The sequence below is a fragment of the Bacillus sp. SG20033 genome (genome assembly GCF_044570195.1).
Lineage (GTDB): Bacteria > Bacillota > Bacilli > Bacillales > Bacillaceae > Bacillus > Bacillus subtilis.
This window is the reverse complement of record NZ_CP172606.1, coordinates 1,168,969-1,224,618: the sequence shown is the minus strand read 5'-3', so window position 1 is coordinate 1,224,618 and position 55,650 is coordinate 1,168,969. Positions and strand designations below refer to the sequence as shown.

Annotated in this window: 63 protein-coding genes, 2 pseudogenes and 1 other annotated feature (2 of these 66 cut by a window edge); of the genes and pseudogenes, 17 read left to right on the top strand and 48 right to left on the bottom strand. The window is 43.7% G+C overall.

The genetic code is table 11. The annotated features are described in order from the left end of the window. The 3 genes in view from ACFVP7_RS06340 to ACFVP7_RS06330 are tightly spaced (at most 28 nt apart) and all read right to left on the bottom strand, a layout consistent with a single transcriptional unit that may run on beyond the window. Positions 1–143: the 5' end (the start) of an NAD kinase gene (locus tag ACFVP7_RS06340; RefSeq protein WP_003232918.1), read on the bottom strand. The gene continues 658 nt to the left of window position 1, outside the view; only the first 143 of its 801 coding nucleotides appear in the window; the start codon lies at positions 141–143; its stop codon lies off the left edge, out of view. Positions 144–161: 18 nt separating this feature from the next. Further along, entirely contained in the window at positions 162–797 is a 636-nt protein-coding gene (gene yjbM, locus ACFVP7_RS06335) for a GTP diphosphokinase (protein WP_003245294.1), read from the bottom strand. A gap of 28 nt (positions 798–825) precedes the next feature. Then, entirely contained in the window at positions 826–1,194 is a 369-nt protein-coding gene (locus ACFVP7_RS06330; protein ID WP_024573346.1) for a hypothetical protein, read from the bottom strand. 124 nt (positions 1,195–1,318) lie between these two features. On the opposite strand from ACFVP7_RS06330, the gene ACFVP7_RS06325 reads away from it, so the two are divergent. The 5 genes from ACFVP7_RS06325 (at position 1,319) to ACFVP7_RS06305 (ending at position 4,670) form a co-directional block, all read left to right on the top strand. After that, complete coding sequence (locus ACFVP7_RS06325) at positions 1,319–1,891, top strand: CYTH domain-containing protein (RefSeq protein WP_338733225.1); 573 nt, start codon at positions 1,319–1,321, stop codon at positions 1,889–1,891. 14 nt (positions 1,892–1,905) lie between these two features. Further along, complete coding sequence (gene cwlQ, locus ACFVP7_RS06320; RefSeq protein WP_338733223.1) at positions 1,906–2,640, top strand: bifunctional muramidase/murein lytic transglycosylase; 735 nt, start codon at positions 1,906–1,908, stop codon at positions 2,638–2,640. 254 nt (positions 2,641–2,894) lie between these two features. Then, on the top strand, positions 2,895–3,293 hold the full coding sequence (locus ACFVP7_RS06315; protein ID WP_003232928.1) for a group 2 truncated hemoglobin YjbI: 399 nt from the start codon (positions 2,895–2,897) through the stop codon (positions 3,291–3,293). Beyond that, on the top strand, positions 3,290–4,189 hold the full coding sequence (gene spxH, locus ACFVP7_RS06310; RefSeq protein ID WP_024573348.1) for a protease adaptor protein SpxH: 900 nt from the start codon (positions 3,290–3,292) through the stop codon (positions 4,187–4,189). Before ACFVP7_RS06315 ends, spxH begins: the two co-directional genes overlap by 4 nt. Positions 4,190–4,502: 313 nt before the next feature. Continuing rightward, positions 4,503–4,670, top strand: coding sequence for a hypothetical protein (locus tag ACFVP7_RS06305; RefSeq protein WP_003244944.1), 168 nt, complete (start codon positions 4,503–4,505; stop codon positions 4,668–4,670). A gap of 37 nt (positions 4,671–4,707) precedes the next feature. Here ACFVP7_RS06305 and pepF read toward each other — a convergent pair. Both pepF and coiA read right to left on the bottom strand, forming a co-directional pair. Further along, positions 4,708–6,535: pseudogene (gene pepF, locus ACFVP7_RS06300) on the bottom strand (oligoendopeptidase F). Between the two features lie 229 nt (positions 6,536–6,764). After that, positions 6,765–7,916 carry a competence protein CoiA gene (gene coiA / locus ACFVP7_RS06295; RefSeq protein ID WP_338733219.1) on the bottom strand — a complete coding sequence of 384 codons (1,152 nt, stop codon included), beginning with the start codon at positions 7,914–7,916 and terminating at the stop codon, positions 6,765–6,767. Between the two features lie 43 nt (positions 7,917–7,959). Here coiA and ACFVP7_RS06290 point away from each other — a divergent pair, with 43 nt between their 5' ends. Continuing rightward, positions 7,960–8,082, top strand: coding sequence for a hypothetical protein (locus ACFVP7_RS06290; protein ID WP_021479547.1), 123 nt, complete (start codon positions 7,960–7,962; stop codon positions 8,080–8,082). On the opposite strand, the gene mecA is transcribed toward ACFVP7_RS06290, so the two are convergent. Both mecA and ACFVP7_RS06280 read right to left on the bottom strand, forming a co-directional pair. Then, positions 8,077–8,733 (bottom strand): adaptor protein MecA, encoded by a 657-nt coding sequence (gene mecA / locus ACFVP7_RS06285; RefSeq protein WP_003239278.1) that lies wholly within the window; start codon positions 8,731–8,733, stop codon positions 8,077–8,079. The genes ACFVP7_RS06290 and mecA overlap by 6 nt on opposite strands. Beyond that, the gene (locus ACFVP7_RS06280; protein WP_119122854.1) at positions 8,700–8,840 is read right to left on the bottom strand and encodes a hypothetical protein; all 141 of its coding nucleotides are present in this window, start codon (positions 8,838–8,840) and stop codon (positions 8,700–8,702) included. The genes mecA and ACFVP7_RS06280 overlap by 34 nt, the downstream gene beginning before the upstream one ends. Positions 8,841–9,009: 169 nt before the next feature. Between ACFVP7_RS06280 and ACFVP7_RS06275 the strand changes: the two genes are divergently transcribed. Continuing rightward, on the top strand, positions 9,010–9,666 hold the full coding sequence (locus ACFVP7_RS06275; RefSeq protein ID WP_338733216.1) for a TerC family protein: 657 nt from the start codon (positions 9,010–9,012) through the stop codon (positions 9,664–9,666). 254 nt (positions 9,667–9,920) lie between these two features. On the opposite strand, the gene spx is transcribed toward ACFVP7_RS06275, so the two are convergent. The 8 genes and pseudogenes from spx to oppA all read right to left on the bottom strand — a co-directional run bounded on the left by spx (position 9,921) and on the right by oppA (position 18,164). After that, positions 9,921–10,316, bottom strand: a complete 396-nt coding sequence (gene spx, locus ACFVP7_RS06270; RefSeq protein WP_014476435.1) for a transcriptional regulator Spx — start codon at positions 10,314–10,316, stop codon at positions 9,921–9,923. A gap of 180 nt (positions 10,317–10,496) precedes the next feature. Then, the gene (locus tag ACFVP7_RS06265; protein WP_003224597.1) at positions 10,497–11,075 is read right to left on the bottom strand and encodes a GNAT family N-acetyltransferase; all 579 of its coding nucleotides are present in this window, start codon (positions 11,073–11,075) and stop codon (positions 10,497–10,499) included. Between the two features lie 162 nt (positions 11,076–11,237). Further along, positions 11,238–12,457 (bottom strand): annotated as a pseudogene (locus ACFVP7_RS06260) (MFS transporter). Between the two features lie 106 nt (positions 12,458–12,563). Next, the gene (oppF, locus tag ACFVP7_RS06255) at positions 12,564–13,481 is read right to left on the bottom strand and encodes an oligopeptide ABC transporter ATP-binding protein OppF (protein WP_003245567.1); all 918 of its coding nucleotides are present in this window, start codon (positions 13,479–13,481) and stop codon (positions 12,564–12,566) included. A gap of 1 nt (position 13,482) precedes the next feature. After that, a complete protein-coding gene (oppD, locus tag ACFVP7_RS06250; RefSeq protein ID WP_338733212.1) occupies positions 13,483–14,559 on the bottom strand; it encodes an oligopeptide ABC transporter ATP-binding protein OppD in 1,077 nt (358 codons plus the stop codon). Between the two features lie 4 nt (positions 14,560–14,563). Then, entirely contained in the window at positions 14,564–15,481 is a 918-nt protein-coding gene (oppC, locus tag ACFVP7_RS06245) for an oligopeptide ABC transporter permease OppC (RefSeq protein WP_003232954.1), read from the bottom strand. A gap of 3 nt (positions 15,482–15,484) precedes the next feature. Next, positions 15,485–16,420 carry an oligopeptide ABC transporter permease OppB gene (gene oppB, locus ACFVP7_RS06240; protein ID WP_014479444.1) on the bottom strand — a complete coding sequence of 312 codons (936 nt, stop codon included), beginning with the start codon at positions 16,418–16,420 and terminating at the stop codon, positions 15,485–15,487. Between the two features lie 106 nt (positions 16,421–16,526). Beyond that, complete coding sequence (gene oppA, locus ACFVP7_RS06235) at positions 16,527–18,164, bottom strand: oligopeptide ABC transporter substrate-binding protein OppA (RefSeq protein WP_021479550.1); 1,638 nt, start codon at positions 18,162–18,164, stop codon at positions 16,527–16,529. 470 nt (positions 18,165–18,634) lie between these two features. Further along, positions 18,635–18,849: a binding site (T-box leader), on the top strand. 58 nt (positions 18,850–18,907) lie between these two features. Here oppA and trpS point away from each other — a divergent pair. Next, on the top strand, positions 18,908–19,900 hold the full coding sequence (gene trpS, locus ACFVP7_RS06230) for a tryptophan--tRNA ligase (protein WP_015483084.1): 993 nt from the start codon (positions 18,908–18,910) through the stop codon (positions 19,898–19,900). A 34-nt stretch (positions 19,901–19,934) separates the two neighbouring features. Here the strand turns inward: trpS and ACFVP7_RS06225 are convergent, their stop codons facing one another. The 9 genes from ACFVP7_RS06225 to fabH all read right to left on the bottom strand — a co-directional run bounded on the left by ACFVP7_RS06225 (position 19,935) and on the right by fabH (position 29,762). Beyond that, entirely contained in the window at positions 19,935–20,687 is a 753-nt protein-coding gene (locus ACFVP7_RS06225) for a YjbA family protein (RefSeq protein ID WP_003239298.1), read from the bottom strand. Between the two features lie 205 nt (positions 20,688–20,892). Then, complete coding sequence (opp4C, locus tag ACFVP7_RS06220; RefSeq protein WP_015383348.1) at positions 20,893–21,807, bottom strand: oligopeptide ABC transporter permease; 915 nt, start codon at positions 21,805–21,807, stop codon at positions 20,893–20,895. 15 nt (positions 21,808–21,822) lie between these two features. Further along, positions 21,823–22,773 carry an ABC transporter permease gene (locus ACFVP7_RS06215; protein ID WP_015252362.1) on the bottom strand — a complete coding sequence of 317 codons (951 nt, stop codon included), beginning with the start codon at positions 22,771–22,773 and terminating at the stop codon, positions 21,823–21,825. Positions 22,774–22,851: 78 nt separating this feature from the next. Beyond that, complete coding sequence (locus ACFVP7_RS06210; protein ID WP_042977854.1) at positions 22,852–24,480, bottom strand: peptide-binding protein; 1,629 nt, start codon at positions 24,478–24,480, stop codon at positions 22,852–22,854. Positions 24,481–24,567: 87 nt separating this feature from the next. Further along, positions 24,568–25,557 (bottom strand): oligopeptide ABC transporter ATP-binding protein AppF, encoded by a 990-nt coding sequence (appF, locus tag ACFVP7_RS06205; RefSeq protein ID WP_014476428.1) that lies wholly within the window; start codon positions 25,555–25,557, stop codon positions 24,568–24,570. Further along, complete coding sequence (appD, locus tag ACFVP7_RS06200) at positions 25,554–26,540, bottom strand: oligopeptide ABC transporter ATP-binding protein AppD (protein ID WP_003232965.1); 987 nt, start codon at positions 26,538–26,540, stop codon at positions 25,554–25,556. The genes appF and appD overlap by 4 nt, the downstream gene beginning before the upstream one ends. A gap of 158 nt (positions 26,541–26,698) precedes the next feature. Then, positions 26,699–27,484: a DUF2268 domain-containing protein gene (locus tag ACFVP7_RS06195; RefSeq protein ID WP_212129612.1), complete on the bottom strand. Its 786-nt coding sequence runs from the start codon at positions 27,482–27,484 to the stop codon at positions 26,699–26,701. A gap of 75 nt (positions 27,485–27,559) precedes the next feature. Further along, complete coding sequence (fabF, locus tag ACFVP7_RS06190) at positions 27,560–28,801, bottom strand: beta-ketoacyl-ACP synthase II (protein WP_003244890.1); 1,242 nt, start codon at positions 28,799–28,801, stop codon at positions 27,560–27,562. Positions 28,802–28,823: 22 nt separating this feature from the next. Beyond that, on the bottom strand, positions 28,824–29,762 hold the full coding sequence (gene fabH, locus ACFVP7_RS06185; protein WP_003232971.1) for a beta-ketoacyl-ACP synthase III: 939 nt from the start codon (positions 29,760–29,762) through the stop codon (positions 28,824–28,826). Between the two features lie 164 nt (positions 29,763–29,926). Here fabH and yjzB point away from each other — a divergent pair, with 164 nt between their 5' ends. After that, positions 29,927–30,163 carry a spore coat protein YjzB gene (yjzB, locus tag ACFVP7_RS06180; RefSeq protein ID WP_015383342.1) on the top strand — a complete coding sequence of 79 codons (237 nt, stop codon included), beginning with the start codon at positions 29,927–29,929 and terminating at the stop codon, positions 30,161–30,163. Positions 30,164–30,192: 29 nt separating this feature from the next. On the opposite strand, the gene comZ is transcribed toward yjzB, so the two are convergent. The 4 genes from comZ to ACFVP7_RS06160 form a co-directional block, all read right to left on the bottom strand. Continuing rightward, positions 30,193–30,384, bottom strand: coding sequence for a ComG operon transcriptional repressor ComZ (gene comZ, locus ACFVP7_RS06175; protein WP_003224559.1), 192 nt, complete (start codon positions 30,382–30,384; stop codon positions 30,193–30,195). Between the two features lie 14 nt (positions 30,385–30,398). Continuing rightward, entirely contained in the window at positions 30,399–31,352 is a 954-nt protein-coding gene (gene med / locus ACFVP7_RS06170; protein WP_014476425.1) for a transcriptional regulator Med, read from the bottom strand. A 90-nt stretch (positions 31,353–31,442) separates the two neighbouring features. Next, positions 31,443–32,000: a hypothetical protein gene (locus ACFVP7_RS06165; protein WP_003232974.1), complete on the bottom strand. Its 558-nt coding sequence runs from the start codon at positions 31,998–32,000 to the stop codon at positions 31,443–31,445. An 80-nt stretch (positions 32,001–32,080) separates the two neighbouring features. Then, complete coding sequence (locus tag ACFVP7_RS06160; protein ID WP_032721340.1) at positions 32,081–32,815, bottom strand: hypothetical protein; 735 nt, start codon at positions 32,813–32,815, stop codon at positions 32,081–32,083. A gap of 250 nt (positions 32,816–33,065) precedes the next feature. Here ACFVP7_RS06160 and ACFVP7_RS06155 point away from each other — a divergent pair, with 250 nt between their 5' ends. Further along, positions 33,066–33,251 (top strand): YjzD family protein, encoded by a 186-nt coding sequence (locus tag ACFVP7_RS06155; protein ID WP_003245236.1) that lies wholly within the window; start codon positions 33,066–33,068, stop codon positions 33,249–33,251. A 46-nt stretch (positions 33,252–33,297) separates the two neighbouring features. On the opposite strand, the gene ACFVP7_RS06150 is transcribed toward ACFVP7_RS06155, so the two are convergent. The 13 genes from ACFVP7_RS06150 to ACFVP7_RS06090 all read right to left on the bottom strand — a co-directional run bounded on the left by ACFVP7_RS06150 (position 33,298) and on the right by ACFVP7_RS06090 (position 46,560). Beyond that, positions 33,298–33,477: a YjzC family protein gene (locus ACFVP7_RS06150; protein WP_003245356.1), complete on the bottom strand. Its 180-nt coding sequence runs from the start codon at positions 33,475–33,477 to the stop codon at positions 33,298–33,300. Positions 33,478–33,562: 85 nt separating this feature from the next. Then, on the bottom strand, positions 33,563–34,522 hold the full coding sequence (gene argF, locus ACFVP7_RS06145) for an ornithine carbamoyltransferase (protein WP_032721338.1): 960 nt from the start codon (positions 34,520–34,522) through the stop codon (positions 33,563–33,565). After that, positions 34,510–37,602, bottom strand: coding sequence for a carbamoyl phosphate synthase large subunit (locus ACFVP7_RS06140; protein WP_151870293.1), 3,093 nt, complete (start codon positions 37,600–37,602; stop codon positions 34,510–34,512). The genes argF and ACFVP7_RS06140 overlap by 13 nt, the downstream gene beginning before the upstream one ends. Continuing rightward, a complete protein-coding gene (locus tag ACFVP7_RS06135) occupies positions 37,595–38,656 on the bottom strand; it encodes a carbamoyl phosphate synthase small subunit (RefSeq protein ID WP_151870294.1) in 1,062 nt (353 codons plus the stop codon). The genes ACFVP7_RS06140 and ACFVP7_RS06135 overlap by 8 nt, the downstream gene beginning before the upstream one ends. A 70-nt stretch (positions 38,657–38,726) precedes the next feature. Beyond that, a complete protein-coding gene (locus tag ACFVP7_RS06130) occupies positions 38,727–39,884 on the bottom strand; it encodes an acetylornithine transaminase (protein WP_338733195.1) in 1,158 nt (385 codons plus the stop codon). Beyond that, the gene (gene argB / locus ACFVP7_RS06125) at positions 39,881–40,657 is read right to left on the bottom strand and encodes an acetylglutamate kinase (RefSeq protein ID WP_014476417.1); all 777 of its coding nucleotides are present in this window, start codon (positions 40,655–40,657) and stop codon (positions 39,881–39,883) included. The genes ACFVP7_RS06130 and argB overlap by 4 nt, the downstream gene beginning before the upstream one ends. A gap of 14 nt (positions 40,658–40,671) precedes the next feature. Next, positions 40,672–41,892 (bottom strand): bifunctional ornithine acetyltransferase/N-acetylglutamate synthase, encoded by a 1,221-nt coding sequence (gene argJ / locus ACFVP7_RS06120; RefSeq protein WP_024571947.1) that lies wholly within the window; start codon positions 41,890–41,892, stop codon positions 40,672–40,674. 19 nt (positions 41,893–41,911) lie between these two features. Next, entirely contained in the window at positions 41,912–42,949 is a 1,038-nt protein-coding gene (gene argC, locus ACFVP7_RS06115; RefSeq protein WP_185184217.1) for an N-acetyl-gamma-glutamyl-phosphate reductase, read from the bottom strand. Positions 42,950–43,154: 205 nt separating this feature from the next. Then, complete coding sequence (locus ACFVP7_RS06110) at positions 43,155–43,694, bottom strand: MFS transporter (RefSeq protein WP_214286525.1); 540 nt, start codon at positions 43,692–43,694, stop codon at positions 43,155–43,157. Continuing rightward, the gene (locus ACFVP7_RS06105) at positions 43,694–45,124 is read right to left on the bottom strand and encodes an FAD-binding oxidoreductase (protein WP_338733185.1); all 1,431 of its coding nucleotides are present in this window, start codon (positions 45,122–45,124) and stop codon (positions 43,694–43,696) included. Before ACFVP7_RS06105 ends, ACFVP7_RS06110 begins: the two co-directional genes overlap by 1 nt. Positions 45,125–45,185: 61 nt before the next feature. Beyond that, positions 45,186–45,356 (bottom strand): YqaE/Pmp3 family membrane protein, encoded by a 171-nt coding sequence (locus tag ACFVP7_RS06100; RefSeq protein ID WP_003232996.1) that lies wholly within the window; start codon positions 45,354–45,356, stop codon positions 45,186–45,188. A gap of 64 nt (positions 45,357–45,420) precedes the next feature. Next, the gene (locus ACFVP7_RS06095) at positions 45,421–45,729 is read right to left on the bottom strand and encodes a metal-sulfur cluster assembly factor (protein WP_014479422.1); all 309 of its coding nucleotides are present in this window, start codon (positions 45,727–45,729) and stop codon (positions 45,421–45,423) included. Between the two features lie 63 nt (positions 45,730–45,792). After that, on the bottom strand, positions 45,793–46,560 hold the full coding sequence (locus ACFVP7_RS06090) for a prolyl oligopeptidase family serine peptidase (protein WP_046380924.1): 768 nt from the start codon (positions 46,558–46,560) through the stop codon (positions 45,793–45,795). Between the two features lie 120 nt (positions 46,561–46,680). On the opposite strand from ACFVP7_RS06090, the gene yitU reads away from it, so the two are divergent. From yitU to ACFVP7_RS06075, 3 genes are all read left to right on the top strand, one after another. Next, positions 46,681–47,493, top strand: a complete 813-nt coding sequence (gene yitU, locus ACFVP7_RS06085; RefSeq protein WP_003233007.1) for a 5-amino-6-(5-phospho-D-ribitylamino)uracil phosphatase YitU — start codon at positions 46,681–46,683, stop codon at positions 47,491–47,493. A 103-nt stretch (positions 47,494–47,596) separates the two neighbouring features. Further along, positions 47,597–47,749, top strand: a complete 153-nt coding sequence (locus ACFVP7_RS06080) for a hypothetical protein (RefSeq protein WP_017695668.1) — start codon at positions 47,597–47,599, stop codon at positions 47,747–47,749. Further along, entirely contained in the window at positions 47,750–47,947 is a 198-nt protein-coding gene (locus ACFVP7_RS06075; RefSeq protein ID WP_003245613.1) for a DUF3813 domain-containing protein, read from the top strand. Between the two features lie 30 nt (positions 47,948–47,977). Here the strand turns inward: ACFVP7_RS06075 and ACFVP7_RS06070 are convergent, their stop codons facing one another. Together ACFVP7_RS06070 and ACFVP7_RS06065 are read right to left on the bottom strand one after the other, a co-directional pair. Beyond that, entirely contained in the window at positions 47,978–48,433 is a 456-nt protein-coding gene (locus ACFVP7_RS06070) for a BsuPI-related putative proteinase inhibitor (protein WP_014479419.1), read from the bottom strand. A gap of 18 nt (positions 48,434–48,451) precedes the next feature. Continuing rightward, the gene (locus ACFVP7_RS06065) at positions 48,452–49,294 is read right to left on the bottom strand and encodes a YitT family protein (RefSeq protein ID WP_003245017.1); all 843 of its coding nucleotides are present in this window, start codon (positions 49,292–49,294) and stop codon (positions 48,452–48,454) included. A gap of 137 nt (positions 49,295–49,431) precedes the next feature. Between ACFVP7_RS06065 and ACFVP7_RS06060 the strand changes: the two genes are divergently transcribed. After that, positions 49,432–50,283 carry a DegV family protein gene (locus ACFVP7_RS06060; RefSeq protein WP_003245785.1) on the top strand — a complete coding sequence of 284 codons (852 nt, stop codon included), beginning with the start codon at positions 49,432–49,434 and terminating at the stop codon, positions 50,281–50,283. Between the two features lie 46 nt (positions 50,284–50,329). Here ACFVP7_RS06060 and nprB read toward each other — a convergent pair whose 3' ends face one another. The 4 genes from nprB to ACFVP7_RS06040 form a co-directional block, all read right to left on the bottom strand. Then, positions 50,330–51,946, bottom strand: a complete 1,617-nt coding sequence (gene nprB / locus ACFVP7_RS06055) for a neutral protease NprB (protein ID WP_396583051.1) — start codon at positions 51,944–51,946, stop codon at positions 50,330–50,332. Positions 51,947–52,081: 135 nt separating this feature from the next. Beyond that, positions 52,082–52,375 carry a DUF3784 domain-containing protein gene (locus tag ACFVP7_RS06050; RefSeq protein ID WP_003233021.1) on the bottom strand — a complete coding sequence of 98 codons (294 nt, stop codon included), beginning with the start codon at positions 52,373–52,375 and terminating at the stop codon, positions 52,082–52,084. Positions 52,376–52,394: 19 nt separating this feature from the next. Next, positions 52,395–52,982, bottom strand: coding sequence for an HAAS signaling domain-containing protein (locus ACFVP7_RS06045; protein WP_169037415.1), 588 nt, complete (start codon positions 52,980–52,982; stop codon positions 52,395–52,397). Then, entirely contained in the window at positions 52,979–53,326 is a 348-nt protein-coding gene (locus ACFVP7_RS06040) for a PadR family transcriptional regulator (protein WP_003245674.1), read from the bottom strand. The genes ACFVP7_RS06045 and ACFVP7_RS06040 overlap by 4 nt, the downstream gene beginning before the upstream one ends. Before the next feature lie 177 nt (positions 53,327–53,503). Between ACFVP7_RS06040 and ACFVP7_RS06035 the strand changes: the two genes are divergently transcribed. The 3 genes from ACFVP7_RS06035 to ACFVP7_RS06025 are packed head-to-tail and all read left to right on the top strand — an operon-like array spanning position 53,504 to position 55,535. Further along, positions 53,504–54,040, top strand: a complete 537-nt coding sequence (locus ACFVP7_RS06035; protein ID WP_326144918.1) for an SdpA family antimicrobial peptide system protein — start codon at positions 53,504–53,506, stop codon at positions 54,038–54,040. Continuing rightward, on the top strand, positions 54,025–54,954 hold the full coding sequence (locus ACFVP7_RS06030; RefSeq protein ID WP_003233028.1) for a sporulation-delaying protein SdpB family protein: 930 nt from the start codon (positions 54,025–54,027) through the stop codon (positions 54,952–54,954). The genes ACFVP7_RS06035 and ACFVP7_RS06030 overlap by 16 nt, the downstream gene beginning before the upstream one ends. Next, positions 54,951–55,535 (top strand): sporulation delaying protein family toxin, encoded by a 585-nt coding sequence (locus tag ACFVP7_RS06025; protein ID WP_003244950.1) that lies wholly within the window; start codon positions 54,951–54,953, stop codon positions 55,533–55,535. Before ACFVP7_RS06030 ends, ACFVP7_RS06025 begins: the two co-directional genes overlap by 4 nt. Positions 55,536–55,587: 52 nt before the next feature. Here the strand turns inward: ACFVP7_RS06025 and ACFVP7_RS06020 are convergent, their stop codons facing one another. Continuing rightward, on the bottom strand, positions 55,588–55,650 hold the 3' portion of the coding sequence (locus ACFVP7_RS06020; protein ID WP_015252384.1) for a S1 RNA-binding domain-containing protein. 834 nt of this gene lie beyond the right edge of the window; 63 of the gene's 897 nt are visible here — the last part of the coding sequence; the start codon falls outside the window, past its right edge — the gene reads right to left on this strand; the stop codon is at positions 55,588–55,590.

Sequence of the window (55,650 nt, the reverse complement as noted above, 5' to 3'; positions counted from 1 at the left end):
AGCGTTCCGTCGCCTCCGACTGAAATAACGATTTCCGGTTCATTTTCATCCAGTTCCATATCAAAATCCAATAAATACGCCTGTATTTTGCTTTTCAGCGTATCAGAAACTTGATCTCCTTTTGATGATACGGCAAATTTCATGCTCTTCTTCCCCTTTACCTATTGTTGCTCGCTTCCTTTTTTCTTTCTTGAAAAGGCAGCTTGAGCTTCCTGTACTTCACCCCTGATCTCCGACATCTCTTCATCAAGCCGGGAAGCCGCTTCAGAAGCGCGCTGAAGCCTTAGTTTTACTTTTTCAGGAATGTTTCCGCTGTATTTATAATTCAATGAATGCTCAATGGTCGCCCAAAAATTCATCGCCAGTGTACGGATCTGTATTTCCACGAGAACATGCTTTTCTCCGGATACCGTCTGCAAAGGGTACAGCACAACAAGATGATATGACCGGTATCCGCTCTCTTTATGTTCCGCAATATAATCCCTCTGATCCACAACGGTGAAATCTTTTCTGGCAAAAAGCATCTCTTTTACGATTTGGATGTCATCGACAAATTGGCACATGATTCTAAGGCCAGCGATATCCTGCATGGTTTCAATTTCATGCAGCGGTATGCTTTTCCGTCTCGCTTTTTCAAGTATGCTCGCCACAGGCTTGACGCGTCCGGTCACAAATTCGATCGGTGAATGGTCGTCCTCGTATTCATATAGTGTGCGGATCCCCTTGAGCTTCACTTTCAACTCTTCGACAGCCTGGCGGTACGGCACTAAAAAACGCTCCCATTGTTTGTCATCCATCATACATCCCCCAATTCCGAACCAGTTTCTATAAAAACACGCGTTTCACTTTTTCTTCCATTTCTTCTCCATAGTTTGCATTATCCTTTATATTTTCTAAAAGATATTCCAGCTCCTCATGCAGGCCTGCCAGTTCAATTGTTTGGTTTCCTGCCTCTAAAACAACCGGTATTTTTTGTGCATGGGCCTGCTTCAGTTCCGGCCATACATGTTCCTTTATAATGACATATTCAAAAGAATCAGCTAATTCAAGTATGTATACAAAAGCAAAGTGGTCAGAATCAACAAGCATTTGACCTGACGGCTTGCGTTCCGCTTCGTTTCCTTCTGTCTGACAGGCAAGGCGAAGCTGATCATCCGATAATGTTGCATTCAAAATTTCGATTCTGTTTTGCATAATGCTCTCCTTTTTTAAACAAAGTACAGATTCATTTTATCATATCGAGCTCGATATTGATAAACCTAACATCTAAAGAGATAATAGTAAAAATAAGATTTACAGGGCGGAAAGGAAGAGCATCATGAGCCAAGAAATTGAAATCGAATTTAAAAACATGCTGACCAAACAAGAATTCAAAAACATAGCAGCGGCACTCCAGCTGACAGAAAAAGATTTTACAGATCAAAAGAATCATTATTTTGATACAGACAGCTTCGCGCTGAAACAAAAACATGCTGCGCTTCGTATCCGCAGAAAAAACGGAAAGTATGTCCTTACATTAAAGGAGCCAGCTGATGTGGGGCTTCTGGAAACGCACCAGCAGCTTTCAGAGGTATCAGATCTCGCTGGATTTTCAGTTCCCGAGGGCCCTGTGAAGGACCAGCTGCACAAGCTTCAGATCGATACGGATGCCATTCAATACTTTGGATCTTTAGTAACAAACCGTGCGGAAAAAGAAACAGAAAAAGGCTTAATAGTTTTAGACTACAGCCGATATTTAAATAAAGAGGACTATGAAATTGAATTTGAGGCGGCGGATTGGCATGAGGGCAGACAAGCCTTCGAACAGCTGCTTCAGCAATTCAGCATTCCTCAGCGCGAAACCAAAAATAAAATTCTGCGTTTTTATGAAGAAAAACGAAAGTCTATATAAGGTGGAATGACATCGTGAATGTAACGAATTGGGCAGCATTACTTCAGCTTCAGGCATTACAGTCCATATCTAATGTACGCAGCAGCACGGACACTCAGAATACGGAAAGCCCGCTTTCAAGTTTCAGTTCTTTGCTCAGCCAATATACAAACGGTCTGACATCTCAGCAATCAGCACCTTCTTCATCGCCAAGCCCGCTCAGCATGCTGAACAGCGCGAATACAACAGCGCCGTCACTGCTTTCAGCGTATGGGCTTAACTCATATACGAGCAGCAATTCAGGTTCAATCACAAAAGCGGCAGAAAGCACTAAAACAGCTGCTGCAGATTCAGCTTCAAACAAACACGAAGCAAATCAGATTAGTTCGGGAGACTTTTCTATTGACAGTGCGATTAAAAAAGCCGCTGATAAATATGGCGTTGATGAAAAACTGATCCGTGCCGTCATCAAACAGGAATCAGGCTTTAATGCAAAAGCGGTCAGCGGAGCAGGTGCGATGGGCCTCATGCAGCTGATGCCGTCAACAGCAAGCTCACTTGGCGTTTCCAATCCGCTTGATCCACAACAAAATGTGGAAGGCGGAACGAAATATTTAAAACAAATGCTGGATAAATACGACGGCAATGTGTCTATGACCTTAGCGGCTTACAACGCCGGACCGGGGAATGTTGACCGGTACGGAGGCATTCCTCCTTTCCAAGAAACGCAAAACTATGTAAAAAAAATAACTTCAGCTTATTACGCGTAACCAGAGGTGCTCTTTCCCTCTGGTTTTTTTGCGGAGTGAAATCTTACGCATTCCTGATTTTTATGTGATATGATATGAAATACAAACCCCGGCTGTCAGCCGAAATGAGTCATCAAACGCATAAAAGGCAGTTTGTTTGTAGAAATGATGCCTTGTTGCTAAAATAAATCTAGATGAAACAATGAAATACAGAAAATTACTTTTTGCAATAGGATTTATGATTCCTATTAGCCATATTTAAAGGAGTAGTCAACATGGGACAATCGTTTAACGCACCTTATGAAGCGATTGGAGAGGAACTTCTATCGCAACTTGTTGATACTTTTTATGAGCGTGTCGCGTCTCATCCTTTGCTGAAGCCGATTTTTCCAAGCGATTTGACAGAAACCGCCAGGAAACAGAAGCAATTCTTAACTCAGTATTTAGGCGGGCCTCCGCTTTATACTGAGGAGCACGGCCATCCTATGCTCAGAGCAAGGCATCTTCCCTTTCCAATTACAAACGAGAGAGCTGATGCGTGGCTCAGCTGTATGAAGGACGCAATGGACCATGTAGGGCTGGAGGGCGAAATTCGTGAGTTTTTGTTTGGCCGGCTGGAGTTGACAGCAAGGCATATGGTGAATCAAACGGAAGCGGAGGATCGATCATCTTGACAAACTATCAGCATGAGCTATACTTCGCCCATTGCCACGGTCATCCAAAAAAACCGCTTGAAATTTATATGTTTGTAGACCCTTTATGTCCTGAATGCTGGTCCTTAGAGCCCGTCATCAAAAAGCTGAAAATCAGATACGGACGTTTTTTCACCTTACGCATTATCGCTTCCGCAAGCCTTACCGCTTTAAATAAAAAGCGAAAAAAGCATCTTCTCGCAGAAGCATGGGAAAAGATCGCGAGCCGCTCTGGCATGTCATGTGACGGCAATGTCTGGTTCGAACAGGAACAGCCGCTTTCATCGCCTTATATGGCTGCTCTCGCTTTTAAAGCAGCCGAATTGCAAGGACGAAAAGCCGGAATGCAATTTCTCAGAAATATGCAGGAGAGCCTATTTGTTTCAAAGAAAAATATTACGGATGAAAACGTGCTTTTGGAGATTGCTGAAAATACAAGTCTCGATCTTGAAGAATTCAAAAAAGATCTGCATTCTCAAAGCGCGGTCAAGGCGCTTCAATGTGACATGAAAATTGCTGCTGAGATGGATGTTTCTGTTAATCCGACACTGACGTTTTTTAATACGCAGCATGAGGATGAAGGGCTTAAAGTTCCTGGCAGCTACTCATATGATGTATATGAAGAAATTTTATTTGAGATGCTTGGCGACGAGCCGAAGCCGTCGGAAACACCGCCTTTAGAATGTTTTATTGAATATTTCCGCTTCGTTGCCTCGAAGGAAATTGCTCTTGTATATGACCTGAGCTTGGAAGAGGTAGAAAAAGAAATGAAAAAACTGGCGTTTGCTAAAAAGGTTGCTAAAGTGGAAGCCAAACACGGAATGTTTTGGAAGTCTCTCAGCACTTATTCTGATGAATATCAATCATGTGAAAAATAGCCGCAGGCGTGCATATGCTTGAGGCTGTTTTTTTACGCCATAACCAAACTTACGTTCTGTTTTTAGCACTAAAGAAACCGCGCCGGGATAAGCGCGGTTTCATATGTCTTAACGACAACAAAGGGGATGGGAGAAATTTTTCACGGTCAAACAAAGGGGTAATGTTTGTTTGTGATCAATTTCACATCCTTATGATAACAAAAGATGTCGACTTTTGACAACCTCTATGCTTAATGTTCATATTTTTGTCACAAAACATAACGAAGTGCATTCACTCATATCCTTATAAGGAAAAAGGACGAGGAGGACCGCCATGATGTCTACTTTGATCTCAATTGTGTGCATTGCCGTTTTTTTCTGTCTGAATATCTTAGGCATGATGCATATGCTGCCGCTTTATATTACCTCTCCTCTGCTGTTTCTGTCTATTTTGTTTACCCTCTACCGCTTGAATCACCGGAAAACCTTTAAAGGGTTTTAAAAAAGCCTGTGCGTCATTTCCGCACAGGCTTACTTTTTTAAGACTGCTTGACTTTCATCAGCAGCTCTTCCATTTCATCAAGTTTTTCTTCAAACATTTTGCACGCGGCTTCGATTGGCTCTGGAGACGTCATATCAACACCCGCTTTTTTCAGGACATCAATCGGGTATTGTGAGCTTCCCGCTTTCAGGAAGTCAATATAACGGTCAACCGCCGGCTTTCCTTCCTTCAAAATCTGGCTGCTTAATGCTTGGGCAGCGCTGTACCCTGTCGCATACTGATACACATAGTAATTGTAATAGAAGTGCGGAATTCGCGACCATTCAAGGCCGATTTCCTTATCAATCACCATGCCGTCTCCAAAATACTTTTTATTCAGGTCGTAATAGACATTTGTCAGAAGCTCAGGTGTAAGCGGCTCGCCTTCTTGCGCCTTTGTATGGATCAGATGTTCAAATTCAGCGAACATCGTTTGTCTGAAAACCGTTCCCCTGAAGCCCTCAAGCATATGGTTGAGAATATATAAGCGCTGTTTTTCATCCTCTAAATTGTTCAGCAAATATTCGCCAAGGAGCGCTTCATTTGTCGTAGAGGCAACTTCCGCGACAAAGATGCTGTAATTGCCGTATGGATAAGGCTGGTGCTTTCTCGTATAGTAGCTGTGTACGGAATGTCCAAACTCGTGCACGAGCGTAAAGAGATTATTGACGTTATTATGCCAGTTCATCAAAATATACGGATTCGTGCCGTAAGCTCCTGATGAATAAGCCCCATTGCGTTTGCCTTTATTTTCGTAAACGTCCACCCAGCGGTTTTCCAGGCCTTCTTTTAGGATAGAGGCATATTCTTCCCCTAAAGGCGCGAGGCCTTTCAGCATGTAATCTTTGGCTTCCTCGTATGTCACCTTCATCCCCGCATCTTTCACAAGCGGTGTATACAGGTCATAGATATGCACTTCATCAAGCTCAAGCACTTTCTTTCTCAGTGCAATATAGCGGTGCAGGAGCGGCAAATGCTTATTAATCGTCTTCACGAGGTTATCGTATACTTCCTCAGGAATACTGTTGTTAGAAAGTGCAGCCTCACGCGCGGACTTGTACTTTTTCACTCTCGCGTAGAAGTTGTCCTTTTTCACAGTGCCGCTTAGCGTTGTGGCCATTGTGTTTTTATATTGTCCGTACGTTTTATACACTGCGTCAAACGCATTTTTGCGGACTTCACGGTTTTCACTTTCCAAGAAATTAATAAAGTTGCCGTGAGTGATCTGTTTCTCATTCCCATCTCGTCTTTAATGACGGAAACGTAATATCTGCGTTATTTAACACGCTGAATGTATTTGAAGATGACCCCAGTACCTCGGAAGCTTCAGCAAGCAGCGCCTCTTCCTTCTCGCTCAGCACATGCGGACGTTCCTTTGTAATCTCCTCAATCGCATGAGAGTACAGCTTCAATTCTTCTTTTTCAAGAATGAACTGCTGCAGTTTGTCTTCTTCTATGGATAAAATCTCCGGAACCAAATAAGCTGTCGCGCTTGCGGCCTGTGTATACAGGTTTCCCGCCTTGTCATTCAGCCCCTGATAAAAGGAGTTCCCAGTATCCTGGTCAGAGCGCATATGCGCATATGTGTACAGCCTACCCAGCCGCTCCATCACTTTATCTTGATACGTAAGAGCCTCGTATAAATGATCAGCTGAATCTGCCAGCTTTCCTTTATACTTAGATAAATTCGGAATTAATTCTTTTACAGCTTGAAATTCTTTATTCCAGGCCTCATCACTAGGAAAAATATCCTCAAGTCTCCATGTGTCCTCTGCCTTTACCTCACTTCTGTCAGGCAGTTGGTTTGCTTTTTTTTCCTCAGCCATGGTGATCCCCCTCGTCTTCTTTGATTCAAGCCAATTGAAAAAACAGCTGTTTCTCAATAAACTTGTGTTGTGAATATCTTCCGGTTTTTCACTGCCTTTTGTCAAATCATATGCAGTAATGAAAAGAACGAATGCCAAAAAAGCAGTAAAAACACGAAAAACCTTTCCTTTTGTGCCTTTCACAGCCTGCCCACCACCTTTGTCTTAGGGTGAGCCAAATAAGACAAACTCATTCTATAAAACAGCTGCGGTCTCTTTCTATGAGATCCTGCATGGAGTGTATGCCGCCTGCAGGCTGATTCAGCACATATACTTCTTTCTGAGTCTCCCTTAAAAATCCCTTCTTGCACAAAAAATCAATATACTGTTTAACCGCTTCTGAAAGACACTCTTCGCTGCATTCAAACCTGAGTGCAATGTTCTTATTATGAATGTGCAGTTTGCACTGCTGCAAAACGGCTGAAAAACGAATTGGCGCACGTTTACCTCCAAGATCCGTTATAAACAAATAAAGAAACCCCTGCCACACAAAAACCGGACTCTTAAAAACTGCCCCTTTTCTAACAGGAACAAACACTTCAGTCGGCAGAAAAGAAAAAGGCGTCTGCCGTTTCTCATAAAACAGCAGCCTAAGGCGATTTGTTTCCTTTGAGTTAAACCGATGGGGTTTATGGCGAAAACGGTGAATCGCTTTCGTCCAGCCTGAATATTGAATTGAGGGTTTCGGTTCAGTGAAAAAAAGATCGCCTGCACCTGCCCGATGGATAGGGATCGTTTGGACTGAGGAATAAGAATGGTTTGTGTAGAATGGAATGATGTGGCTGAGCCGGAGAAAAGAACGCCTTTCAGGACAATAACATATCAGTTCTCTGTATGGACTTGCATTGATAAACTGCCAATGAAAAGCTGAAAGCTGATAAAAGGACGAAGCAGTCCGTTTTAAGCGGCTGTATCCCATAATCCACTGCGGGATGATTCCTTCTTGTTTGAAGCCCTCTGTCCGCTTTTGAAAGACATCTGGAGCGATAGTGGCGCATTGATATTCAACAGCAAGCATATGCTCCTTGATTCTTGCCATGACGTCCGGTCTTTGGTTGATTGTCCTTATATACGGCTCCAATATTGGTGAAGCCCGTTGTGTTTTCAGCCATACATACAACTGTCTTTTTCCTTCTAAGTGGTAGGCGCTTTCCGGTTCGATGTCTATGGAGCAGGACTTGTTCTGTTTATGGGCAAAATGCGGCGCTTTTTGAAGTCCGAGCTTCACAGCTAGCTCTCCCCCGCATACCGGACAGAAGAACCGTCTCCGCTTTAAGTTCTGGTTTTGCTGAGCGCCTAGAAGGTGAAACATTTGGCCGTCTTCAGTCACAGCACTAAACAATTGTCATCTCTCCTTTCCAGATGAAGTATACTTTCTGGAAAAGATAATCAACTCCTGTTCGCTGTATTTTCCGCTTGTCTATATGTTTTTGATTTTTCACATCTCTAAAATGGCATTTTCGTGCATAAAAAAAACCGATTTCCGGAAGGAAATCGGTTTGCTATGATGCAAAGTGTTTTTTTATCGTTTCTAGAGCATGCTCTGAAATAATCAGCTTGCCGTACTCTTCAAGACGGTGTATGCTGATTGAGGATTCATTTGCGTACTCCAGCAGGATGCTTAGCTGATTTTCAACCTCTTCATCAGTCATATTGCAAAAATCTACATATAAATAATATCGGTTCTCAAACGAATATAAAGTCGTTTTGCTTCCGTTAACGTTCAATTTAGATAGAGAAATAACATCCTCAAAATCGCCAAATCGCAAGACAAATTGAAGCTTTTGCTCCTTCTCTTCCTGATTGACGGCTTGCTCTTCTTTCTGGAAATCATCCAGCAAGGCGTCAAGATCCTCAGATGCTGGTTCTTGCTTTTTATCCTCAGGAATCGGCAGTTCGAGCTTTTGTCCGTCTTTGGAAAGCTGGGCTTTTGTGACGATGATTTCTAATCCTTTATCCAGTGCCTGAACTTGAATCCAAAGTGGGCCTTCCACAGCGAATTCCTCTTCTTCATGAACTTCATCCATGACTTCCCAGAAAAGTTCTTCACTGCGCTCACGGTTATACCAAATTTCTTCTCTGTCAAAACCGCGATCTTCAATATCTCCGTAAGACATATAAAATTTTACTGTATGCTCGTTAATTCTTTCAATTTCCATTTGCCAACCTTCCCTTCTATATAAGATGTTGAAGGGACATCTAAGCTCCCGATTAATTGTACTTTACTACACTTTACCCATTCCGTCCACATCTTAACCTTAACCAAGGCCAGTGTGAATTCCTTTGTATTTCTATTTTATGATAAAACAGTCACAAAAGAAATAAAAATGCACCTTTGCCTAAAAAACGGCAGTTCAGGCGGCTGATATCATAAAATACGACCTGTCTCATATAGTAGTAGTACAAGCGAAGGACTGAAAGCGAGGTGCCGCTTCATGGAGCATGACTATCTGATTTCTCTGCTTGTCATTGTTGGGATTGACCTGATCCTCGGCGGAGATAACGCGGTTGTTATTGCCATGGCCAGCAGACATTTGCCGGACAAGCAAAGACAGCAAGCCATTATTCTCGGAACATTTATTGCCGTTGCCATGAGAATCGGATTAACAAGTGCAGCAGTATATCTTTTGAACATTCCGTTCTTGCAGTGCGCTGGAGGAATTTTCCTGCTGTATTTAGGATATCAGCTGCTGATTGAAAAAAAAGACACGAAGCACATTAAAAGCAGCACCTCCCTGTGGAGAGCGATACGAACGATTGTGCTTGCAGATCTCTTTATGTCGCTGGACAACGTCATCGCAGTTGCGGGAGCATCACACGGTGAGTTTTCTCTCGTTGTTATAGGTTTGTGTGTATCGGTTCCGGTTATTGTTTGGGGCAGCAAACTCATCCATATTGCACTAGAGAAAATACCGCTTCTGATTTACGCGGGAAGCGGGCTGCTTGCTTATACTGGCGGAGAAATGATTGTCAGAGACAAAAAGCTGTATCTTTTTATGGCGCAGCACGGCACAGTTGAAACGCTCCTCCCCATTTTGACGGTTGCGTTTGTCATCCTTGCGAGCATTTATTACCAGCAGGTTGAAAAATAAAAGAAGGCTGATCACTCAGCCTTCTTTCAGCGTGTCGACAAACCTTTGCATTCGTTGTCAGACCTGCGCGTCGGTGCTCACGAATAAACATATTCGTTGTGCTCCAATGCTCGGCCTTCCTAGACTTCAAAGGTATTCAATCACGCTGAACTGAAAAGGTAACAAAATCCTAAAACAAAAAACCGTTTTAGGATTTTGTCAACTATCTAAAAAAGAAGGCTGATGACTCAGCCTTCTTTTGATGATACGATCTATTAGTTTGCCAAACGCTGTGCTTCTCTTAATTGGAAAGAGCGAACTTTTCTTGGCAGGAAACGTCTGATTTCGTCTTCGTTATATCCGACCTGCAAACGTTTTTCGTCAATGATGATCGGACGGCGAAGCAACCCTGGATGCTCGTTGATCAAGCGGTACAAATCTTGCAGCGGCATAGATTCAACGTTCACATTCAGTTTTTGGAATACTTTTGAACGGGTTGAGATGATTTCATCTGTTCCATCCTCAGTCATTCGAAGAATTTGTTTTATTTCATCAATTGATAAAGGTTCAGAGAAAATGTTTCTTTCTACAAATGGAATATCGTGCTCCTCGAGCCACGCTCTCGCCTTTCTGCATGAAGTACAGCTTGGTGATGTGTATAGTGTAACCATTCATCTTCACTCCTCTAATTAGTAGGATGAACATCTATTTTATTCTTAAATTGAAATTACTCTAAAAAAGGAATCTTTACAGGTATTATACTATAAAAAAGTAAGTGTGAACAGTATCCTAAGAAAAAAATGTGTCAATCCAGCAAATTTTTAATGTTCATGATATGTTCTAATTCTCAATTAGCTTAACTGATCGAAAATATTTTTTTGTTTTTCTTCATCAATGAGTTTCAGGACTTCATCCGTTTTTTCGTACGATTCCCCGTACCATTTCTCGTCTTTATAAGTATGAATGTTTTCATATGTTTGTTTCATGGCTTCAAGAATTTCTTCTTCTGATTCTGTTTTTGGTGACCAGTACAGAATCTCCATCTTGTTTACTTCATTCGTAGCCAATGACCGGCGCCGGTACCCAATTGACTGAGCATGCTTGAAATGCTCTCTTTGATAAAACCTCAGGCGTTTTTCTGTATCAGTATCATCTTCATCCACAGGTTCCACCTCGAGCAATATGGGCTTATTTTTCTTTTTCAGCTTCGCGATCAATTTGCCGCCAAGCCCCTGCCCTCTTGCATCCTTAGACACATACAGATAATCAACGAAGATAAAAGAATCGAATTCCGCAAACATTAAAATATGATGTTTGCCTTCATCTTTATGATAAATATCGCTTCGCTCTTTCAGAAGAGCTTCCATATGCGCTTTTGATTTCATTTCTTCAATTGGAAAGTACTCGCTAAGCTTTTCATACCAGTTCATTGATTTGCTCCTTATGAGTTCGTTGTCTTCATACTTTTAGATATACCCCATTTCTTCTTGTTTAAACAGCCTTACATCTATAAAGACGTGCGAACTTCCGCCATGGTTTCATTTTTTTTCAGCAAAACGGAGCCAGCTGCTCCGTTCATTTTGAAGTGTATCTCATTGAACTCGGTTTTCCCGCCTGTAATAAACCAGGCGAGGCTGCGCCAGTGCAATCAGAAATGTCATGATATATAATGCAGCAGCCGCGATAAAAGCTATTTTCACACCAGCAGCATCAGCCACTAGCCCCATAATGGAGTAGGTGACGCCTGACCAAGGAGTCAAAATCGCATTTTTTGCAGCCATGATTCCGATTCGTTTCTGCTCGGGAATAACCTCCTGCAGCATGGTTTCCTGGCAAATATCACGCACCTGATAAAAAGGCCCCATTGCAGCACAAGCCAGAGCGCATAAAAATGGGACTGGAGAAAATGAAAACAAAAGGGTCAGCGCCGACATTACAAGCGAGCTGAACATAATGGCATAGCCCATATTCCGCTCAAAAAAAGAAGAAAAACGAATGGCAATCACACTACCGACAATTGCGCCTATAAAATAGGAAGCGTTAAACATCCCCCACCACACCTCTGTTTCATGCAAAACAGCCGCAGTAAATGCGAGGAGAATAGCAGATGACCATACAGAACCCGCCAAAGCTTCTATCATGTCCATTACAGTAATGTCTCTTACAATAGGGATGATCATTAAATCCTTCCATATACACTTCTGGCAGATGCTGTTTCAGCAGTTCCTACAGCCTCTTCTTCATTTACATGCAACACACTGATGGAAGCTCCCGATAGAACAAACAGGCAAATGGCAGCGCCGACAACGAGTTCAAAAGGGACGGCGTACGTCAGAAGGCCTCCAAGGCCCCAGCCTGCTGTTAAGAACAATTGATTCGAGAGGGAGATCACACCATTCGCTTTTACATATTGCTTCTTTGGAACAATAATCGGCAGCAGCGCAAATCTTGCCGGCTGAAAAAAAGCGCCCGCGAAGGAAAAACAAAACACAAACAGCAGCGTAATCCAAAAGAATGCCTGTCCGTGATGAGTGACGCTGTATGCCATCAGGATTGTAAAGACCGCTCTCAGCAGATTCGCTCCCGCAAGCACCTTTTTACAACCGAGAATGCGAAGCACCGGAGAGACGCAAAAGCTTGCTGCTATACTCGCAAGCGACATGAACGATAAAATAAGGCCCCCCAAAAAAACGGAGTCAGTCATTTGATAGACCCGGACCATTAAAACGATTGTGACGAGGACTCCTGCTAAGGATTGAAAAGATTGAGACAGCAATAGCGCAAAAACATTTTTGTTATGCAGAAATTGAATCGTATTTCGCCTCCGCTTTTTCCTCTAATTGTAAATGTTATCATTCTCACTTTCTATGAGGACGCAAAAAAACCCTTCAAGAGAAATCTCTTGAAGGATTGATGAATCATGAAAAAGCTTTAAATTCGGCTTCCGTGCACATCACAAAATGTCCCGGTTTGACTTCACGGAATTCCATCGTTTCCCCATCCTTTAATTGATGGACAGACGGATCATATTTCTGGCGAACGCGATTTCTCTCATAGTCCGGATCAGGAAGCGGAATTGCAGAAAGCAATGATTTTGTATATGGGTGAAGCGGATTCTCATAAAGCTCATCTGCCGGCGCAAGCTCAACCAGTTTCCCGAAATACATGACGCCAATGCGGTCACTGATGTATTTGACCATCGATAAATCGTGGGCAATAAACAGGTATGTGAGCCCTTTTTCTTTTTGCAGTTCTTTCATTAAATTCACGACCTGCGCTTGAATGGATACATCCAAAGCGGAAATCGGCTCATCCGCGATAATGAATTCCGGATCAACAGCAAGAGCTCTGGCAATCCCGATTCTTTGGCGCTGGCCGCCGGAAAATTCATGCGGATAGCGGTTCGCGTGTTCCTTGTTCAATCCCACTGTTTCCAATAGTTCATGAACTCGCTGCATCCGCTCTTTTTTCGTTTTCGCCAGCTTATGAATATCAAGGCCTTCAGCAATAATATCAGCAACTGTCATTCTCGGATTCAGGGATGCATATGGGTCTTGGAAAATCATCTGCATTTTGCGGTTGAATTCCAGCAGCTTTTTCCGCGATTTTCTCCCGTGCACATTTTCACCGTTAAACAGCACCTCACCATCGGTTGCTTCGTACAGCCGGATAATGCTTCGGCCTGTTGTCGATTTACCGCAGCCAGATTCACCAACCAGCCCTAATGTTTCACCTTTATAGATATCAAATGATAAATCATCTACAGCCTTAACGGTTCCTCTCGGCGTGACAAAGTGCTGTTTTAAATGTTTGATTTCTAATAGTTTTTCAGTCAATTTATTCACCTTCTCTCACTAAGACAGGTTTTTCATACGTATTTGCCAGTTTACGCATTTTCACTTTTACCGCTTCAGGCGGCTCTACCTTTGGCGCGTCAGGATGAAGCAGCCACGATTTGACATAATGAGTATCGGATACCTTAAACATTGGCGGCTCCTGTTCAAAATCGATTTTCATCGCGTAAGAGCTCCGCAGGGCAAAAGCATCTCCTTTTGGCGGGTTTGTCAAATCAGGCGGCGTGCCCGGAATGGCAGTCAGCTCTTCCTCTCCTGAACTTTCCAGTGTCGGCATGGATGCAAGAAGCCCCCAAGTGTACGGATGTCTCGGATCGTAGAAGATTTCGTCTACCGTACCGGTTTCTACAATCTGTCCCGCGTACATGACAGCGACCCGGTCAGCAACGTTAGCCACAACACCAAGATCGTGTGTGATAAAGATGATGGACGTGTCAATTTTCTTTTGCAAATCCTTCATTAATTCCAAAATTTGCGCTTGAATCGTTACATCAAGAGCAGTTGTCGGCTCATCGGCGATCAGAAGCTTCGGATTCGCTGCAAGCGCCATGGCAATGACAACCCGCTGCCTCATCCCGCCTGAAAATTCGTGCGGAAATTGATTCACCCGCTTTTCCGGCATTGGGATACCGACTAATTCCAGCAGTTCAACCGCGCGTTTTTTAGCCGCTTCCTTCGAGATCTTTTCGTGTTTAAAAAGCACTTCCGTAATTTGTTTACCGACCTTCATCGTTGGATTTAAGGAGGTCATCGGATCCTGAAATATCATGCCGATCTCTTTTCCTCGGACATTTTGCATTTCTTTTTCGGACAGCGGCACCAGATCCTTCCCTTCAAACAGGATTTCACCGCGTTTAAAATAACCCGGAGGCATTGGAATCAGCTTCATGATTGCCTGAGAGGTTACACTTTTTCCGGAACCTGATTCTCCAACAATGGCCAGCGTCTCTCCTTTATCCAGATGGAAATTCACTCCGCGGATCGCTTGGACCTCTCCGCCATATGTTTTAAATGAAATTGCTAAATCTTTTACTTCTAATAGGCGTGTCACCCGTATCACTCCCTTATTTACGTAACTTAGGATCCAATGCATCTCTTAATCCGTCGCCGACAACGTTAAAGCCAAACATTGTAATGCAGATAAATCCGGCAGGGAAGAATAAACGCCACGGATAATAGGTCAATGCAGGCAATCCGTCAGAAGCCATCGTTCCCCAGCTTGCCAGCGGAGCCGGAACACCGAGTCCCAAATAGCTTAAAAAGGCTTCTGTGAAAATCGCAGTAGGAACTGTCAATGTCATCGTGACCAAAATGGAACCCATTGCGTTTGGCACGATATGTTTAAACAGCAGACGGGATGTTTTTGCACCCAGTGTCTGTGAAGCAAGCACATACTCTTGATTCTTCAGCTGCAGCACTTGTCCGCGCACGATTCTGGCCATGTTAATCCAGCCCGTAATCGTCATGGCAATAATAATCGTAAATAGCCCTTTCGGAAGAACAACCATCAGTAAGATAACCATTAATAATGAAGGAACTGCCCAAAGGATGTCAGCGATGCGCATCATGATTTCATCTGTTCTTCCTCCGCGGAAGCCTGAAATGCTCCCCCAAATGACGCCGATCAGCAAATCGAGAACAGCGGCTGCGACACCGATAAAGATTGAGATTCGCGCTCCTACCCATGTACGGACGAAAATGTCCCGTCCAAGATCATCTGTGCCGAACCAGTGATCTTTTGAAGGGGGCTTATCCGCATTTAAAAGATTAGTAGTTGAATAATCATACCTTGAGAACATCGGCGCAAAAATTGCCATAAGGATAATGAGCACGATAATGATAAGCCCGACCATTGCAAGCTTATTGCTGCGGAAGCGAAGCATCGCATCTTTCCAGAGGGAAAGGCTCTTTTTACTTATTTTTTCTGCATCGCCGGCATTCGCTGCGGCTGGTTCAAACATGTTTTTCGGAATGTTCTGCATGGCCTAGGCTCCTTTCTTTGCTTTGGAAAGCTTGATTCTTGGATCAATAATGCCGTAAAGCACGTCTACGATTAATACACACAATAGCAGGATGACACTGAAGAACACCGTTACACCCATAATGACTGTATAATCACGGTTTGTAATACTGTTTACGAAGTGTGAACCAAGCCCCGGGATCCCAAAAATGGTTTCAATAATGAAGCTCCCCGTTAAGACCTGTGCGGCCATCGGGCCCATGTATGTAACAACCGGCAAAAGCGCGTTTCGAATGGCGTGCCGCACAGTAACTGCTGGACGAGACAGCCCTTTCGCTTTCGCAGTGCGGATATAATCACTGTTTAACACTTCGATCATGCTTGAACGGGAAAGTCTGGCAATGAACGCCATCGGCATGGAAGCAAGTGCGATTGAAGGCAAAAAGGTGTATGCCCAGGACTCCCACCCCGCGACCGGAAACAGCCCAAGCTTCATGGAGAACACATATTGCAGAACAGCCGCCATGATAAAGCTTGGAACTGAAATACCAAATATCGTTAAAATCGCGACGGTATAATCCTGCCACTTATTATGGTAAAGAGCTGCAATGACTCCAAACAATACACCTAACGCTAAAGCGAGGAGAATAGCTTCTGCTCCAAGAGTGAATGAAACGGGGAAACCTGAATTGATCAGGTCGTTAACACTCTGACCTTTATATTTAAATGATGGTCCGAAATCCCACATTGCAACTGATTTCAAATAACTGACGTATTGTACAAACAGCGGCTTGTCCAAGCCATAGTGCGTATTTAAGTTTGCTTCAATTTCAGGCGGAAGCTTTTTCTCACCTGAAAATGGCCCGCCCGGTGCTGCTTGCATTAAGAAGAATGTCACAGTTACAATCACAAATAGTGTGATAATCATATAGACTAAGCGTCTTCCGATATATTTTAGCAAGGGGGAACACCTCCATGGTTTCTACTTTTTTATATTCTTCAGTAAGAAAGGTATATGGGAAATAGGTCCCCATATACCTTGAGGTTATTGTTTTCACAAATAAGACTTATTGAAAGTACGCGTTTCTGAAGTAAATTTCTCCAGTTCCAGTAATAATAGTTCCTTTCAGATTTTCGTCTTGTACCCAAGGAATCGTATAAAAATAAATTGGAGCTACCGGCATTTCATCAATGAAAATACCTTCCGCTTTTTTCAGCAGCTCTGCACGTTTGTTTTGATCTGTTTCAGTTTGTGACTGATTCAGCAATTTTTTGAATTCTGGGTTTTCCCAGCCTGTATCGTTATTTCCTCCGTCTTTGTCACGGAACAATTCTAGGAAGTTTATAGGATCGTTAAAGTCCCCAAGCCAGCCCATACGGCCGATTTGATAATCTTGGCTGTGGAGCTTATCAATATAGACATTCCATTCTGAGTTATCAAGCTCAACATCAACGCCTAAATTTTTCTTCCACATTTCTTGTACAGCTTGAGCGATTTTCGCATGTGCATCATCAGTGTTATAAGACAATTTGATTTTCGGAAGGTCAGAAGCCTTGCTTAATCCCATTTCTTTTAGGCCTTTTTCAAGGTATTCTTTTGCCGTTTTGACATCGTTGTCTTTGTAGTAGCCTTCTTTGTTATCCTCAAATCCCTTCATTGTCGGCGGCACCGCAGCCATAGCCGGGATTTGTTCACCTTGCGTAATGTTTTTAACAATCGATTGACGGTCAATCGCATAAGATAATGCTTTACGGATATTGACGTTGTCTAACGGCTTAGCCTCAGTGTTGAATTTGTACCAATACACACCTGCCATCGGCTCAACATGTAAAGAACCGTCTTTTTTCAAGGAAGGGAGAGATTCTGTCGGAAGCTGCCCGAGCGGCAAACCGGCCCAATCAAGTTCGCCAGCTTGGAATTTTTTCAGTTCCGTATTGTTATTGTTGATCATAACCATATCAATTTTCTTCAGTTTGACTTTGTCTTTATCCCAATACTGATCATTTTTTTCGAGAGTAATAGAACCGCTGTGTTTCCATGCTGTCATTTTGAACGGCCCGTTTGATACATAATCATCCCCGGCATTTGTATTCCACTTTTTATTTTTCTCTGCAATTTTCTTGTTGATCGGCATATACGTATAGAACGCAGTTAATTCAGTGAAATATGGAGTCGGGTTATTTAATTCAACCTTCAGCGTTTTGTCATTCACAGCTTTTACTGCCACATCGTCTAGGCTGCCTTTTCCGGTATTCGCCGCTTCAGCACCTTTTATGTAGTAGAGCTGGTAAGCGTATTGTGATTCATTATTAGGGTCAAGCGCCCATTTCCAAGCATATTCAAAATCTTGTGCTGTTACAGGGTCACCATTAGACCATTTCACACCATCACGAATGGTAAATGTATATGTCTTTCCGTCCTTGCTCGTTTCAATTTTAGAAGCCATGCCTTCTTCAGGCTCACCATCTGCATTGATACGTGTCAATCCTTCAAAAGTCTGACGGATGACACCGCCTGATACTGAATCATTTGCCAATCCCGGATGTAAGGAGAACGGCTCAGTTTTAATATTAATGTTAAGTGTCGTCTTTCCTTTACTGTCCTTTTTCCCTTCACCGTTTGATCCGCTGCCGCCAAAGCCGCACGCGCTCAGCACGAGAGTGAAAATGAGCATCAACGTGACAATCGACCAACGTTTTTTCATATTCGCAAACCCCCTAATAATAATTTTCAGCTCCTTACGGCTAAATCCTCAGAAATATCAGACAAATGAACCTGAGTTTCCACAACTTTTATTCTGTTCCGTCTTTTCTGATTATTTTTGTAAAAAAGCTGTAACAATAGAGTGAACAAGTTCATTATAATGAAACAAATAATTTATTGCAATATTATTTTATCAATTTAAAATATTTAAACTTCGTTAGTTTTTCTTCCATGAACATAATATCCTTCTACCATTTAAAGCATAAATTGATTAAAAACTTTTTCATGTGTTTTCTGCCCATATTGCTTTTTACATATAATATCTGCCTGTTTTTACGCTGATAGCAGTTATCATTTAAGGATTTTACAGCACTCGTGTTATTTATATTATTACAATTTTACTGGAAAAAAGAATGTTTTTTCATGATGACAATTGGTTATAATTGATTTATAATGAAGCAATCAAAAGAAAAGCTTGCTATGAAAAAGAGTAGTACACATTTCACCTGTTTGAAGAGAGTCTGCGGTGCTGGGAGCAGATAACGGGCAATGTGGAATGGACTTTGGAGCAGCTGACCGAACTGGAAAAAAGTAGGCTCAGCCGGAGCAGTCTCCGTTACAAACGTCAGAGTGATTCCATTTTAATGGAATAATCAGGGTGGTACCACGGTTCATTCGTCCCTTTTTTACAGGGGATGAATGAGCCTTTTTTATTATGTTTTAAGAAATGAGGTTGATGTTTTCATGAAACAAACGATTTTTTCAGGCATTCAGCCAAGCGGCTCAGTGACGCTCGGCAACTATATCGGTGCAATGAAGCAGTTTGTCGAACTGCAGCATGATTATAACAGCTATTTTTGCATCGTCGATCAGCATGCGATAACCGTTCCTCAAGACCGGCTTGAGCTTAGAAAGAATATCCGCAATCTCGCGGCGCTTTACTTAGCTGTCGGACTTGATCCAGAAAAAGCAACATTGTTTATTCAGTCAGAGGTCCCCGCGCATGCGCAGGCCGGATGGATGATGCAGTGTGTCGCATATATCGGCGAGCTTGAGCGGATGACTCAATTTAAGGACAAATCCAAAGGCAATGAAGCTGTCGTCTCCGGCCTGTTAACATATCCGCCGCTGATGGCCGCTGATATTCTGCTGTACGGAACGGATCTTGTACCTGTCGGCGAGGATCAAAAGCAGCACCTTGAACTGACGCGGAATCTTGCAGAACGCTTCAACAAAAAATACAACGACATCTTTACGATTCCGGAAGTGAAAATTCCAAAAGTCGGTGCACGCATCATGTCTCTGAATGATCCGCTGAAGAAAATGAGCAAATCTGATCCAAATCAGAAAGCTTATATTACCCTGCTAGATGAACCCAAGCTTCTTGAAAAGAAAATCAAAAGCGCTGTGACAGATTCTGAAGGCATTGTGAAATTTGACAAGGAAAACAAACCTGGCGTTTCTAACCTTCTTACAATTTATTCAATCCTCGGCAATACGACAATTGAAGAGCTTGAAGCAAAGTACGAAGGAAAAGGCTACGGCGAGTTTAAAGGTGATTTGGCAGAAGTCGTGGTGAACGCATTAAAACCGATCCAGGACCGCTATTATGAGCTGATAGAATCTGAAGAATTAGACCGGATTCTTGATGAAGGCGCGGAACGGGCGAACCGGACAGCAAACAAAATGCTGAAAAAAATGGAGAATGCCATGGGTCTTGGAAGAAAAAGACGCTGATCAAAAAACCGCTCTTTGCAAAGAGCGGTTTTTTTCAGTTTACCTTTGATTCGTTTTCCATTTCCCATAGCTTTTCGAAAAAAGGCTGTCCTTTTATTAGGTTTTCGCAAAAAGCTAGGTGCTTGTCCGACCAGCCTTCAATTGTTTCGTTATACAGCATGTCCCAAATCTCTTCAAAGCTCATCCTTTTGATTTGTTCATACATATGCGGATTCCACTCTGTGTACCAGTAGCCGATTTCCGCCCGGTTTTTCAGCCCTTTCAATTGGTCAAGCGCCATAAACATCAGCTGCTTGATTTGCCGTTCTTTTCTTGTCAGTCCTCTGACATGTTCTGGTGCTAATGATAAGATGTGATATTCCTTGGAGGATTCCAGCTTCTTTGGCTCAAATTCATATGTTTCAGGCTCTACATCTTTTACCATTTCATAAACGAGCTGCTCTTGTCTTGGGATCAGACGGCTTTTTCTGACAGGGATCGTGTAGCCGATCGTGTCGACAGCCAAAATGCCGATTCCGTCTGTTACGACAAAACAATACTCAAGCTTTGTCCGCTCATGATTTTTCCGAATGTACGATTTCTGATGTACGTCTTCAAGCAAACCTTTCGGAAGCTCTGACAAATCGTTTTCTATGTAATGAAACAGTACCGACGGCACCCTTAGCAGCGGCACCTGATCCAAAAGCTCAACCGTATCTTCCTTGCGCCATTCGTGAAAGTGGCATACATTGTAGCCATTTTCTTCCCCTTCAAACCAATTGACCCACACATCATGAAGAAATAACATCTCTAACCCCTCACTTTTATAAAAACTGTTGTCCACAGTATAGGCAAGGGACAGAGAAATTATTCCAAAGAGATTGAGGAAATCTGGAATCACTGGGTTTATGTAAGAATCACAAAAAGCAGATCTCTTTGTATATTTTCTGACAAAAGGAGACCTGCTTTTTTTCTGATTTGGTGATATTTTATCACAGATATTATATTCATTTTTATTTAATATTTTTCGGGTCAAGCGCATCCCGCAGGCCATCACCGACAAAGTTGAAGCATAAAACGGTCATTAAAATAAATAGCCCGGGAAATAACGGGTACCACCATGCTTGAATCATTAATGTAAAGTTTTGAGCATCCTGAAGCATGTTTCCCCAGCTAGCGATTGGCGGCTGGATACCGAAACCCAAATAGCTTAGCGTTGATTCAGCTAGAATGACACTCCCTACTTTTAGAGTAGCGGAGACAATAATTGGTCCAATACAATTCGGTAATATATGCGAAAAAATAATTTTGTGATTTTTTGTGCCTATTGTTTTAGCAGCCAATACAAATTCCCTTGACCTTAGAGATAAAAACTCACCTCTGACTAGTCTCGCTGTTGTAGTCCAACCCGTCAAAGAAAAAATCAAAATTAACTTATCCATTCCGGGTTGAAAAATTGTAACCAAGGTAATAAGCAGAAAAATATCAGGAATAGATAAGACTACGTCGACAGCCCTCATTAATACAGCGTCTACTATTCCTTTAAAGTACCCTGCTACAGCTCCAACAACCGTACCTATAGTAATCGCACCAATTACTGAAGCAAAACCGACTAATAAAGACACACGAGCTCCATATAACACCCTTGTAAATATATCTCGCCCAAACTTATCCGTTCCCATTAGATTTTTAGGGCTTGGCGGCTTCAGTTTGTTTAAAAGTGATTGACTCTCAGGTGAGTAAGGCGCAATAAAAGGGGCAAAGACTGCCATTAAAATAATAACTGTTAATATGATACCCCCAACAACAGCAAGCTTATTTTTGAAAAATTTCTCAAAAAAGATCCTAGTCATTGTTTCTGGTTTTTTTCTAATATTTTCTTTTAGCTTTACCTCATTAGAGGGAGCCGCAGTGTTTGGATGTGCCATATGTGTCTCCCCCTTTTAATATTCAATTCTCGGATCAACTAATGCATACAAAATATCTGCAATCAAGTTCCCCAGTACAACCAAAACAGCAGAAATTACAGTCATGGCCATAATAACCGGATAATCTCGAGAGAATGCCGAATCAATAAATAACTTCCCTAATCCCGGCCAAGTAAAAATCTGTTCAACTACTACAGCACCGCCAATAAATGAAGGGATCATCAATCCGAAAATTGTAATAACAGGCAGAAGGCCATTTCTCAATCCATGTTTGAAAATAACTTTATTTTCCTTAAAACCTTTTGCACGAGCTGTTCTAATATAATCCTGTTTTAATACATCGAGCATACTAGATCGAGTATAACGAGTAATACCTGCCATATCCGCAGTTGCTAAAACAAATGCAGGCAAAATTAAATGATGGAGCCTGTCAAAAATGTTAAAGTCAGCGTTTAAAGTGCCGACACCTCCCGTAGGAAACCAGCCGAGATTTACGGAAAGAACCATTATAAGAATTAATCCGAACCAGAAATTTGGTATTGCCAGCCCTAAAAATGACGTGACAGTTATACCATAGTCAAGCTTAGAATAAGGGCGTTTTGCAGAAAGAACACCGAAAGGAATTGAAATCAGAAGAGCAACAAGAGTTGAAAAAACCATAAGCACCAGAGTATTCGGTAAACGTGAAAGGATTAGATCGGAAACTGGTGTCCCCTTTTTTACAATAGATGTCCCAAAGTCGCCTTGGAGCATATTTCCTAGCCATTTTAAGTATTGAACAGGTTCTGGATCATTGAGCCCGTACTTTTCAATAAATTTCGCTCTGTCAGCTTGGCTGATTGTCGGATCCATCATAAGTGACATCGGATCACCTGGCGCCGCTTTCATTATCGCAAATGATAAAATTGTAATGCCCAAAAGAATTGGCAGAGACATTAATGTTCGACGAACAATATATGTAACCATATTCTTGTCCCCTTTTCTAAAATAGGATAAAGAGGAAAGGATGCTTGCTTGATCCTCCCCTCTCTAGGGATTTAATTATTATTGTTCAAGCCACCATTTTTCAATATGATATAAGTCATTTTTCGGATGGAATACATATCCATTCATGTTTGTCGGGATTGCCCTATGATAATTGTAATAAAACAGGAATGAATAAGGCTGATCCTCAGCAATCAATTTATAGATTTCTTCATATTTTTTCTGATATTCTTCTCTGTTTGTAATTGACTTTGCCTCAACCAAAAGTTTATCAACCTCAGGGTTTTTGTACCAAATATTGTTCAATCCATTTTTAGACTGACTTGAATGGAAGATCGTGTATTGGTCAGGGAACGTAGCTAGACTCCATCCGAGCAACAATGCATCATAATCCCAATTTGGTGGATTTGTCTGTTCGATTAGAGCACTAAATTCCACAATTTGCGGTTTTGCTTCAATTCCTACTTCTTTAAGTTGCTGCTGAACAACAACTGCTAAATCCTCCCGAATCTTATTACCCTGGTTAGTTTTAATGGTAAATGAGAATTTTTTTCCGTCCTTATCAAGGTAACCGTCTCCATCTGTATCTTTCCATCCTGCTTCTCCCAAGAGCTTTTTAGCTTTTTTAGGATTGTAATCAAATGTAGGTACATCACCTTTTGGATAGTTCCAAGAAAGCGGACTTTCAGGAACGTTTGCAACTTTACCATCACCATTTAACACCTGATCTACCATTGCTTTTCGATCAAGCGCATACGTAAGAGCTTGGCGGACTTTTTTGTCTTTAAATAATTCGTTTTTTTCATTCCATCCAATATAGCTGTAGTTCAAACCAAGATCTGATTTAACTTGAACATTATCAAATGTTTTAACTGTCTCAATGTCTGTGCCCGGTACAACAAAGAAGTCAATATCCCCAGCTTTTAACTGAGCAACAGCGGCATTAGAATCAGGAATCGTCTTAACTGTCACTGTATCTAAATATGGTCTTCCGCCATAATAGTCATCATTTGCTTCAAGTTTTACATAATCGCCCTTCTTCCATTCAACAAACTTGAATGGACCCGAACCAATTGGATTCTTCCTGTTAAATTCATTTTCGCCTAAATCTGCAACTGGCACTTTCCCTAAAATGTGTTTAGGCAGAATACCGTAACTGCCTAAAACAACATTGTAAAAATACGCATCCTTTTTCTTTAATTTAAATTCAATTTCATAATCACCTTTTTTTGTAACAGATTTTAGTGATTCAAAACCAGAACCGCGTTCACCATTATAGTCCTTGTTTAAAGGGATGCTATAAGTGAAAACAACGTCATCGGCTGTAAGTTCTTTTCCATCATGGAATTTTACACCTTTTCTAATTTTGACATCATAAGTCAGGCCATCTTTGGATTCCGTTACTTTCTCAGCTAAAGCAGGTTTCACATTTAGTTTTTCATCCGTTTCTAATAATGTACTATAGATCATCCCTTCAATATCTGAACTGGAAACGTCTGTAGAATAGAGTGGATTAAACAACGTTGGCTCCCCAGTAGAACCAACAACCAAATCCCCGCCTTGCTGCGGTTTGCCTGCTGATTTTTTCTCGCTGCTGTTGCTCGATTTTGATCCCGAGCAGGCTGATAAAAAGATGGCCAGAACCATCAATACACTTAGCATCATCAGTGCGGTTTTCCGTCTTTTCATTAGATATTCCCCCTCTTGAAATGTTCGTTCTTCTCAGCTGTTGTTTATGTAGTGTGCATACCCCCTCTCAAAGCTGTGCGGGCAACATTAGCTATAAAGGTGACAAGCCACAAAGTGGCTGGGAGCAGCTTCTTTAAATTCTGGTATTTGTTCCTTGCATATCGGTTTTGCAACAGGACATCTTGTGTGGAATACGCAGCCTTTTGGCGGGTTGGCCGGACTAGGCAGTTCTCCCTTCAGGACAATGCGTTCACGTTTGACAGATCCTCTTTTTCTTGTAACCGGAACGGAGGATAAAAGCGCTTGGGTATATGGGTGAAGCGGGTTGTCATAAAGCTCATGCTTGCCGGTCAGCTCCATCATTTTGCCAAGATACATTACTCCGACTCTGTCGCTGATATGGCGGACGACACTCAGATCATGAGAGATAAATAGATACGTAAGATTAAATTCTTCCTGTAATTCCTCCATCAAGTTAATCACTTGGGCCTGAATGGATACATCAAGTGCGGAAACCGGCTCATCTGCAATGATCAGCTCTGGATTCAAAGTGAGTGCTCTGGCAATGCCGATCCGCTGACGCTGGCCGCCGGAAAACTCATGGGGATAACGACTGGCAAACGACGGGTGAAGCCCTACTCTTGCAAGCAGCTCTTCAACTTTTTCGTTTCGTTCACGCATGGTATACATGTTGTGCGTATTAAACGGCTCCTTTATGATGGAACGCAGGGTCTTTCTCGGGTTTAACGAAGCAAATGGATCTTGGAAAACCATTTGAATATTTTTGCGGACACTCTTCCGCAGCTTCTCCTCTGACAGATTGGAAATATCCTGCCCTTTAAAAAGAATTTGGCCCTCTGTCGGTTTGTACAGTCTGATCATCGTTCTGCCGGCAGTCGATTTTCCGCAGCCCGACTCTCCAACGATTCCGAGTGTTTCTCCTTTTTTTAACGAAAATGAAACACCATCCACCGCTTTGACATCACCGACTTTTCTTTGAAAAAGGCCTGAGCGGATCGGAAAGTATTTTTTTACGTCACGAAGCTCTAAGATTGTTTCTTGATTAGCTGCTGTCATGATTGTTCGGCACCCTCTTCCTCATATAAAAAGCATCTCACCGTTCTTCCGCTTTTGTGTGTCAAAAGCGAAGGCTGATTTGTCCAGCACTTATCCATAGCTTTCGGGCACCTTGGGGCAAAACGGCACCCCGGCGGCAGATTATCCGGTGTAGGCACACTGCCTTTAATCGCATTTAATTTATCAATCTCTCCATCTATAACAGGAATTGACGTAAGCAGGCCTTCTGTATACGGATGAAGCGGTTCTAAAAATAAGTCATCAACGGTAGCGTTTTCTACGACTTGTCCGCAGTACATGACAATTACTCTATCGGCAGCTTCAGACACGACACCTAAGTCGTGTGTGATGAGAAGAATCGATGTATTGAACTTCTGACAGAGATCTTTCATGAGTTCCAGCACCTGGGCTTGTATTGTCACATCCAGCGCTGTCGTTGGTTCATCGGCAATGAGCAGTTTAGGATTACAGCTCAGTGCGATGGCAATCATCACCCTCTGTCTCATACCGCCGGACAGCCGATGCGGGTACTCCTTCATAATTTGCTCCGCCCGGGAGAAACCGACCATCTGCAAGAGTTCAACAGCTCGTTGACGGGCTTCTTTTTTCTTCATGTTTTTATGGTAAATCAGCACTTCGGTAATTTGTTCTCCGATTGTTAACACCGGATTAAGGGAGGTCATTGGTTCCTGAAAGATCATGGATACTTCGTTACCGCGGATTTTGCAATAATCGTTTTCAGTGAATGAGGTGAGGTCTTTGTCTTCGAGTTTAATAGAGCCGTCCATGATTTTTCCGCCAGAGCTTTGGACGAGGCCCATAATTGATAAAGAAGTAATGCTTTTTCCGGAGCCCGATTCACCTACAAGCGCGACGGTTTCGCCTTTGCTGATGTGAAAATCGACTCCGTCAACCGCAGGGATCGGCTCCTTTTTCCTGAAAAAATAAGTCTTTAAATTATTTACTTCTAAAAGTGTGCTCATGCTAGCTCCCCTTTCCCCCCTCTTTTATTCAGAAATAATAAATAATATTGAATTATCTAAAAATTTTATAGTTGTATATTATTACAATCATTTTGCAAAATCAAGAATTTTTTAGGATAAATGTAATATTATTAATGAAATTCCATTATTTTATCCTTTTAAAGCATTGCATCCAAAAAGGTTTCAGCAGGAATGGACAGCCCGTCTGCGGCGCTTGCCTTGCTGACGGTTAAATATTTTTTTACAATATTGAATCCAACTGCGTATCCAAGCATTTTTGGCTGATATCCTTTGCCGAATAACAGCTGGGGAAATAATCGATTATCCCGTTTGATATTCCGATGGGGCGCAATCTTTTTTTCATATAAAGCCTGAAGCTGCTCCGGTGTATACCAAGTCGTCCACTCAGCCGTTTGACTTCGGCCGAACCTCTCATAAACAGCATATTCCGCCAGCCCTTCCATGATGATTGTATCAAGTAATGTGACATCCTTTTCCTCTTTTGTCAGATGACCTAACCGGCAAACGTGATGATACTCATGCGTCATAAGGGCAGATACCGACCCAAAATCTAAATCTGACGAAAGAAAAAGGAACATTTTGTCTTGAAAGGCGAGTCCTGATTTTGATCCGAATTCTAAACGGATTCTCCTGTTTCGTTCATCAACCGGCAGCGTGACAATTGGTACATCAGGACCTTGCCATTTGTTTTTGAGGTACTGTTCTTCCTTTTGGATATGTCCGTAAAAACCTTTTTCCTTCAGCTTGGAAACAGTCTGAATACCCTCTTTTATGTTTTTAAACATCCCATGATGCTGAAGGTGTCCCAGAATGCCTTTCCAGTTCTTTTTCTCCGCACCTGAAAAAAGCGGGATAATGTAATGCGCCAAATCATCTATTGAATCAGCCTTCCTGAGCCAGCTATATGTTTGTTCTACACTCATGTGATCGCCTCCTCTTTTAATCCTATGCACACAAAAAAAACCGGCTACCCTTTAAGGGCAGCCGGTTTGGCTTGATTATGATTGATATTTCTTAAAGATTAATGTTGCGTTGTGTCCGCCGAATCCTAATGAGTTGCTGAGAACATAATTAAGTTCCTGTCTGCGGGCTTCATCAGGCACATAATCCAAATCGCATTCTTCGTCAGGCGTTTGAATATTGATTGTCGGCGGAATCACGCCTTCTTTAATGGCCAGGATAGAGAAAATGGCTTCAATACCGCCGGCTGCTCCTAAGAGGTGGCCTGTCATCGATTTTGTAGAGCTTACCGCAAGTTTATGCGCATGCTCGCCAAAAACGGTCTTAATCGCCATTGTTTCGTATTTGTCGTTGTAATATGTGCTTGTCCCGTGAGCATTGATGTAATCAATTTCTTCAGGTGCAATGCCTGCATCTTTAATGGCTTCTTGCATCGCTCTCGCTCCGCCTTCACCGTCTTGGGCCGGCGCTGTGATATGATAAGCGTCTCCGGTTGAACCGTAGCCGACAATTTCTCCGTAAATTTTAGCGCCGCGGGCCAGGGCATGTTCAAGTTCTTCAAGAACGATAATCCCTGCACCTTCCCCCATGACAAAGCCATCACGGTTTTTATCGAACGGGCGGCTCGCTGTTTTCGGATCTGGATTAGTAGACAGCGCTTTGTTGGCACTAAAGCCGGCGAATGACATTCTTGTCAGCGGCGCTTCTGTTCCGCCTGTGACCATCACGTCTGCATCACCGCGCTGAATAACCTTAAACGCGTCACCGATGGAGTTCGTTCCTGTAGCACATGCTGTAACCGTACAAGAGTTCACCCCTTTTGCTCCTAATGCAATAGAAATCTGGCCTGTCGCCATGTCAGGAATCATCATTGGCACGAAAAACGGGCTTACCCGTCTTGGGCCTTTTGTTAAGAAGATTTCAAATTGAGACTCTAGTGTTTCAAGTCCTCCGATACCGGAGCCTACCCAAACACCGACTCTCGGTGCGATCTCATCGGTAATGTTAAGATCTGCGTCTTCAACCGCCATTTTCGCAGCCACAACCGCATATTGTGTAAAGCGGTCCATTTTTCTGGCTTCTTTTTTATCCATATAATCTTCAACATTAAAATCTTTTAATTCAGCGGCAACTTTTGCCGGATATTCTTCAGCGTCAACACGAGTGATCGGACCGATTCCGGACACACCGTTGATTGCGTTATTCCAACTTGTATCGACGTCGTTGCCAAGTGGAGATAATGCTCCAAGTCCTGTAACAACTACTCTTTTTTTAGTCATCTTGTGTGCACCTCACCTTTTTTTATCGGCCCCAGCGGATTGCAATGGCGCCCCATGTTAGTCCTCCGCCGAACCCTACCATAACGACCACATCGCCGTCTTTGATTTTACCGGCTTCCAATTCTTCTACAAGAGAGATCGGAATTGATGCGGCAGAAGTATTTCCATATTTATGAACAGTTTTAGACATCTTTTCGACAGGAAGCTCTAAACGCTCGCGAGCAGCTTCCATGATACGGATGTTCGCCTGATGCGGAATCAAAAAGTCGACATCCTCTTTTGAAAGTCCGGCTTTTTCAATGACATTTACGCATGATTCTCCCATTTGACGGACTGCAAATTTGAAAACTTCTCGTCCATTCATGATTGTATGTCGTTTTTCATTCAGATACAAGTGCTGACCGCCTGTGCCGTCGGCTCCTAGTTCAAATGAAAGGATTCCTCTGTCATCACTGACTGGCCCGACTACCGCAGCGCCTGCTCCGTCTCCAAACAGAACGGCTGTATTGCGGTCTTCCCAATCGGTAATGCTTGAGAGCTTCTCTACACCGACAACTAGAACATGCTTGTAGGTTCCGGATTCAATAAATTGTTTACCGGTTACAACCCCGTACATGAAGCCCGCACAAGCCGCGCTGATATCCATAGCACACGCTTTCTTCGCGCCGAGCTGTTCTTGAATCATACAAGAGACCGTAGGAAATGACTGATCAGGTGTAACAGTTGCAACCAAGATCATATCCAGATCCTCAGCAGCCACTTCAGCTTGTTCCAGCGCATTTTTCGCTGCTGCAACAGCCATATGTGATGAAAACACATCATCTGCTGCGATTCTTCTTTCTTCTATTCCTGTTCTTGTACGAATCCACTCGTCAGAAGTTTCAACCATTTTTTCAAGATCATGATTTGTTAAAACCTTCTCAGGAATGTAACGTCCAACACCAAGTATTCCAGCTTTCATAAGGGAAGACTCCTTTATATCTTAAATTTAGAAGATCAATCAGGTTGTGATCAATTATTAGTATCAGGTACTAATTCTATCCTATTTTTTTTCACATGGCAATATATTCGTCTAAACTATCAGTTCATCTTACTCATAGAGTATGGTATATGGAAAGGAGGCGTATGCAGTTGGATGTGTTTTCAAGAATGATGTTCGGCGATGCAGCAAAACCAACAGAAGAGAAGGAGGAACAGCAAGAGGAGGTTTCTCAGGTTTCTCAGACAAACGACGAAGAGACGATTAATTACATGCATATTATGGACCAAATCGGTTCAATTATGAACTCTCTTGATCAAATCAAGCCCGCTTTAAAGGAGCTTGCGCCCATGCTCTCCGCTATTAAAAAGAAAATCATGTGAAAAGCCACTTTCAAAAAAGTGGCTTCTTCTTATTCTGTTTCAGATTTAGCGTCAGACTTGCCAAGCTCATAAGCTTCCGCCATTACCGTTGTAAATAGATTCATAAACGGCTGGATGGCCTCCATTGAGAGCTCAATGCCTGATTTCTCAAGCTGTTCTTTCGCTTCAGGGAGATATTTCATGGCAATTTGCAAGAATTCAAGTGATTTTTCGTGCTGCATGTGACGTCACTCCATTATTCGTTTTTTGGCAGCTCGCCTGTTTTGTTGTATGTTTTGATCAGCTTGGCGATTCTTTGCTGAAAGTCTTTGTCGACGAGCGGGCTGAATGTTCCCATCTCAACGACTCCCGTATTCAGGTCGTAGTAATGATCGCCGCCCTCAAGGGTGCCTTTATTAAATTGTTCAGCAATGATTTCATAGGCCTTGTCCACATTTTGCACCGTGCTGGTTAATACGGTATTCTCGCCCAGATCCGATTGATCTGTGACGTAGCCAATGGCATAAAGACCGTCTTTTTTGATTTGCTGAATAACAGGAACATTATACCCGTCTCCGGCGGGATACACAACATCCGCGCCTTCGTTCTTCATTTTCTGATAAAGCTTTACTGCTGTTGTATCATCATCCCAATGATCCGTATATTTCGTATTTACCTCTATATCCGGATTTTCATACTTGGCCCCTTTGATAAAACCGTCAACCTCAGGCTGCCACGTAAAGGAAGCAATTACACCGACCTGATTCGTTTTCGACATATGGGCAGCAGTCATTCCTCCAAAGAAGCCCATTGCTTCCCCGCTAAAATGGACACTCGTTACATTATCAGCTTTCGCTTTCGCATTGGAAATGACGAATTCCATATCTGGATAATCTTCGCCGACCAAGTTAAACACCTCAGCATATTCACTCCCATGGCCGTAGAGCAGATTGACGCCCCTCTTATGAAAATCCTCAATCGCATTTATGATATCTTCTTCTGTTTTAACGCCTTCTTTATAATAGACGTCCACATTGTATTTGGATTGTATATTCAGTAATCCTTTATACCCTTTTGTGCCCCATACGAGGTCATTAATCGTATCAGGAAAGAGCATGCCGACCTTCTCAATTTTTCCTTTGAACGGAGTTTGTCCACATCCACTCAATAAAAGGAGGACAGAAAAGATCATGACAAGCCTTGTGATCAAGTCATGTTCAACTCCTTTTGACAAGCTATAACATGTATTATTTTTATACGTTTATTGTATCTAGAAAACTCGAAACATGGAAGGTTTTTCTTAATATTTGTCGAAAATTGATGAAAATTGTCTTTTCCACTCGATAATTTTTGTTTTTGCTTCTTCTTTTGAGGTTTTCTCTGTGACTTGCAATTCAAAAAGCTGATCTTTGCTATGACGGCTTGGTTCTAACAGGAATCTCAGCAACTCGTCAGCCACGTCGTTTGTGTAATAGCCGTCTTCCTCTGTTTCTTCTTTCCATGGCCCGTACATTTTCGGCAGGATCACGGTTTTTTCCGAGCCTGTTTTTTCACGTTTATCCCATTCTTTTCGGTCTTCTTCATATACTAAAATATAAGGAGAATCATATTGGTCTAAAGGCAAAAAACTTCCGAACTGGATACAAATTGTATCATAATTTTGGTCTCCAATGTGTTCAAGCTGGCGAAAGAGTTCATTTCTCCCAAGCCACATGAGTCTTTCTTCTAAGTACATTTGTCTCATTTTATCTTCTGTTTCCGCCAGAACAACGTCAACATGTATGCCTTCATCCATCATTCGTTCACATAATGAAAGGCCGAAAAATTCGTCCGCACCTACAATCAGCGTTGATTCCATTGCATCTGCCGCCCTTCCGGTTTTTCATTTCCCAAAACAAAACAGCCTCCGCAAAGAGAAGGCTGTTGTCATTATATTCTCTATAATTCTTTTTCATGACTGTGAAAGAATTTGCAAATTGATGCATAAATTCTGCTTGGATGCTCAAATAAATGAAATGTCATGTCGACCGGTGAGCCTTGCTTTTGCTGTTTTTCCTTGAAAACTTCCGCATGTACGCTGTAGGGATATGGAGCTCCGGTCATACGCTGCCATATATGAACCGGTACGCCGCTCGGGTAGCTTTGAATTGTTTTATAACGAAGCGCTTCCGCTTCTTTTTCAGAAATTCCGTAGCTTTTCGATACTTCTTTCAAAAATTGCTTATAGAAAAATTTATTTTCTTTTTCCGATTCATAATGTGCCTGAAGATCGAGACAAGGATTCAACATTGCGGCTGAGCGGATATGATCCGGGGAAAAACGAAGCAGTTCATCGGCCACGAGAGCACCCATGCCTTCTGCTAAAATATGAATCTTCGGATTGAGGATTTCCTGCTTCAGCACAGAATGTATCAGCTGTTTGGCATAGGTGACTGCTTTTTCCGCCCCCCAATGCCTTCCGAACAGATTGCTGTTAAAAAGAGTATATCCTTCATTCATCAACATGCTCAGAAGCTGATTTCTGCCGTAATGCTGCTGCCAAAAGCTTGAATCATGTCCGACAAAGTGGGTTCTGTCCCCCAAGATAAAGATGCCGAAGCCGTTCGGGCGATAGGGCAGATGAATGACATTATGCTCCGTTCCCAGTTGAAAGTATCTTTCCGTTATTCCCATCGCTTGCCCGCCTCCTTTCACACTTCATCTCACGCTATCTTATGTAAATAGAAAAGAAACGAATAAGGTAAAGTCCTAGCCTTTTACATTTTTGGCTATTATACTGATTGACGTTTTTTATATTTTACCATTAAAGTGTGACGAATCAGACTCTTTTGTCACCTCACTTTCTGCTAAAATTGGATTCCCCCTTCGCTTTTTGTATGGTATGATAACTTTTAGAATAGAATGAGAAGGACGAGGTGGAAACGTGCGATATATTATTGCCTTTATTTGGACGTTCCTTTTATCACATATGGCATGCTACTTGGTTGCAAGCATGAACAGCGTTACGTATAATTTCAAAACATCATCTGTCATTGCTGTTGTACTGTATGTCTTAATCATGGTTTTAGCAGAAATCATGCCTATGAACAAAAATGCAAGCCAGCATTAAAAAGCCAAAAAACCCAAAACATTTATTGTTTTGGGTTTTTTTGTGGTCACGGCTTTCTTTTGTAGGTCCACAGCCGGTTGTGGTTTGATGTTTCGGGGAACATTTCCCCTGCTGACAGATGGACCTTTTGAGGGTTTTTAACCATGCTCCCTGTCTCGCCGATTTCTACGTAGACACCGTTATTAGGCGCTTTCTGTCCGGGCCGGAATTGGTGCTGCTGTCCCACTGTTTTTCCTCCTTTTCCTTTTTGCTGTAGTATGCGCCTAAGCGGCTGTGAATATGTTGCCATCAAAAAAACTGCTGAGTTTGGCTCAGCAGTTTTTTGATGATTCCCCTTTGTATAAAATGGCCTTCAGCAGTGCTTTTTGCACATGAAGACGGTTTTCCGCCTGCTGGAACACTGCAGAGTTCGGCCCGTCAATAATCTCCGCAGTCACTTCTTCCTCGCGATGCGCAGGGAGACAATGTAAAAATGTATAGTCAGGCTTGGCATGGCTGACTAGCGCCGCATTCACCTGATAAGGCGCAAAGACAGCAAGACGTTCTTGCTCTTCCGCTTCCTGCCCCATGCTTGTAAACACATCAGAATAAATCACGTCCGCGTCTTTTACAGCTTCAATCGGATCATCTGTCAGCGTGATAGAAGAGCCGGATTGAAGTGCATATGTTTTTGCCGCTTCAGCTGCTTCATCTAACACTTCATATCCTTTTGGCGAAGCGATTGAGATATCACAGCCCATTTTCGCGCAGCCGATCATCAAGGAGTGCGCCACGTTATTTCCGTCACCGATGTATGCGACTTTTACGCCTTTAAGCTTCCCTTTTATCTCCTTAATCGTCAAGAGATCCGCCAGCGCCTGGCATGGGTGGTATTTATCGGTAAGTCCATTGATCACCGGAATGTCAGCTTCTTTGGCAAGTTCCTCCACCTTTTCATGTTCAAAGGTCCGGATCATGATGGCATCCACATAGCCTGACAGCACTTTTGCCGTATCAGCGACAGTCTCACCGCGCCCCAGCTGCAGATCTTTCTGGCTTAGAAAGAGGGCGTTCCCGCCAAGCTGCGCCATGCCCGCTTCAAATGAAACACGTGTCCGCGTTGATGATTTTTCAAAAATCATCGCCAAGGTTTTGCCATGGAATATAGGCTGAATTTTGTTTTGTTTCAGCTCACCGGCTTCTGCGAGCAAGGCGTTTATATCCTCTTCACTAAGGTCCTTTAACGTTAATAAATCTTTTCCGTATAAACTGGTTTGCGTCACTGTGTGCATGTTGCCACTTCCTTTTTATAGAGGTCTTTGAGAGATACAGGCTGCGGATGGCCTGAACCGCTTTGTAAAAACGCCCGCACGGTTTCTTCTTCTGTAAAGACGGGGATGCCGTGCGTCATGGCTTCCAAACGTTCTTTGCGTGCTTCTTCAGAACCGCTCAGATTGATGTGGAGCGATTTTCCTTCCTGTTCCATCCATGAGGCAAATGTCCCTTCATGAATTGTAAAACCTGCGTTTTCTGCTAACTCCTTCACATCTTCCGGAACGTTTTGCAAATAAATGCTTCCTTTTTGACTCCAGACTCTTGTATAGATTTTTTTCAAGGCGCTGTTAGAATCATATGCGACACACATGCCTTCTCCCGTTGATTTCATTTCCGGCCCAAGCTTGACATCCACATCCTGGATCGCATGAGAAGAAAAAACAGGGAACTTCACTGCAACTCCATGATGATTTTGAACTGCCGGATTTATATCTTTTAAGGACGCTCCCGCCAGCAGACGTGTGGCGAGCGGAATCATCGGAACGCCCATTACTTTGCTGACGACTGGAACCGTGCGGCTCGCTCTCGGATTCACTTCAAGAACGAGTATGTTTCCATTGTCGATCACAAATTGAATGTTCATGATGCCTTTAAATGAAAGTTTTCGGGCAATTTTTTGTGCCGCATCTTTCATGCCCTGCTGCAGCCCGCTCGTGATGGACGGTCCGGGAAGAATGGCAAAGCTGTCCCCTGAATGGACACCTGCCCGTTCAATATGCTCGGTATATGTCGGGATAAAGACATCCTCGCCGTCGGAAATCAAATCAATTTCGACTTCCTTTCCAGACACATACTGATCAATCAAAATCGGGTATGGCATGCTGTCCTCATCATTCAGCAGCTGAGTAAGCTGGTCTTGCGAGTCAACAATGATCATGCCCATTCCGCCGATAACGTAAGATGGGCGGATTAACACCGGATAGCCGATCTCACTCGCTTTTGAAGCGGCTTCTTCTTTTGTATAAGCAATTTCTCCTTTTGCGTGCTTCAATCCCAGCTCGTCAAGAAGCTGATAGAATTGATCCCGATCCTCTAGCACGTCGAGCGTTTGAAATGATGTGCCAAGAAGAGTAATGCCGGCTTTTTCGAGCGCTTCAGCAGCATTGATTGCAGTTTGGCCGCCGAATTGCACAATTGCAAAATCAATATTTTCCTGCTCCGCCACGTTTACAATATGCTCCGTTGTCATCGGTTCAAAATACAGGCGATCCGCAATTTCATAATCTGTGCTGACCGTTTCCGGGTTATTGTTAATCATGATGGTTTCGAACCCAAGCTCTTGCAGTGTCAGCACACCGTGAACAGCACTATAATCAAATTCAACGCCTTGGCCGATCCGAATCGGGCCTGATCCGATAATGAGCGCGCGTTTTTTCTCTTTGCGACTGATGTCTCCATCGGTCTCTCCGAAATATGTGGAGTAAAAATAGTTTGTTTTCGCATCAAACTCTGCCGCGCATGTATCTACGATTTTAAAGGAAGGCGTAATGCCCATCTCCTTGCGAAGCGCGCGCACCTCTTCTTCTGTTTTGCTGATCAGCGAGGCAATCGTTGCGTCTGAGAATCCCTTTTCCTTTGCTTTCTTCAATAATTCGAAAGAGAGATCGCTCCCTGCTTCCATCAGGCGGTTTTCCAATTTGATGATGTTGTCAAAGGTATGAAGGAAAAACGGATCAATTTTTGTTTTTTCATGGATGTCATCAATCGAGACGCTGCGGCTCAACAGCTCCATGACAACGAAAAATCTGCGGTCATCCGGAGTGATTGCCAAATCCCATAGCGTATCAATTGACAACCCGCTGAGCTCTGGAAGGTGTGTCCCGATATTTTTTAATTCAAGTGACGCGGCTGCCTTTTGTATCGCCGCTTCTAAATTCCGTTCAATCGCCATCACTTCACCGGTGGCTTTCATTTTTGTGCCAAGCTTGCGGTCTGCGTTTTTGAATTTATCAAACGGCCAGCGCGGAAATTTGACGATCACATAGTCCAGTGCCGGTTCAAAGCTTGCGTAAGTCGAGCCTGTGAGCGGATTTTTCAGCTCGTCAAGAGTGTATCCGACTGCCAGTTTCGCGGCCATCTTCGCAATCGGATAACCGGTCGCTTTAGATGCGAGAGCCGATGACCGGCTTACACGCGGATTCACTTCAATGACGTAATATTGCTTGCTGAATGGATCAAGCGCGAATTGAATGTTGCAGCCGCCTACAACATCAAGTGCTGAGATGATCGTCAGACTTGCTGTCCGCAGCATTTGATAGTCTTCGTCTGTCAATGTTTGTGACGGCGCCACAACGATAGAGTCACCTGTATGCACGCCGACCGGATCGATATTTTCCATATTGCAGACGGTAATGCATGTGTTATTGCTGTCACGCATGACTTCATATTCAATTTCTTTAAAGCCGGCAATGCTTTTTTCGACAAGGCATTGATTGATCGGACTTGCTAATAGCGCCTGTTTAATCATAGCTGTAAAGGCTTCTTTATCAGGGGCGATTCCTCCGCCCTTTCCGCCTAATGTGTAAGCCGGTCTGATAATAACAGGAAAACCGATGGATTCCGCAAAATGGAGGGCATCGGCCTCGTTATCAACAATTTCACTCTCCGGCACGGGCTGTTTTAATTCATTCATTAACGAACGGAATTTTTCCCGGTCTTCTCCTTTTTGTATCGTTTCAACGGATGTGCCGAGAAGCTTGACGCCGTGCTCCTTTAAAACACCCGTTTCTTCAAGCTCCACCGCTAAATTCAACGCGGTCTGACCGCCTAAATTGGCAAGAAGCCCATCAGGCCGTTCTTTCTTAATGATGGCTGTCAGGCTTTCTGCTGTCAGAGGCTCAAAATAAATTTCATCAGCGAAGGCTTCATCAGTCATAATTGTCGCCGGATTGCTGTTGACGAGAATGACCCGGTAGCCCTCCTCCTTCAGCGCGATGCACCCTTGAGTGCCTGAATAATCAAATTCTGCCGCCTGCCCGATGATGATCGGGCCTGAGCCGATTACTAATATGCTTGAAATACTGGTGTCTTTAGGCATGCGCGATTTCTCTCCTTGCTGGTATCACATTCTTTAAATAATCATCAAAAATCCATTCGCTTTCCGCAGGTCCGGGATGGGCTTCCGGGTGGAATTGAACACTCATGACAGGCAGTTTTTTATGGGCAAGCCCTTCAACTGACGTATCATTGACATGATGAAACCTGATCGTGAGCTCTTCTTCATTAATTGACTGTTCATCAACCACATAGCTGTGGTTTTGGCTTGTCATAAAGACCCGTTTCGTCTCACGGTCGATGACCGGATGATTAGCTCCCCTGTGTCCGAATGGCAGCTTAAAAGTATTCCCTCCGAACGCGAGCGCGATCAGCTGATGTCCGAGACAAATGCCGAGAGTCGGAAAGCGGCTGATGATGCTTTTGATCTTTCCTAAATATGGCTGGATTGCTTTCGGATCTCCAGGTCCGTTCGATAGCACAATGCCATCGGGTTTGATGTTGTATACGGTCTCCATTTGCTGGTATGGCACCACAGTAACCTTGCAGCCTCTTTTGACAAGTGATGATGCGATTGACTTTTTATAGCCAAAATCAATGAGAGCGATATGTTTATTCCCGTCACCGAATGTGCTGATTTCCTGGGCGGAAGCCTGCTCTGCCACATTCTCTGGTTGAAGGGCAATCTCAGCTCCTTCTTTAGAGGCTGTAACTGACGCACCCATCGTCCCGTTTGCCCGGATTTTCTTCACGACAGCCCTCGTATCAACATGGGTTAACAGCGGAATGTTCCATTTCTGTAAATACTCCTTGAGGCTGTATACCGCTTCATAATGAGAAAAGTGATCACACGCCTCATAGACAACTGCGGCTTTTACTTGCGGTTTCTTGCTTTCAAAATCCTTTTCATTTATGCCGTAGTTGCCAATCAGCGGGTAGGTAAATACAATAATCTGTCCCTTATATGATGGATCTGTCAGCACTTCCTGGTAGCCTGTCATTCCTGTGAAAAAAACAGCTTCTCCCGTACAGTTTTCATGGCCGTCCAGCTCGCCGCTGAACGATGTCCCATCTTCTAACACTAAATAACCTTCCATCTAACAGCCCACCTCTTGATGAATAATTAATTATAAAAATGAATTTTTATGCCTTTATATCGAAAAAAAATCACTGGTTTACAGCGGAATGATGAGCGATTGCCTGTTTCAGCTTGCTGACGGCTTCTGCTATTTCATCCTTAGTCACGGTGAGCGGCGGCAGCAGTCGAATCACGTTCGGGCCGGCCGGCAATACAAGCAAGCCTAATGTCTGCAATTCAGCAATAATGTCAGCAACCGGGCCATCACACTCAATTCCAAGCATTAATCCTTTACCTCGGATTTGTTTAACAAAAGGGCTCTTTAGCTCTGCCTCAAGCTGTTCTTTTAAAAACGCTCCTTTGTCAGCAGCCTCTTGTAAAAAGTCAGGCTGGAATACAATTTGCAATGTGGCATTCACAGCAGCCATCGCCAGCATGTTTCCTCCGAAAGTCGTTCCGTGAGAACCAGGGGTAAACGCTTCTCCAAGCTGTTTCTTTCCGATGACAGCGCCGACCGGAAAGCCGTTTCCCAATCCTTTGGCGACTGTGATGATATCCGGCGAGAGTCCGAAGTGCTCATATGCGAAGCCTTTTCCCGTCCGTCCGATGCCGGTCTGGATTTCATCAATGATGAGAAGAGCTTGCTTTTCCTTACAAAACGACTGTACGGCTGATAAAAATTCAGCACTCGCCGGATTGACTCCTCCTTCTCCCTGCACTGTTTCAAGCATCACCGCGGCAATATCGCCTTCCTCCCCAAGAGCTTTAAAAGCAGAAGGATCATTGTATGGCAGGTAGTGAAAGCCTTCAAGCATCGGGCCGAAGCCTGTTTTGATTTTATCCTGTCCGGTCGCAGCCATCCCTGCATACGTGCGGCCATGGAACGACTGAAGAAAAGTGATGATTTTTGTTTTTCCAGTTGCTTTTCTGGCAAGCTTTATCGCACCTTCATTCGCCTCCGCGCCGCTGTTGCAGAAAAAGACAAGATCTCCTGCACTATGCGCCGCCAGCTTCTGCGCCGATTGCTCTTGGAGACTGTTTTGAAACAGGTTTGATACGTGCCATACGCTGTCAAGCTGTTTTTTGACTGCCTCTGTCACCGCTTCATGGCAGTGTCCTAGATTTGATACCGCAATCCCCTGAATGAAATCGAGGTACGTTTTGCCGTTTTGATCCTCAACGTACGTTCCCTTTGCTTTTTTGATGTCAATATCCCAACGGCCGTAGGTTTGAAACAAACTGCTCATGAAACAGCCTCCTTTGCTTTGACGATTTTTGTCCCTTGAAAGGTTTGTTCTGCGAAGAATGAACCTTTTCCGTTTACGATCATGACTTCAGACACCTGATCTGATAAAGCTGACAAGGCTGAATTGACCTTCGGGATCATCCCTCCGGTGATCACTTCCTGCTTGATCAGCATCTGAATCTCCTTAGGGGTCAGGACGTCCAGACGCTGCTTTTCCTTCATGATTCCATCGACATCCGTGACGAACATCAGCTTATCGGCTTCAAGCGCTCCGGCGACTGCTGAAGCAGCCAGATCAGCATTTACATTCAGCGTTTTGCAGTCGCTTGTCATAGACAGCGGCGCAATAACGGGGATGATGCCATTTTCCATCAGCGCGTTCACCATGGACGCATCGACTTTTTTGATTTCTCCCACTTCTCCGTATGTTTCCGGATCTAGATAATCAGCCTCCAAAAGACCTCCATCCTTACCAGAAATGCCTGCGGCTCGCAGTCCGTGTTTGGCAAGCTCAGCAACGAAAAATTTATTGACAGAACCGGATAAAACCATTTCCGCCACTTCCAGCACCGGCTTCGTTGTTTTCCTCTGTCCGCCCGAAAACTCTGTCTTGATATTTAACCGTTTCAGCATATTTGTGATTTCCGGTCCCCCGCCATGTACGATCGCCAGCTTCCAGCCTGATGCCATCAGCTCTTTCAGATTTTGAAAAAATTCCTCCGACAGCTCACGGATGACACTTCCCCCGCATTTAAAAACGATTGTTTTCTTCATTTCGCTCCCCTTTATTACGTGCGATAGCTCGCGTTAATTTTGATATAGTCATAGGTCAGGTCACAGCCCCACGCTCTCCCGTTTCCGTCCCCTTCATCCATCTTGATGACAATGGTGATTTCATCTCCTTCAAGGTATTCCTTGGCGATAGATTCAGAGAATGGCTGAGGTTCGTTATTCTTAAACAGGCATTGGCCGCCAAGATAAACCTCTACTTCTTCTGCAGTCACCTGTGCTGCGGAGTGTCCGATGGCTCCGATGATCCGCCCCCAGTTGGCATCTGTTCCGTATACTGCCGTTTTTACAAGATTTGAGCCAACAATCTTTTTGGCAATGACGTTTGCATCAAGATTGTTTTTCGCTCCCTGCACTTGGGCTTCAATTAGTTTTGTCGCGCCTTCTCCGTCTCTGGCAATCTCTTTAGCCAGATCCTCACAAGTGAGCAAGAGCGCTTTTTTAAAGACCGGCCAGTCTGGATGGTCTTCTGTCAGGCACTCGTTTTCGGCGCAGCCATTCGCCATAACTAATACCATATCGTTCGTGGATGTTTCTCCGTCAACTGTGATTTGGTTAAATGAAACGTCAGTGATTTCCCGAAGCGCCTTTTGCAGCGCTTTTTCTTCGATTGCCGCGTCAGTTGTCACAAATCCCAGCATCGTGGCCATGTTCGGGTGTATCATCCCTGAGCCTTTAGCCGCTCCGCCGATCGTGACTGTTTTGCCGCCGATTGCCAGCTCATAGCACGTCTGTTTGATTACCGTATCAGTTGTTAAAATCGCTTCCTCAAAATCGCCTGATCCCGCAGGTGTTTCTTTCAGCAGCTCGATCCCCGCGTGGATTTTTTCCATGTCTAAATGCTCGCCGATGACACCCGTTGATGAAACAGCGACAAGCTCCGGCTCAATGCCAAGCTGTGAAGCAAAGCTCTCCCGCATTGTGTATGCGTCCTTTAGGCCCTGTTCTCCCGTGCAGGCGTTGGCAATGGCGCTGTTGACGATGACGGCTTTCAGTGTCGGTCCGTGCTTTAAGCTGTCTTGTGTCACTTTGATCGGAGCAGCCTGAAAGTGGCTTTGGGTATAAACTGCTGCACTCACGGCCGGTGTCTCGCTGATAATGACGCCGAGGTCTTTTTTCGAGTAGCGCAGCCCGCAATGCACACCCTTTGCCTGAAACCCTTTTGGCGAGGATACATCACCTGTTACTTTTACAATTTGATCTTCACTTAACTGAATCATGGTTCGATTCTCTCCCGTTCTATGGATAAATTGGCGTGATGGTGAGTCCAGTTTCTTCATTCCAGCCATTCATCAAATTAAAGTTTTGCACTGCCTGACCGGCGGCACCCTTCATTAAATTATCGATTACCGAGACGATCGTGACTCTGTTCGTTCTCTCATCGAGGGTCACGGCGATATCACAGAAATTGCTGCCGTACACTTCTTTCGTTTGCGGGTACTGACCTTTTGGCCTCACTCTCACAAAATATGAATCTTGGTAAAATTCCGAATATAAATCATGCAGGCCATCTGCGGATAGATCACAGGTTAATCTGGTATACATCGTCGCCATGATGCCCCTTGTCATCGGAACCAAGTGAGCCGAAAATGTAATGGGCCCGAGACCTGGCTGCCATTCATTCAGCGCCTGCTCAATTTCCGGCGTGTGCTGATGTTCATTGACTTTATAAATTTTAAAATTGTCGTTCAGCTCAGAAAAATGAGTTCCCATGGATGCTTTTCTTCCCGCTCCGGAAACACCGGTCTTCGCGTCAACGATAACAAAAGATTCATCGAGCAGTTTCTTTTGAGCCAATGGCGCGAGGCCAAGCAAAACAGCTGTTGGAAAACAGCCTGGATTGGCAATGAGTTTCGCCTGTTGAATTTGCTGTTGATTCAGTTCTGCCAGACCGTATACCGCCTCTTGAATCACCGCCTTCGGTGCCGCTGTCCGTTTATACCATTTTTCATATTCAGCCGGTTCTTGTATCCTCAGATCACCTGACAGATCAATAACCGGAATTCCCGCATCTGCCAGCTTTGGAGTCAATTCACTTGAGACTCCGGGCGGCGCAGCGAGAAACATGATATCTATTTCGTGTTTGATCGTATTCATATCAATCGGCTTCAGCTTCTGATCCGCTAAGCCGGTAAGATGAGGATAACCCTCGCTATAGACATTCCCTTCTCCGCTAGATGAATAAAGTATGCATTCCTCTGCATGAGGATGATGCGAGAGAATCCTGACAAGTTCGGTGCCTCCATATCCTGTAGCACCTACAATTCCTATTTTCAAAACAAGTTCACCCTCTTGGTCTTTGTGAAATTATTTAACATTATAACATGAATAAAAATTAATTCAATCGTATATTTAATATTTTTATTCATTTATAAATTTTCTGTTCAATGGAAATTCCGCTCAAAAAAATCAGCACAACTCCAGCACAAAAACGTTGATGCAGCACCGCTTTTCAGCCGTATAAAAAAACAGGCTGACCGCGTCAGCCTGTTTTCATCATCATCAATCCACTCAAAAAATATAGAATAGAGCTTGCATAAAAAATCATTTGCACTGTAAAAAAGTCAGCGAGAAAGCCCCCGAGCATAATGGCTGCTGCTGAAAAGACAGCTGTCCAAAAATGGTAATTTCCAATCTTTTTTCCACGCTCTCCGCTGTCTGTAAAATCAGCGATCAGCACTTTTTCTCCATGCTTTTGCATCGCTCCAAAGAGCCCTAACAGCACTTGGACGATATACACTTGAACGACGCTTCCGATATGCGGGACATATAAAAGCAGAACAGCCATCCCCCACGAGTTCAGAAGCAGAAAATAACGGCTGTCAAACCTTTCAGACAGCCGTCCGAGGAGCGGGTAAATGAGCGCTCCGCTCAACCCGAACAATCCGTAGGAAAAACCGAACTGTGTGTAGCTTGAGCCGATATTTTTCACAAACAGAATATAAAACGGAAAGATTAAGCTGCTTGCGAAAAACACGCTGCTTTGTGATAATGTCAGCCATTTTAATTTGTTTTTCCCCATTATTTATACCTCTGATAAAAGTAATTCATAAAGCGCTCATCCGGGTCATAGGTTCGTTTTTTCTGAAAAAACGCTTCACTTTTCGGATATGCCTGTCTCATTTGCTCTTTTGTCTGGTAGGTCATATAAGGCAGATAATAGCTGCCGCCGTGCTTGATGGCAACGTCTGTCATGCGCCTGATGATTCGGGCAGTATCTGCCTGGTCTTCTTTTGAAAAGCCCTCGTTTATTAATAGCACGAGCGAAAACATATCGTCCTTCGCATAGGAAAGGTCGGCCTTTTCATTTTTCTGCACGTAGCGGATCGTAATGTTCAGCAGGTTCAGATCTTCGTCCGACAGCGTTTGTCTCAGGTCATCAATATAGGACCCATACTCCTTCACGGGCACAAAGTATTCTTGCAAAACATCTGTGTTGTCATTGTTTTCATACTCAAGAAACTTAGATTCGGACCGCATGACGTTATTGCGTGAAATCTCTGTGCCGTTTTGGCTCAGGAAATAGGATTGCTGTGTGTCCCACAGCCAATTCCTGCCCCATTCATACCGTCTTGACAAACCGAGTGCAAACTTTGTGGCTCCCGTATACTCATCTTCTTTGAGATCGCTGTATGATGGCAGTTGATCCTGATGATCAGCCAATACGTAATTTGTGACATACATGTCTTTCAGAAATCCTTTTTTCGCTGTTGAAATTCGCGCCAGATGCATTCGGACATTTGGATTTCCTTTTACATGCTTTGAAAAATAGTCTGCGTATGTGCTGTAATTCATTTTTTCTGTCTTCATGACATACAGCTCATCATCTGTCAGCTCAAGCGTTACATCAAGAATCACGCCAAAAAGGCCGTACCCTCCGATGACCGCCTTAAACAAATCATCTTTTGGAGTGACAGTGATAATCGTCCCGTCAGCTTTTAAAAGCCGAAATGATTTGACTGTATCAATCAGCGAGCCGTAGCGAATATCACGTCCGTGTGCATTTGCGCTGAGAGATCCGCCGATTGTAAAAATGTTTTGTGACTGCATGACTTTTACCGCGAGTCCGTATGGATTCACGTATTTCTGGATATCATTCCACGTTGCACCGCTTTGCACCCTGATGATTTTCTTCTCTTGATCGAGTGACAGGATTTTGTTGTAGCCCGTCATGTCGAGAACGATGCCGTCCTCATAATATGTATGGCCGCCCATGGAGTGCTGGGCCCCGGCGATTGAAATTTTTATGTTTTTTCGATTTGCCTCTTTGACTGTGTCAATGAGCGTTTCCTCTTCCTGCCCTTTCACTGTCTGCTTTATTTTTACAGGCATCAGGCGGCTGACATCCGTCATCTCGCTTGTGGCTGTTTTTTGCTCTGAGTTCACAGAGTACGCAAACAGGGCCGCATACGCGCCAGTACAAAGCGCGAATGCAAGCAATTTCTTTTTCATAGTGCTCTCCCTGCTGTTTTTTATGACCATTATACCATGACTGCGTCCTCATTTTTCCAAATTATCTTCTTGCCCGTTTTTCGGCACGGCGGTCGGCGACGATAAAGCAGGCGTGAATCGCGCCCGGCAGCCAAAAGATACAGGTCAATATGAGATTCAGCAAGGCCTGAAACGGTTTTCCCGAAAACAAAACAGCAAGCGGCGGGCATAAAACTGCCAGCAGGTACATCATTTCCTTTCACTCCTTTCAGCTGTAAAAAAGGACAGCCTCACATGTCAGGCTGTCCTCTTTTGTTTTATTGAATGCCAAGCGCAATTTTTGCGTATCTGGACATTTTATCCCTAGTCCAAGGCGGATTCCATACAATGTGAACCTCTGTGTCTTTCACTTCAGGAAGGTCCGCTAATGCTTTTTTCACCTCATCCACGATAATCGGCGCTAAAGGGCATCCCATTGATGTCAGTGTCATCGTCACGTGCGTTAAGCCGTCTTCATCCATGTCAACATCGTATACCAAACCAAGGTTCACGATATCAACGCCAAGCTCAGGATCGACAACCTGTTCCAGGGCGCCCATGATGTTTTCTTTTAATGCTTCTTCCACGTTCCCTCACTCCTTTTTTCTACAGTATAACGTAAATTCAGCTCTTGTTAATAACTTAGTGCTTTATAAGTACGTTTCAAACCATTCAATCGTTTTTAACACAGCTGCCCGCGGGACTTTATGGTCAGCGTTTTCATCTCCGATAAATTGCAGGCGTTCCGGCTGCTCGCTGTAATGGGATTTGATCGTGTCATAAAATTTCCGGGTCGGCGCGTAAGGCACGACCTTATCTTTTGCGCCGTGCCAAAATAAAAGCGGGCGCTGTTGCAGTTTCTCCGGCTGAAGGCTGAGATCCCGCAATTCGAGACGTTTCATCAGCTCCTGTACCTTCTCTTCCGGCACATCGATTTCAATGCCCTGAGATTGAATATGGTCAATCTGCTGCTGAAACAGCTCCACGTAATTGGGGCTTCCCATCAGGCTGACGCCGGCTTTTATCCAATCATATGCAGTCAAAGCGCCAAGCGTTGTGATGCCGCCCATTGACGTGCCTGCGAGACCGATGCGGCCGCCGTCTATCAGGCCCTCTTTTTCAAAATGGTTTTTAAGTACGCCGATCTCTTCAATCTCGTTAAGGACGATATCCCAAAAATGCCCCGCCAGCTCTTCGACAGCCATTTCTTCTCCCCGTTCCCCATGGTGCAAAGCCTCCGGCAGAACGGCTCTAAAACCCTTCTCCGCAAGCAGATAAGCAATATGAAGGTTGTGTTCCTTCGCGCTTGTAAAACCATGTATAAAGATCACGAGAGGAACAGCGCGGTGCCTGTTCTCTTCCTTTACAATATGTAAAAACGGAATACCGGAAACGGTTTGATTCTCAATTTGTATCACAATGTGCCCCTCCTTAGGATAACCATAATCATAAGTGTAACATGTAGACAATAAAGATGGTAAAAAGCTACACTGTAAGTAAGGCAAAACAAGCAAAATCTAAGGTTAAAGGAGCTTTTCATGGAGACAAAACCCTATTTAATCGCATTAGATTTAGATGGAACATTATTAAAGGATGATAAAACCATATCTGAAAACACCCTTCATACGATACAGCGCCTAAAAGATGACGGGCATTATGTCTGCATCTCAACAGGCCGTCCGTATCGTTCAAGTTCCATGTACTACCAGCAGATGGAGCTGACAACGCCAATTGTCAATTTTAACGGAGCATTTGTCCATCATCCGCAAGACGACAGCTGGGGACGGTATCATACGTCACTGCCGCTTGATGTTGTCAAACAGCTCGTGGATATCAGCGAGAGCTACAACGTACATAACGTGCTTGCTGAAGTGATTGACGACGTATACTTTCATTACCATGATGAGCACCTGATAGATGCCTTTAACATGAACACAACAAATGTAACGGTCGGAGACTTGCGGGAAAATCTTGGTGAAGATGTGACGTCTGTACTCATACATGCAAAAGAAGAGGATGTACCGGCAATACGCTCTTATTTATCGGATGTGCATGCCGAGGTGATCGACCATAGAAGATGGGCCGCACCGTGGCATGTCATTGAAATTATCAAAAGCGGCATGAATAAAGCGGTCGGTCTGCAGAAAATCAGCGATTATTACGGCGTGCCGAGGGAGCGGATCATTGCTTTCGGGGATGAGGATAACGATTTGGAAATGCTTGAATTTGCAGGCTGCGGCGTTGCAATGGGAAATGGAATTGACGCGGTCAAGCAGATTGCCAACCGAACAACGGCTACAAATGAAGAGGACGGCGTTGCAAGGTTTTTGAAAGAATATTTCTCACTTTAAAGAAGGTCCGTATTAATTTTTCCCACTCATAAACCTTACTTTGCCCCACCATACTATTGAAGACGACTCATCTCGTCAAAGTATGGAAGGGGGCAGTCTCAAAATGGGTAAACGAAGCAAATCCAGAAGGTTTATTCAGCAGGGTAAAGACTCCATCGGGCTACACGCCGCAAGATTTCCATATCGGTCTACTTTAGAAGAAGCTCACCAGCATGCCGCGGCACGAGACTCGGCCGAAAGCCAGGTTGAATATTAAATGAGAAATGAACTGTTTCAGCAGGCAAAATCATTTGTTCAACAGGCGGTCATGGTGACAAACGGCTTTGAGGAAGGCGATCAGGAGCAAGCGATTCTGAGAGCCAAAAATGCTGTATCTTCTGCGTATGCCAATTCGACAGATGCGGAACGTCAACAGCTGCATCAATTTCAAAATCAGCTGGACAAACTCCAATAAAAAAAGGCTATGGCGACTCGCCATAGCCTCTTATTTGACTTCAAACTGCTGAACAGCCTGAACCTGCTTGAGATTTTCCGCCCTGCCCTTAAATGTCACCTTTACCTCATAGGTTCCGGGCTCCGGGACTTCCTTCCACACATCAGAGAAATCATATGTTTCTCCAGATTCAAGCGTCAGGTTTTGAAAAGCCTGCGTAAACATTTTGTCTTTCGAATAACGGTATCTTTCTTTGTGCTCAGAATCATACACGACAAGTTCAAATTTTTGCCCTGTGCTGAATTGAAACTCAATAGCACGTTCGCTTTGGTTCTTCAGCGACATGTTAAACTTGATTTGTTCAGGCTCCTGAATTGCGTCAATAGATAAAACAACCTCTTGATTCTCCATTCCGCCTGATACCTCCTTATCGGGTTCTGTCTGCTCATCTTTCCCGCAGCCTATCAAAAGCAGCACGGGGAGGAGCATCACAAGCAGCCGTTTCACGACTTCCACCTGCTTTCGTCAGTCTTTTCTAAAGAAACCAAAAATCCCAGTCGTTTGAACAATGTTCGTAAATGCTTTCGGATCAACTTCTTTGACGATCTTTTCTAAATCGTACAGTTCATACCTCGTGATGACGATAATCATCATTTCTTTCTGTTCGTTCGTAAAAGCTCCTTTTGCCGGAACAGTTGTGATGCCGCGCACCATTTTTCCGTAAATGGCTTCTTTGATTTCGTCCGCTTTTTTCGTCACGATCATTGCCGTGAGCTTCATGTGGCGAGTGTGAATGGCGTCGATCACCCTTGTTGTCACATACAGCGTAACCAGGGTATATAATGCTTTCTCCCAACCTTGCAATAATCCTGCCGTCAAGATGATAATCCCGTTCAGAATGAAGAAATACGTGCCGACGGGTTTATCCTTCCACTTTGCAAGCACCATGGCGACGATATCAAGCCCGCCTGTCGAAGCTCCGTATTTTAATGTTAAGCCGATACCGACTGCGGAAATGACGCCGCCGAACACCGCGTTCAGCAAAATGTCATGTGACAGGCTTGTTTCCGGCAGGATCCCCATAAACAGAGTAGTGAGTGCGACACTTAAAATGCTGTACACTGTAAACGATTTGCCGACCTTCAGCCATCCTAAAATACCGACCGGAATGTTTAAGAGGAACAAGAGCGTTCCCGTCGATATGTAAAAGGGGGCATATTGATCAACGACGCTTGATAAAAGCTGGGCAACACCTGTAAATCCGCTGGCATATACATCTGCAGGTATCAAAAATAAGTTCAGCCCGGCAGCATTGAGTAAAGCGCCGATGATGACGATGAGTAATTTTTTTGTTTGATCTAGTACCATGGCATGTTCCTCCGCTCTTTCTTCTTTATTATGTTTTCCCTTAAAACAAATATTTGAACACGATTTTGGCAAATTAATATGATATAGTTGGCTTAACTCTCATGATAACGAGCGATAACGGAAAGAAGGGAAGCAATATGACAGTTCATCTCATCGCTGACAGCGCCACTGATTTGCCTCGTTCTTATTTTGAAGAAAAAGGCATTGGCTTTATTCCGCTCAGGGTTTCTCTCGGCGATAAAGAATTCGAAGATGCAGTCACAATTCATGCGGATCAAATATTTGAAGCGATGCAAAATGGAGAAACGCCTAAGACGTCCCAAGCCTCACCGCAAACGATTAAAAATGTGTTTTTGCAATATGCCGAAACAGGTGATCCCGCTCTTTACATTGCCTTTTCCTCAGGTCTCTCCGGCACGTATCAGACAGCTGTAATGATCGCCAATGAAGTGAAGGAGGAATTCCCCGATTTCGATTTGCGGGTCATTGATTCCAAATGCGCTTCATTAGGATACGGTCTGGCTGTCCGGCATGCTGCCGATCTCTGTATCAACGGGAATACAATACAAGAAATTGAAACGTCTGTAAAGAACTTTTGCAGCCAGCTTGAACACATTTTTACCGTTGATGATTTAACATATCTCGCGAGGGGCGGCCGGATATCCAAAACGTCCGCTTTTGTCGGCGGCCTGTTGAATATTAAACCGCTGCTTCAGATGGAGGACGGCAAGCTTGTGCCTCTGGAAAAAATTCGCGGACAGAAGAAACTTTTCAAACGGATCATCGAGCTTATGAAAGAGCGCGGGGATGATTGGAGCAATCAAACCGTCGGGATCAGCTACGCCGCGAACAAAGAAAAAGCCACGGACATGAAACACCTGATTGAGGAAGCGTTCAAGCCGAAAGAAATCATTATGCATCCAATCAGTTCAGCAATCGGCTCGCATGCCGGTCCAGGTACATTGGCGATATTCTTTTTAAGAAAATGAGCAAACAAAAACAGTCAGACTCTGTGTCCTGACTGTTTTTGTTTGCTCATAGAATGCCGACAGCCTCATACGCCTTTTCGACTGAAGCTGATTGCTTCGAGCCTTCACCGTATAAATCATTGGCAGCTTCAATCGCCGCTTGCTTCATCATGCTGAAATCTGTAGATGCCGTTACATAATATGTTAAAGCCCGATAGTAAATTTGTTCACTTGCTTCACGCCCAATCCCTTCAACCTGTACATCGTGGTGCACGCCTCCTTCTGCAAGAAGATAAGCTGCTTTATTGTGAATGGACGAATTGATATGGACTCCGCCATAATCCTCTGTTCCTGTGTAGCGGTTCGAGTAATGATCTGGATTTCCCTGCTTAGATGGGTCCTCCAATGACCGCAATGAATCTCCTGCAATATCCGGAGTATAGACATCTTCGCCGATCTCCCAATCATCACGGTCAGCCATCGCGCCCATAATGTCAGAAATGGACTCATTTAATGCACCGGGTTCTCCTTGATATAAAAGACCGGCGGAATACTGTGTGACTGCGTGTGTGATTTCATGCGCGACAATGTCGAGCGATCCAGACAGCGGCTTAAATTTCGAACCGTCTCCATCCCCGTATACCATCTGGACACCGTTCCACGCAGCATTGTTCCATTGTTTGCCGACATGCACGGTAGACGTAATCCTTGCTCCGTTTTGATCAAAAGAATCACGGCCAAATGTCTTGCTGTAATAATCGTAAACGGCTTGCGCATTTGCGTGTGCGTCTACAGCCGCAGGTTCATTAAATACGGACGTGCCGCTGACTATTTCTTTGCCCGTATACCCGATCAGTTGAGACAAAAGCGTAAACAAGGTTTCGTTCAGGTTCTTCGCGTCAAACGTATTGATCCCTTTTCCCCTTGTTTCGTCAGCCAAATAAAAGCGCCCATTTTGTTCTGTGACGTCAAAGCTTTTTTCATCACCTGACACGCCGATTCCTGTACCTGCCGCTTCATGAATGGCATTAAAGGACTCAATGACCTTTCCGTTTTTGGCATCGATGAAATAATGCCAATAGCCAGGATCAGGTTCAGATGTCGAGAGTCTCACAAGGTAGGCGAGATCATATTCACCGTCGTGTGGATAGATATATAATTCGCCTTTTGGTTCCCCATCAAGATATTCGATTTTTCCAATGGAAGCCTCGAGCTCACGCCTTGCTGTATGTATTGCTTTTTTATCAGAAATAGACGGTGTGATGGAGACGTCCTTGATTTGCGGATGCACCTTTCCAAAGAAACTTTTCACTTGTTTGTTTTCCTTCATCGCGACCGCTTGTTCAAAGCCGTAAATCGGTATTCCTTTGTAAACCTCCGTTAATTTAAAAAACGTTTGTTTTGTCTTTGGATCCTTTATGGTTTTCGAAATGCGAAAATGGCTGTTCGCATTCCCTTTGAGCTTAAACTGCGTTTGATGCTTGTCAAGATAGGAAAATAGCGATTCTTTCTGGGTTGTGTTTTGTACCGGCTTCTGCGGTGACTTTTCGATGATGTATGAAGGGGTTTGATACGTATGGTCGTATTTGATGCTTTGATCAGCTGAGGCATGTGTTACAAAAACCATTTGGGCCGCCGTGCATAAGCCGGCCAGTAATAGAGATGTCTTGGTCAGGTTGCGCAAAACACCACATCCTTCCTATTTTGGAATCTACCATTTTTCTTCATCCTATCAAAAATACAAAAACTTGTATGTGGTGCTTCGTTCTTATTTTCCCAAAAAAGAAGGGCGGAGATATTTCGCTCTGCCCTTCTTTTTCTACTCTACTAATTTTTTATTGACATAAATAATAACCCCTGCTCCATATGCCAGTATAAGCGGAGGTATGAGCTGCTCCTGACCTTGAAATGAGATAAAACTATTCAGCAATATGAACAAACCGGAATTCAAGAAAAAGTAGCCTGCTATTCTGGCCAGCCGGTCTTTATCCCGTATACGCGCCTCGTTAAACCCAGCCAGCATCCAGGTTTGTTTTTTGATTCCGACAAAATAGGCAACCACAAAGAATAAAAGCGCGATGACAATTAATAGATAATTGATGCTGATTTCCATCTTACAGCCTCCTACAAGATTACTTGATGTTAAGAAAAAGAAAAAAAGCGGCGCAGCTTACTGCAATCAGCAGCAGGACGACAAGCGCATTGAGGAACGGGCTCAAAAGGAGCACCACTGCTAAAAACAGCAGATAAACCGCACCGACTCGCGAAATCGTAACAATCTCCTTTTGAGAGCGCATTTTGTTTTTTCTGACACCTGCAAACATCATCAATTTTTTCCGCTTCCATACATATCCGGCGAGCACCATTAAATAAACAGCCAGCGGCAGATGTCTGAAGTCGGACGGCAGCAGCGGCAGGGCGATAATCGTGACAATGAGAAGGACCGAAAGCCAGCTTTTGCCCAATAAAGACCTCCTCCTTTTCGTCTCTCCCCCATCACCCATCATCAATTCGGCAAGCTCCTTCGGATGAGAAAATTCAGATTCAACAGCTTTCTGCAGTTCCTCTTCACTAAGGCCGGCTTTGATTCTGTCTTGAACGAAAGCGGTGATATGCCCCTTTAATTCGTCGATAGCGTTTTCTCTCTCTACATCAGGCATATTCGCCAGCTCTGCATTTAGTTCCTCCATGTATCGGTCAATGATAAGCTGTCCATTCATAGCAAATCCCCCGATAAAGACAGTAAGGCTTGATGGGTTTCCAGGTATTTCTCCAGCCGTTCTTTTAACATTTCTTCTCCTTTTTGCGTCATTTTGTAATACTTTCTTTTTGGGCCGTCCAGTGAATCTTCCCAAAAAAATTCGATCCATCCCTTCTCGGTCATACGTTTCAAAATCGGATAAATCGCTCCCTCTGAAATAGCCAGCGCCGAGGTGGTTTTTAAGGATGACGTCAGCTCATAACCGTACATCGGTTTAGAACGCAGAAGGGATAGGATGGCCAGCTCGAAAATCCCTTTTCGAAATTGAACAATCCAGCGGTCATTAACTTGATTCGTTTTCATGGTTTAAATATATCGAAAAAACCACTATATATCAATCACATATAGCAGTGTAAAATGTCCTGTTTTTCCTTTTAACAAAAATGGAATTTCTCATACTTTTTAACCTTTTTATTACATAAATGTTTTTATATTATGAAAAGTGTAAAAACGATTCTTCAGGTTAAAAGGAGCAGTCGAATGCAGAAATCGATATCATTTTTTGTCATTTTTTCAATCTTTTGGGGTTCGCTATTTCTGTTTTCTATTATTGGCAGCTTAGGGACAACCCCGATTCCGCTGACAAAGGACTCCAAATTTCTCATGTCCAGCATCCTCCCTCAGGGCTGGGGCTTTTTTAGCAAAAACCCGCGTGATACTGCAATTGGCTTATATGAGGCTGAAAATGCCAGCGCCAAGGTCAGATGGCCCAATATGAGGGCTGACAACCTATTCGGCCTATATCGGTATGGGCGGTCACAAGGCGTTGAAATGGGCGTGATCTACAGCCAAGTCGGCAAGGAACAGTGGACAGCATGTAAAGAAAAGGACCTCGGCGCATGCAAAAGCAAAGCCAAAACCGTGCAATTAAAAACACCCGCTCCCCGCCCGCTACTTTGTGGCAGCTACTATTTGACGAAAGAGGATATTGTTCCTTGGAGCTATTCTAAATACACCCCTTCGTCTTATCAGGTAAAAAGCATAGTCAAGGTTGTGATTTCATGCTCGAAAACATAAAACAGACCATCACCAGATGGGACGAAAGAAACCCGTGGACAAATGTATACGGCCTCGCGCGAAGCATCATTGCGCTATCCAGCCTGCTGACGCTGCTCATCAATCACCCGAGCCTCATTATGAAGCCAGCCAGCGGGATCAGCAGCTATCCAGCTTGTAAAATGAATCTCAGTCTCTTTTGCCTCGGTGAAAATAACTATATGATGTTAAATCTTTTCAGATGGGTCTGCATTGCCATTCTGGTGCTTGTTGTCATTGGCTGGCGCCCCAGAATCACCGGGGTTCTGCATTGGTATGTCAGTTACAGCCTGCAGTCATCGCTGATCGTCATCGACGGAGGCGAGCAGGCAGCCGCCGTCATGACCTTTTTATTGCTTCCCATCACGCTGACCGATCCGAGAAAATGGCATTGGAGCACGAGACCTATAGAGGGCAAAAGAACACTTGGAAAAATAACAGCTTTTATTTCTTATTTTGTGATCAGAATCCAAGTGGCGGTGCTTTATTTTCACTCTACCGTCGCTAAGCTGTCTCAGCAGGAATGGGTGGACGGAACGGCCGTCTATTATTTCGCCCAGGAAAAAACCATAGGCTTCAACGGCTTTTTTCAGGCGTTAACGAAGCCAATTGTAACAAGTCCGTTCGTGGTGATTCCGACATGGGGGACGTTGCTGGTTCAAATTGTCATCTTCGCGGCGCTGTTTGCGCCGAAGAAGCATTGGAGATTGATTTTGATCATCGCTGTTTTTATGCATGAGATTTTTGCAGTCATGCTGGGCCTCATCAGTTTTTCGATTATCATGGCCGGCATTTTGATATTGTATCTCACTCCTATCGATTCCACGATTCAATTTACATATATTCGCAGACTGTTGTGGAATAAAAAACACAAGAAGGGAGAGGTTTCAGTTTGAAGAAGGCGTTTCTAGTATTTTTGTCGGTTGTATTGGTGACGACTGTGTTTTTGGTGAAGCAGCAAGAAAGTGTGGCACAGGCAAAGCAGCTTGAGTATTCAGGTGAGGAAATTTTTAAAGGCTTTGTGTTTGCCCAAGGGGAAGTTGGCAAACAGCTGCCAGAGGTCTTTAATAAAGCGATGACAGACAAACTCAACACAAAACAGGCAAAGGCTTTTGCCAATCAGGTTGTCGCTGATATTAAAAAAGAGGATGCTGACTTTTTTGATAACCTGAAGAAAGCTGTTTACAGCAAAGATGCATTGAAAGTGGATGAACTGCTGAAAAAAGCAGGTCAAATCGTTGAAGAAAAAGTAGAAGCAGCAAAGGAAATCGCCGCTTCCAAGGATGATACATCCAGAGTTCAGGCCGAGCTTGTCAACACTGTTGATACCGCTAACTATTTCTATTATGTTTCTTATGTTGCTGCAGCAGGTGCCCTGATTCTGATCATTCTCGCCATTGATATTACACCAATAGCGATTTCAGACAATGTGGATCGCGAAATGGCAATCAGAACACTGGTTGATGAATTAAACTAGACATAAAAAAACGGCTCGCTCCGCAGTCTGCTGCAGGCGAGCCGTTTTCATGCTATTTTTTCTCGTATGTCCATCCATTTTCCTGATACACTTTTCCGTTTTTCATCAAATGGCC

What these genes read in the sequence shown, in the direction of transcription:
- yjbM (WP_003245294.1), bottom strand. Translation starts at nt 797, where the DNA reads ATGGATGACAAACAATGGGAGCGTTTTTTAGTGCCGTACCGCCAGGCT.
- ACFVP7_RS06330 (WP_024573346.1), bottom strand. Translation starts at nt 1,194, where the DNA reads ATGCAAAACAGAATCGAAATTTTGAATGCAACATTATCGGATGATCAG.
- ACFVP7_RS06325 (WP_338733225.1), top strand. Translation starts at nt 1,319, where the DNA reads ATGAGCCAAGAAATTGAAATCGAATTTAAAAACATGCTGACCAAACAA.
- ACFVP7_RS06315 (WP_003232928.1), top strand. Translation starts at nt 2,895, where the DNA reads ATGGGACAATCGTTTAACGCACCTTATGAAGCGATTGGAGAGGAACTT.
- ACFVP7_RS06305 (WP_003244944.1), top strand. Translation starts at nt 4,503, where the DNA reads ATGATGTCTACTTTGATCTCAATTGTGTGCATTGCCGTTTTTTTCTGT.
- mecA (WP_003239278.1), bottom strand. Translation starts at nt 8,733, where the DNA reads ATGGAAATTGAAAGAATTAACGAGCATACAGTAAAATTTTATATGTCT.
- ACFVP7_RS06275 (WP_338733216.1), top strand. Translation starts at nt 9,010, where the DNA reads ATGGAGCATGACTATCTGATTTCTCTGCTTGTCATTGTTGGGATTGAC.
- spx (WP_014476435.1), bottom strand. Translation starts at nt 10,316, where the DNA reads ATGGTTACACTATACACATCACCAAGCTGTACTTCATGCAGAAAGGCG.
- ACFVP7_RS06265 (WP_003224597.1), bottom strand. Translation starts at nt 11,075, where the DNA reads ATGAACTGGTATGAAAAGCTTAGCGAGTACTTTCCAATTGAAGAAATG.
- oppC (WP_003232954.1), bottom strand. Translation starts at nt 15,481, where the DNA reads ATGCAGAACATTCCGAAAAACATGTTTGAACCAGCCGCAGCGAATGCC.
- oppA (WP_021479550.1), bottom strand. Translation starts at nt 18,164, where the DNA reads ATGAAAAAACGTTGGTCGATTGTCACGTTGATGCTCATTTTCACTCTC.
- trpS (WP_015483084.1), top strand. Translation starts at nt 18,908, where the DNA reads ATGAAACAAACGATTTTTTCAGGCATTCAGCCAAGCGGCTCAGTGACG.
- ACFVP7_RS06225 (WP_003239298.1), bottom strand. Translation starts at nt 20,687, where the DNA reads ATGTTATTTCTTCATGATGTGTGGGTCAATTGGTTTGAAGGGGAAGAA.
- opp4C (WP_015383348.1), bottom strand. Translation starts at nt 21,807, where the DNA reads ATGGCACATCCAAACACTGCGGCTCCCTCTAATGAGGTAAAGCTAAAA.
- ACFVP7_RS06215 (WP_015252362.1), bottom strand. Translation starts at nt 22,773, where the DNA reads ATGGTTACATATATTGTTCGTCGAACATTAATGTCTCTGCCAATTCTT.
- ACFVP7_RS06210 (WP_042977854.1), bottom strand. Translation starts at nt 24,480, where the DNA reads ATGAAAAGACGGAAAACCGCACTGATGATGCTAAGTGTATTGATGGTT.
- appF (WP_014476428.1), bottom strand. Translation starts at nt 25,557, where the DNA reads ATGACAGCAGCTAATCAAGAAACAATCTTAGAGCTTCGTGACGTAAAA.
- appD (WP_003232965.1), bottom strand. Translation starts at nt 26,540, where the DNA reads ATGAGCACACTTTTAGAAGTAAATAATTTAAAGACTTATTTTTTCAGG.
- ACFVP7_RS06195 (WP_212129612.1), bottom strand. Translation starts at nt 27,484, where the DNA reads ATGAGTGTAGAACAAACATATAGCTGGCTCAGGAAGGCTGATTCAATA.
- fabF (WP_003244890.1), bottom strand. Translation starts at nt 28,801, where the DNA reads ATGACTAAAAAAAGAGTAGTTGTTACAGGACTTGGAGCATTATCTCCA.
- fabH (WP_003232971.1), bottom strand. Translation starts at nt 29,762, where the DNA reads ATGAAAGCTGGAATACTTGGTGTTGGACGTTACATTCCTGAGAAGGTT.
- yjzB (WP_015383342.1), top strand. Translation starts at nt 29,927, where the DNA reads ATGCAGTTGGATGTGTTTTCAAGAATGATGTTCGGCGATGCAGCAAAA.
- comZ (WP_003224559.1), bottom strand. Translation starts at nt 30,384, where the DNA reads ATGCAGCACGAAAAATCACTTGAATTCTTGCAAATTGCCATGAAATAT.
- ACFVP7_RS06165 (WP_003232974.1), bottom strand. Translation starts at nt 32,000, where the DNA reads ATGGAATCAACGCTGATTGTAGGTGCGGACGAATTTTTCGGCCTTTCA.
- ACFVP7_RS06160 (WP_032721340.1), bottom strand. Translation starts at nt 32,815, where the DNA reads ATGGGAATAACGGAAAGATACTTTCAACTGGGAACGGAGCATAATGTC.
- argF (WP_032721338.1), bottom strand. Translation starts at nt 34,522, where the DNA reads ATGCACACAGTGACGCAAACCAGTTTATACGGAAAAGATTTATTAACG.
- ACFVP7_RS06140 (WP_151870293.1), bottom strand. Translation starts at nt 37,602, where the DNA reads ATGCCTAAAGACACCAGTATTTCAAGCATATTAGTAATCGGCTCAGGC.
- ACFVP7_RS06135 (WP_151870294.1), bottom strand. Translation starts at nt 38,656, where the DNA reads ATGGAAGGTTATTTAGTGTTAGAAGATGGGACATCGTTCAGCGGCGAG.
- ACFVP7_RS06130 (WP_338733195.1), bottom strand. Translation starts at nt 39,884, where the DNA reads ATGAGCAGTTTGTTTCAAACCTACGGCCGTTGGGATATTGACATCAAA.
- argB (WP_014476417.1), bottom strand. Translation starts at nt 40,657, where the DNA reads ATGAAGAAAACAATCGTTTTTAAATGCGGGGGAAGTGTCATCCGTGAG.
- argJ (WP_024571947.1), bottom strand. Translation starts at nt 41,892, where the DNA reads ATGATTCAGTTAAGTGAAGATCAAATTGTAAAAGTAACAGGTGATGTA.
- ACFVP7_RS06110 (WP_214286525.1), bottom strand. Translation starts at nt 43,694, where the DNA reads ATGGGGAAAAACAAATTAAAATGGCTGACATTATCACAAAGCAGCGTG.
- ACFVP7_RS06105 (WP_338733185.1), bottom strand. Translation starts at nt 45,124, where the DNA reads ATGAAAAAGAAATTGCTTGCATTCGCGCTTTGTACTGGCGCGTATGCG.
- ACFVP7_RS06100 (WP_003232996.1), bottom strand. Translation starts at nt 45,356, where the DNA reads ATGATGTACCTGCTGGCAGTTTTATGCCCGCCGCTTGCTGTTTTGTTT.
- yitU (WP_003233007.1), top strand. Translation starts at nt 46,681, where the DNA reads ATGGAGACAAAACCCTATTTAATCGCATTAGATTTAGATGGAACATTA.
- ACFVP7_RS06080 (WP_017695668.1), top strand. Translation starts at nt 47,597, where the DNA reads ATGGGTAAACGAAGCAAATCCAGAAGGTTTATTCAGCAGGGTAAAGAC.
- ACFVP7_RS06075 (WP_003245613.1), top strand. Translation starts at nt 47,750, where the DNA reads ATGAGAAATGAACTGTTTCAGCAGGCAAAATCATTTGTTCAACAGGCG.
- ACFVP7_RS06065 (WP_003245017.1), bottom strand. Translation starts at nt 49,294, where the DNA reads ATGGTACTAGATCAAACAAAAAAATTACTCATCGTCATCATCGGCGCT.
- ACFVP7_RS06060 (WP_003245785.1), top strand. Translation starts at nt 49,432, where the DNA reads ATGACAGTTCATCTCATCGCTGACAGCGCCACTGATTTGCCTCGTTCT.
- ACFVP7_RS06050 (WP_003233021.1), bottom strand. Translation starts at nt 52,375, where the DNA reads ATGGAAATCAGCATCAATTATCTATTAATTGTCATCGCGCTTTTATTC.
- ACFVP7_RS06045 (WP_169037415.1), bottom strand. Translation starts at nt 52,982, where the DNA reads ATGAATGGACAGCTTATCATTGACCGATACATGGAGGAACTAAATGCA.
- ACFVP7_RS06040 (WP_003245674.1), bottom strand. Translation starts at nt 53,326, where the DNA reads ATGAAAACGAATCAAGTTAATGACCGCTGGATTGTTCAATTTCGAAAA.
- ACFVP7_RS06035 (WP_326144918.1), top strand. Translation starts at nt 53,504, where the DNA reads ATGCAGAAATCGATATCATTTTTTGTCATTTTTTCAATCTTTTGGGGT.
- ACFVP7_RS06030 (WP_003233028.1), top strand. Translation starts at nt 54,025, where the DNA reads ATGCTCGAAAACATAAAACAGACCATCACCAGATGGGACGAAAGAAAC.